Raw genomic sequence first — 57,671 nt, 5'->3', positions numbered from 1 at the left:
ATGAACCGTCGCTATACATGCCTTCACCGGAAGTCACATAATCAAATACTGAACTAAGCTGGTCCCTGCCTAAGATGATTTTGGCACTGTTCTTGACAATAATTCCGCTTGTAATTTTAATGTTGCAAGCCCATACGCGATTAGCTCCAGTCAGGCTGGCTCCCCAAGTAAGCGCTTGATAGTCGATGACAGCGTGCCAATTCGTAATCTGCGTTGCGGTTAAACTGGAATAAATCCAAGTTGTTATGTTATTGATGCTGAGTGGAGAAGAGATTTGCCAGTCAAACCAATTGTCATAACCTCTATACGCTACACTAGTGTTATATCGGTTCGTGTACATCCAATCCATGGCACTTATAATATCCTCCAGCAATGCTGCGTTGTTTTGAAGCGTTGAACCTCTAGTCACATAGGCTAGCGTCATCGCTTCTAACCGTTGATAGCTTCCTGAAACATGCTCCGATTCCGTCGTCGTTGCCATATCACTCCACAAATAAGTTCTTCCTGCAGCCTTATTCATCGTATCCCAATTCGTCTGAGCAAGTGTTGTAATATTGGTAATCTTGCCGCTGATGTCCGGGTCCGCTGGATCGAAAGTAGGTCCACCAGTGGTAAGATCATAAATTTTCGCGCGTAATGTGTCATACTCATCTGCCGCATAGGCAGGTTGAATGGGCATTGCCAGTACATTGACAATCAAAGCTAGCACTAATATAAGCGCTTTCATAAAACGAAATTTACCCATTAACATAATTAGCCCCCTCTTAAGTCGAACGATTTGTTGGCTTTACTTCAGCCGCTCCTTGCAAAAATCGAGTCCTTATATTGAAAAAAAATGCTTCCTTCCGAACTAACTAACAGCAGGAAGGAAGCACATGTTGGACTAAAACTTTGATTTAACTTGTGTACATGATTGTCGTTAACTTATTTCGTCAACAATTTATAGTAATCTTTCGTGTGAATAACGTCTTTTTTGTTATCCGTATAGGCTTTTGTATAGAAGTCATCGACTTTTTTACCGCCGCCTTTTTCCCAAGCGTCTTGAGCATCTTTCATTGCTTGTTCAACMGTATAACTTGCTCCACCAACAACAGCTTTTGTATAAATGTTTGTAAGTGTATTTTTCAATGTGTTTTTAATAACAGTTAGATCATCTGTCAAAGTAACTGGAAGTACGATTTCGGACGTAGTTGGACGATCAGCTGAAATGTATGCAGCTTTACCTTGGTTGATCAAGTCAATATAGGCTTTATCATTCGGCTTCGAAGGATCTAGTTGGTTCGTGTAATCCGCACATTTCCCCATCGTGCCCAATTGAGACACCATTTGGAAGTCGCCATTCCAATCTAATTCTTTCTTGTTTTTTGCTGCATCAATTGGTCTCGGACAACCGTCTACCATCTTATAGTTAACGCCTTCCATACCATACTTCAATGTGTTTTGAACTTCTGGTGTCATCAACCAATCCACATATTGAACAACGGCTTCTACGTTCTTCGCTGTTGCATTAATGGCACCCATAAATTGCATAGGTACTGCACCTGCAGGTGAGAATTGACCTATTTCAGACTTCGGAAGCGGCAGAATCGCTACTTTCGCATCTGGATTATTTTTGATCAGCGTATTGTAGACATCATATCCTTTTGCACCTTCTAAACCATCTGATCCATAAATGCCAAGCTTGCCGTTTACCCAATCTTGCTGTGCTTTAGCCATATTTTTGTCTGTGAACGTATCTTTATCTACAGTGCCAGCTTCATACAGAGCTTTCTTGAAAGCTAAATCTGCTTTTGGACGATCCCATGTACGTACATATTGATCATTGATTAAATGATAGGACGTGATCATTGGCAATGTTTCATCACTCGCTTGCCCTAGTTGGTACATATAGTCTACATCCCAGAAAGTTGAACCCAGTGTATCCTTCTTGCCATTACCGTCAGGATCTTGCTCTGTGAACGCTTTCGCAACTTGGAGATATTCTTCCGTTGTTTTTGGCATTGGCAGCTTCAATTTATCCAACCAATCCTGGCGGACCATCACATAATGGTTAGTTGCAAATGGAAGACTGCGACCAAAGAAGTACGTTTTCCCATTAAATCTCGTTAATTTTTGTAAAGACTCATTGCCAGCGATCATTTTCTTGTAATTCGTGGAATATTTCGCAATGGCATCATCGATCGGAATAATTTGTCCTTTGGACGCCAAATCCTTCATATAAGGATTCGAGAATTCCAAGATTAAGTCAGGTGCTTGGCCAGAAGCGAACAGAACGTTCCACTTCTCCGAAGAGTTCGTACGTGGAACAGGGACAAACTCAACTTGCACAGGTGCATTTTCATTAATCCACTTCGTCCAGCGGTTATTCGTAATCGTGCCTTCACCTTCAGGTACATTGTTACGATCATAAATGGAAACCGTAATCTTGGGTTTAGGTCCTGCCGGTTTCGCACTTGCTGTAGCTGCAGCTGCGGTACTTGGTGTTGTTGTGCTAGCTGCCTTGTCCTTATCTGATCCACAAGCCGTAAGTAGCGCCGTGCTGGAAAGTACTAATGCTAAGGAAACGGATGCTGCTTTCTTTTTGCTGATTGTATACATATGAATAAGTCACCCCTCATGTAATGTACGTGCATTTTTAAGATAACCCCAATAATTTCATCTACATGTAAAACTAAGACTACCATGTTTAGTGCTCCACATCACCCCTTTCAATGAATTACCATTATCCTTTTACTGCACCGACCATGACACCCTTGACGAAAAACCGTTGTAAGAATGGATATACGATTAACATCGGTAATGTCATAACAATAACCCCTGCCGCTTTAACACCCTCTGGTGTGATCACTGCGGCCAAATCAGGCTGTGTATTCGAAATCTCCTGCATCAAGCTTTGATTCTGAATCATTTGTTGCACGAGTACCGCTAAATTCAGTTTGCTGGAATCATTGATATAAATCAGTACATTCATGAAAGCATTCCAGTGGCCTACCCCATAGAATAAGGTTAATGCAGCTAGGACTGGCAATGACAATGGCAACACAATTTGAATTATCAAGCGCCATTCGGAGCAGCCATCAATACGGGAAGCCTCCTCCAACTCCTCTGGCAATCCTTCGAAAAAGCTTCTCAAAACCAAGAGATTCCACACTGTAATCAATCCAGGCAACCAAAGGGCACCGTAGCTATTGATGAGCCCTAGTTTTTGGACTAATAAATAAGTAGGAATGAGACCCGCTGAGAAGATCATGGTGAAAATAATAGCGAATGAATAAAATTTGCGTCCGATAAAATAACGCTTGGACAACGGGTAGGCAGCTAGGATTGTGAACACAATATTCAGGAATGTCCCTACCACCGTAATGATCACACTATTCCTAAAATCCTTGATGATTGGGCTTTCCTTGAACAGAGCATTATAGCCGTCTAAGCTCAAATTAACTGGCCAAAAGCTAACCGTTCCTGACATTAACGCATGCTTATCACTCAGTGACAGCGCTAGAATATGAATTATAGGCAACAAGCAGCTGAGTCCAATGATGAATAAAAATATATAGTTGAGGGCGTAAAATACCTTTTCTCCTCGTGAATGCTTCATAAGCTTCTCCTTCTTAACTTTTGTTAGTAGGTCATGTGTTCGCCTACCATAAACCTTGGCCGAAGCGGCGTGCAATGCGATTGGCTGTAAGCACCAAGATTAAACCAACCAAGGATTCAAACAATCCCATTGCTGTCGCAAGACTAAAGTTCGCTTGCTGAATACCGATTTTGTACATGAAGGTACTAATAACCTCGGATATTTCAGAGACAGCATTATTCTGGAGGACATACACTTGATCGAAGCCTAACTCCATTAGATGTCCGATCTTCAGAATTAGCATAATAATGATCGTTGGTAATATCGCAGGCAATGTAATGCGTATGGTTTGCTGCCATTTGTTCGCGCCATCTATGCTCGATGCTTCATATAAGCTCTGGTCAATAGCTGTTAGTGCTGCGAGATAAATAATCGCATTCCAACCGGCTTCCTTCCACACACCCGATGCTAGAAAAATGCTAATCCAAGAAAACTCCTTATATAAGAACGGATACGATTCACCAAAAATCTTTTCTATCACATGGTTTAGTGTTCCTGTACTTTGCGAAAAGACCGTAACGACAATGCCGCCAACAATAACCCAATTGAGAAAATGTGGCAGATAGACAAGCGTTTGTACCAACTTTTTGAATCGCAACTTCCTCACTTCATTGAGCAGCAGTGCTAATATAATAGGAACTGGGAAACCAATAATGATGCTTAACCCACTCAGTTTTAAGGTATTCCACACGATCCCAAAAATTTGTTTCGTTTGAAAGATCATTTTAAAGCTGTCTAAGCCTGCCCAAGGGCTGCCCCAGATCCCTTTAATAAAGCTGTATTTCTTAAAGGCAATAACCAGTCCCGTCATCGGGTAGTATTTAAATATAAGGTAGAAAAGGATGATGGGCACAAACATGATGTACAAGGGAATGTTTTGTTTTAATACGCGTTTGCCATACTTCCTTACTAGCCAATTATTTTTGGTTTTTGCTGTACTCGCCTTCGGCTTAACCATCGCTGGTGTTGAAGGAGGGAGTGTCTGACTCATCGGTGTCACTTCCTTGCTCTGTAATTTGAACTCATCGTACCTGCTGATCCGTCATCCGTACAATATACATGATTTTGATCAATTAACAGGCTGATGTAATGCGGATATTTACTGTCCGATATACACTTTTTCATGTGATATACATGTGAAAAACCTTGATATATTAGGCTTTAGCTGCCCCTATTTCCCAAAAAGAGGGATGTCCTTGCAGCTTCGCCAATGCTTCCATATAGTAATAGTCACCGTATATCAGCGGCTTATTGATATTCTGATTCATCGGCACGTTGCCCGTACCTGAGTGTAGGATCGCTTCTTCGGAATCATCTGCAACATAATGAATGGAAAGGGATTGCAAGATCGCACACGCTTGTTCCTTATAAAAGAGTGCCCGATCGCCTGCACATACCGCAGCCAGATCCAGCAGTCCGCATGCCGCAATCGCTGCGGCACTCGTATCACGCGATGCCCCCTCGAAGGTAGGCAATCGGAAATCCCAGTACGGCACCTTATCCTCGGGTAAGTGTGATAAGAAGAATGAGGCTGCATGCTCCGCTGCTGCCAAGAGATCGGCACGGCCGGTATGGCGGTAGCTGAGCACCGAGCCATAGATCGACCAGGCCGAACCCCGTGCCCATGCGGACTCTTCCGCATAGCCTTGGCCACCGAGCGCACCTGTGCGTTCGCCCGTCTCAGGGTCGAAGCAGACGATATGATACGCGGAGCCATCCTCGCGAATAAACTGCTTGGCGGCCATTCCCGCGTGGCCCTCTGCAACGTGCTTAAAGCGTGGGTCATTCGTTTGTTGCGACGCCCAGTAGAGCAGCGGCAAATTCATCATGCAATCAATGATCGCCCATCCTACGCGCTCCGGGCTGTTCCATGCACGGATGAAGCTTCCCTTGATATTGAATCGCCCCGCCAAATGGCTGGCAATCTTCAACGCTCGGCGTTTGGACTGCTCATTGCCGGTGAGATGCCAATTCGCTATCGAAGTTAGCATCCACATGAAGCCCATGTCATGATCTAGGGGCTCGTATGCCTCAATTACAGCATCCATCTGTGTTTCACATTCCTCTGCCAAGAGGCGTAATTGTTCATCTTGGCGATCTTGATAAATGAGCCATAAGATCCCTGGCCAGAAACCTGCTGTCCAGTAATGCGGTGAGGTCAATTGGAATTGACCGTCGTTCGAGCCATGAGGAAATGCTGCACCTAATCTCAGGCTCGTGTTCTTTACTTTACGGACGCCTTGTTCCCAGGCATCTCCTATCCATTGTTCTTGTGTCATTATCTCTACACTCCCTCTCCGTTGAATGTCCCAAGCATATCTATAGGAGGCCGCTTGCTCAATATACATGTTTTCGTTGGGTTAACAGGTTGAACGTATATGTATCCCGAAACGTGAAAAAGGAGCCATCCAAGGGAAATATCCTTGTGTGACGCCTTGTTTTCCAAATAACTGGATAACCTACAGTTAAATTTAGGTATTTATTGGCTTTTCCAATAATAACTGGAAAACATGCATCTAATTTCAAGATAAATCGCTGATTCCCGCAAAACCAACCAAAATAACTTCATAATTTCCATTTAAATCTAAAAAATGACTGAATACCGAGAAATTAACATCAGGTTTTCCAGTTAAATGCTAACTGGTGTTGGAGTGGTGGTATGGCTTGTTAGTAGCTGGAGATGGAGGGGTGGCTTGTTGAGTAGCTAGAGATCGAGGTGGCTTGTTGAGTAGCTGGAGATGGAGGGGTGGCTTGTTGAGTAGCTAGAGATGGAGGCGTGGCTTGTTGAGTAGCTGGAGATGGAGGAGGGTTGTTGAGTAGCTAGAGATGGAGGTGGCTTGTTGAGTAGCTAGAGATGGAGGGGAGCTTGTTGAGTAGCTGGTCTTTGAGATGGCGTATATGGAGTAGCCGTTGTTCAGGGAGTGCAGTTTGTGGAGTAGGGATTTGATATTTACAACCTTAGCTCGGCTAGTCGCAAAAAGAGGTGAGCTTCCGCTCACCTCTCGATTATTTTTAGCATAGTTTCGGATTGCTTTCTCTTTCTCACGATAGAGTACGCATCAAAATAAATTGCTTGGCCAAATAGACAGGTGTATAAGGCATATCTTGACGAAGCCAAGCAACAATTGTACCAATTAAGGCGGATGAACCGTACCATATGGCAATATCCTTTTGAATACCTGCTGTGGCTAAAACGGATTCATCCCCCATCCTCTCAATGCGTGAGGTTACTAACTCCGTCAGAAGCCTTAACATGCGATCTGTAAAAATCGGGGTTCGTCTTGAAGCCAGTACGACTTTATAAAACTTCGCATGCTCGGCAAAGTGCTCCAGCAAGTTCACTAACATCGGCCAATCCTCTTCTTCCTTCGCAATCTGATTCGCCGACGCATTGTTCAAAATGCGATTGATGTCTTCAATCATTTCATCCGCCATCTTCTCCAACATATCCGGAATATCTCGATAATGCAGATAAAACGTAACTCTGTTAATGGTAGCTCGCTCTGCTATGCGATTAACCGAAATTTTCTCGATATCCATTTCCTGAAGCAATTCGACAAAGGCGTCTTTAAGCAATTGACGTGTTCGAAGAACCCGAGGATCTACGCGTGGTGTTCGATTATCCATGTATCCCAATTCCTTTTCTTTTCCATAATAAGCTTATATGCTTGAATGTTGCATATTCTCTAATCTAATTCACACTTCGCAAAGTATACTACAGCTTGTAAATTTAGTCCAATGGGCACTTTCGTAACATCATTTAGTAAGCTTACATGACATGTAAATTTTGATTGCCCAAATGGCTCGAATAAGGTAAAACTATACTAATAAACTTTTTTATTATATTTAAATTGCGAAGGTGGATGACAGTGTGTTAGTTCAAGTTGAAAATGATGTAGCTGCAAGAGAATATGTACAAGGTATATACGAAACCGTAGTCAAACGTAATCCGAATGAGACAGAGTTCCATCAAGCTGTTAAAGAAATTATTGAATCTTTAATTCCAGTTCTCACTAAGCAGCCGAAGTACATGAAACACGGCATTCTTGAGCGCCTTGTGGAGCCAGAGCGTTTAATCACTTTCCGAGTTCCATGGGTAAATGACCAAGGGATTACGCAAGTAAATCGTGGTTTCCGTGTGCAATTTAACGGTGCAATTGGACCGTACAAGGGCGGTTTGCGTTTTCACCCTTCMGTTAATGCTAGCATTATCAAATTTCTAGGTTTTGAACAAACACTCAAGAACTCCCTTACGGGTCAGTCGATCGGCGGCGGTAAAGGTGGATCCGATTTCGATCCTAAAGGCAAATCMGATAATGAAATTATGCGTTTCACACAAAGCTTCATGACAGAGCTTTATAAATATATTGGACCGGATACGGACGTGCCAGCAGGGGACATTGGTGTAGGCGCGCGCGAGATTGGTTATATGTTCGGTCAATACAAGCGCATAAGCGGCGCTTACGAATCTGGTGTGCTCACTGGGAAAGGCATAATCTATGGTGGCAGCTTAGGCCGTACAGAGGCGACTGGATACGGCTGTGTTTACTTTGTAAATGAAATGTTGAACTCCAAAGGTCTTAGCTTCGACGGAAGCACAGTCGTTGTTTCTGGATCTGGTAACGTGGCTATCTATTCCATTGAAAAAGCCGTTCAATTAGGCGCTAAAGTTGTTGCTTGCAGCGACTCCAATGGTTATATCCACGATCCAAAAGGCATCTGTCTCGAAACCGTTCGTCGCTTGAAAGAGGTTGAGCGTACGAGAATTAGTGAGTATGTGAAGGAACATCCTCATGCAACTTACCATGCAGGCTGTAATGGTATCTGGTCCATTCCATGTGATATCGCGCTTCCGAGTGCCACACAGAACGAAATCGACGAAGAATCAGCAAGACTGCTTGTCAGCAATGGGGTAAAAGCCATAGGCGAAGGCGCGAACATGCCATCCACCTTAGATGCGATTGACGTCTTCTTACAGGCAGGCGTTTTGTTTGGACCAGCCAAAGCAGCGAATGCTGGCGGCGTTGCCGTATCGGCGCTAGAAATGTCTCAAAACAGCATGAGATACTCCTGGCAGTTCCATGAGGTAGACGATAAGCTCCACGCGATTATGAAAAATATTTACAGAAGCGCTGTGCAAGCAGCTGAGGAATATGGCCATCCTGGCAATCTCGTAGTCGGCGCCAATATCGCAGGCTTCACCAAAGTAGCCGACGCAATGATCGCACAAGGTGTCGTTTAGAAGCGTTTGTAAAGAGAACTCACATGTGCTATTACGGCTAATCCGAGAAATGTACATCGAGTGGGAACTTTAGTGCCTTAAAGGGATAGGGTGTCCCGAAGTAGAGAAATCTACTTCGGGACACCCTATTTGTCGTGTTTTTATGTGAGATATACGCCATTGTAGAAGTTGCATGCTCCAAACGCCACTCGCCAAGAAAAAACACCTTCGCTAAGAAGGTGTCTTTCTTACTTGGTATCCGTAGCTGTCTCGATCAATCGATGACGATACCATTGATCCCCCTTGAAGCGCCATAGGAATATGAGTCCACGAACGCCCCATTCAATATTCATCGCTAACCATACCCCGATAATGCCCATATGAAACACGATGCCAAGCACATACCCCAGAACGACCCGGAACAACCACATAGACAGCATCGAAGTCATGGAGGTGAATTTGGAATCCCCCGCAGCTCGAAGCGCTGCTGGCAGGAGGAAGCTGATTGGCCAGAGTGGGATTTGTGCAATGGCATTAATCAACACGATGATGAAAAGCTCCCGCAGAATATCATCCGGTGGGTGAAATAGGCTAACCAGCGGCTTGAACAGCGGAACGAGGATCAGTGCCGTCAGGAAGAGTGTAAACGACGCAAGCCAAAGAAACGATTTGGCAAATTTACGAGCGTCTTTCACATTTTGCGCTCCCATACATTGTCCAATCACGGTTACCGTAGTCAGCGATAACGCGGCAGCCGGAATCTGTAACACACCTGCGAGCGTGCCGCCAATTGCATTCGTCGCCATGGCATGCGTGCCAAGACTCACGATAAACACTTGCGTTACAATTTTACCGCCATTAAAGAACATCTGCTCCGCCGCAAAGGGCAGCCCGATAAATAAAATTTTCTTCATCATCGCGATATTAACATGTAGTAAGTCATACAATCGCATGCGGAAATTCGTATCTAATTTCACCACATACAGGATAGCTACGAAGGCCGCCAGAAATCTGGACACATTCACAGCGATGATCAACCCATGTACCCCCATATGTAAGAAATGAATACAGATCACATTCAGAAGGACATAGGATAAATTCATGATTAAAGAGAGTTTCAAGGAAGTTCGGGACTTTCCGATTCCTCTTAATGCACCGCAAACTGCCTCTACAATGGCGATACCCACATAGGATACGCTGCTCCCGATCAGATAGGTTTTGGCATAAGCGAACACTTCCGCAGAGGCTGTCCCAAACAGCAGCGTCAAGACGGGCGTATGAAACACAATCATTAACAAACTAATGCCAAGCGCAAATGACGACACCAAGGAAATGGAGCTAGCTGCTGCTTTGGCAACCATGCCGTCGTTTCCGCTACCTTTATACTGGGCGACCACAACTGTTCCACCTGTCGACACGGCCACGAATACGCTGATCAGAAATATGTTAAGTGAATCAATCATACTTACTGCGCTAACGGCGGCAACACCCGACGAACTAATCATCGCAATGTTCACCAAGTTAAGTCCGACAAGGAAAGACTGATCAATGAGAATCGGTATATATAAGCCAATAATCTGTTGATAATCCATCACTTTACCGGAAAAATACTTATGCATAAAAGCTTTTCGTCTCAAGCTAAATGCGGGTCCCATCACATCATCTTCTTTTTCGTTATATTTATCATGCTGATTACTTCCGTGAGCGTTACCCTGCCTGTTCTTCTAACGGTGATTCACACATGTCGAGTGGGAGACGGAGTGTAATCCGAGTCCCCATCTGATGACCGCTCTCAAATAGAAATTGGGAGTCATTCCCATAATACATCTTCATTCGCGCGACAACATTTCGCAACCCGAACAGATCCTTTTCTTTTTTAGTATTCGTAGAATTCCCTTCTGCCGCTTGCCTAGCTGCCTCTTCTAATTTGCCGCAAATATAGATCTGCCTTTCCTCGCTGACACCGACACCATTGTCGCGTACTTCGAGGACAAGATGACCGCCATCCACATAGGAGGAAATAGCGAGTTCTCCACCGCTGCTCTGTTTCTCTAAGCCATGCAGCACGGCATTCTCTACCAAGGGCTGCAGGAGGAGCTTAAGTACATGATAATGCGCGCTTTCCTCTGCTATCTCGAAGCGTACCGTGAAATGGTCTAGGAATCGCAGCTGCTGCACTTTAATATAATACTTCAAATGTTCGATCGTTTCCTTAACCGTAAAGGTCTCATTTCCTTTATTCAAGCTTAAACGGAAAAATTTCGATAGATTCAACACCATTTCACTGATTTCATCTGCTTCATAGTTTTTGGCCGTCCAATAAATCGAATCCAATGTGTTGTAGAGGAAATGCGGGTTAATTTGAGACTGCAAAAATTTCAGTTCCATTTTGGACAATAAAAGCTGCTTCTCGTAGTGATCCCGGATCAGTGTTTTCTGATTCTCCGCCATCCGATTAAAGGATTCTATCACATAACCTAATTCATCAACCCTTGTATCCTCTAGTTGGATGGTGAAATTCCCCGTGCGGAGCTGCTTCATCCCATAAGCTAATTTACGCAGCGGCGCAGATATGCCTCGATAAATAATCCAAGAAGTCCATATCGCCAAGACTAAGCTGACGACTAAAATACCATAAGAAAATATTTTCAACGAGTCCGTATGACTCCTGATTTCCCATAAAGGCTGTTCCATCATAAGTGACCACCCAGATAACTTCGATTTCACGCTAATCGTGACCATCTCCGTCCCTGTTTGAGGTGATTTACGAATCGTTCTTACTTGGTCTACCTTCTCCCACGTTTGAGTATTTACACTTCCACCTGTCCCTGTGATCGATTTCCCGTCATTGTCGAAGAGATAAATATTCGCGTTTTTGGAAGGCAGCAGCGGTTTCGCAAGCTCGATAAGTGCACTCTTTTTGACAGATAAAATAAGTAAATTCGGATTCATCAGCGTGCGGTTATACGGATCCATCGTCCGAATCAGATGCACACTGTCTGCATCGAAATAGGATTCACCCGCCTGCGGTGTAAAAAAAATCGTCCCTCCATTAGCCTCCATCAAATGCTGATACCATTCTYGTTTCTCAGCCCCGGATGGCAGCTTGCCTCCACCTAATTTGGTGGAAATGACCGTACGTGAGGGCATATGGATAATCGTGATTTGATCAACAATCAGATTGACCGTCGTCATACTTGTAATCTGATCCATCACTTGGGCAAAATGAACGAACGAATGCTTTTCCGGCTCTTGACCAACAGACTGCAGGGTAGTGTTGACATTCGTATCAAACGCGATCAAGGAGGACAACTGTTCAATATTTTGCAAGGTCAGGTCGAGATAATCTGTCATTGTATGCAGTGCTCCCTGCGTTCTTTCCCCAGTCTGCACTTCCAGAATGACTTGCGATTTGGCTATGGCAAACAGGCTAAATCCAGCTAACGGGAGCAATATGAGAAGGAAATACCAGGTTAGCCGGACCTGAATATAACCGGCTAGTAATTTACGAATTTTGGATAGGAACTCTCTAATCATTTGTTGGTTTCTCGCCACCATTCATTCACTTCCCCAGTAATTTCATCACCGCCGGCTTCCTTCCACTTTTTCACAAAAGCGTCGAACTCTTCTATTGGGCTTAAGCCTGCAATAATTCGCGTAAATGTATCCTCTTGCAGCTTAGACAATTTAACTTGATGCTTGCCCATAGCTGGTGTTGGGGGCCCATTGAATCGGTCAACCATCAAATTCTGTTCGATCCGTTGGATGTTATCATAAAGGCGGAACTGTGAACCAAGGGCATCCAGCCGATCTCGTGTGACATTCGGATCTGCCATATCCGCCAACGCGCCATAAATACCACGATAGCCATGCTTCGAATGTTCATCAAACCGAATGGACAATTTCCCGTTAACCCTCGTCCAAATTTCGTTCTCAAAGCCCAGCTTTAAACTTGTTTGTCCTGGACCTGCGACGAAATCCAAGAACTTTACGACAGCCTCAGCCTTGTCACTCTTGTTTGGAATAACATTGTAGGAACGAACGTTCGAAGTGCTATAGACACCATGCTTCCCATTCGGGCCGATGGGGAAATCCAGCGGAATCCATTCCGCTTTCGGATCAACTTTACGGTTTGCGGCAATATGTGCGCGCGTGTCCGACCATGCTGCTGAGAATAGACCGACGCGACCGCTAACAATCTTTTCACCAAGCACATCAATTTTATTCAAAGGGAATTCCGGGTCTAGAATGTCAGCGTCATACAAGCCTCTTAGATATAGAAGCGCCTCCTTCATTTCCGGGAGGACCCCGGAATAAACTAGCTTCCCGTCGCGTACGTACCAGGCTTTCATTTGTACACCAAATGCACCTAGAAATGGCGATGTTCTGCGTAGCCGTTCCAGAATCGATAGGCCATACGTATCTTTTTTCCCATTGCCATCTGGATCTCTCTCTGCAAATGCCTTCATCACCGCTGTATACTCCGCGATCGTCTTAGGAGGCTGCAGCCCAAGCTTATCCAGCCAATCCTTCCTGGCATAGATGATTTCGGTTCCTTTCACCTCGTTCAAACTCGGTATCGCATAGATCTTGCCATCCACKGTGACATTATCCCAAGCTTCCTTAGGGATTTTGGCCTTCAGATTGGCGCCGTATTTCTCAATATATTCATTCAAAGGCGTCAGCGCCTTTTGATTGACGAAATGGATAAACCACGATGGATCACTTGTATTCAGCAAATCCGGGGGCTCGCCAGACGCCATAATGACATTTAGCTTTTCATCGTAACCATTGAGCGGAGGGAGCGTCACATTGACCTTAACACCAATGTTTTTCTCAATATAACGAAGATAAGGATTATGATTCTCATCCATTCCCTCCGGGAAATTCATACCTAGGCTGTTTACAACGATTCGAATAGCGGGTTCACTTGCTGTTCCCACCTTATTCTCTTCCTTCAAGGTCAAATTCGGAATGCCGCAGCCAGCAGTTGAACAACAAGCGAGCACGACTAGAATAGCTGCCCTCATTCTTTTCATCATTCCAATTCCAATCCCCTTCCATCGTCGGCAAGCAACTAAGCGAGTATTTTCTTAAGAATAGGAGTGAGCCCGTCCGCCATTCGCATAAATCCGAGATCAGTCGGATGCACGCCATCGACGGTGCATTCGTGCGCATTGTCGCCTAGTAATGTTGTGCCATCGTAAAAATAGATGTTGACATCTCCATTTTCACGTAACTGCTCGACGGTCCGGAGCTGCACTTCTTTACGCTCTTCCTTTTCTAACGTCAACAGCTTGCTATACCTTTCCTTCGCATAAGTAATACAAGATAGCACGAGAATCGGCGTATATGGATGTTTATTTCGATAGATACGAATAAATTCGGGTAAAGTCGTTTGCAGCAGCTCCGTGGATACGCAGTTAGCCTCATAATCCAAGACGAGACAGGCAGGATCCGGGATTTCTGCTATAACGTGCGCAAGCTCAGGCTCTCCTTTGCCATTACCAGAGAAGCCTAGATTTAGAAATTCCATATTCACTCGCCTGGATAGGATATTGGGATAGGCCATGCCAGGACGGGTCGCACAACCTCCCTGCGTGATTGAAGTCCCATACAAGATGATCTTCTCGCTGTGATCGTAGGCTGGTGGAGAGGAGATTGATGCAGCTGGGTCCAAACCGATCCATACCTCTTGAACGCCTTGGTAAAGTGGGAAATTCAAAGTAATGCTTCTATCTGCGCGTTCCATATCTGTAAACATAACGCTTTCATATTCGGTATGCTTCGCATCATAGCGAGCCGTACTGTAATAGTACTGTTCACCTGGCTCTCCGATGTAGCAATCGAATCCGCATTGACCTGTTGCTGGCATATGATACATGTTCGCAGCACTGGACAGCTTTACCTTAATAGAAAGTGAGACCGCATTCGTTGTAAAGCGAATTTGCCCACCAGCCGTACAATTCGCCAAGTTATCCACTGCCTCGGGCAGTTTCCAAGCGGGATTTACTGGCAGCCTGCGATACAACTGTTCCTCCCTCAGCCATCCAAAACCTGCTAAAGAAAAAGGTTGCTCCATCGGTGAGTACCATTCGAACTGCTGGTCACCTGGTTGCGGAATCCTCATATTGGCATCCAATTTTAAGACGTCACTTGATTGTTGTTGATTTTTCATTCCAACTATCTCCCCTTATTACGAATTTACATTCACCACGGTTATCCTGCTAGGTATTCATTCTTCGCCCTCGCTTGTTTAATCCCTTTTTTTTCACAGCGAATGGGTTATTAAAGTACCAAAAGAAGTCATGGTCCTCCGCTGTGGCTATTTACAAGCTGTAATACAATAGGGATAACCTGTGAATGCTAGCAGGCGAATTGGTTAAAGGAGGGACAATCATCGTTGGTTAACACAAAAAGCAATCCCCATACGCACAACCACCAGGTTGATATCGTCGTGATCGGCGGTGGAACCGGTGGATGCGCAGCTGCACTCGCCGCTGCCAAATCCGGCAAAAAAGTGATCATGACCGAGGAAACCGACTGGATCGGCGGGCAATTAACGAGCCAAGCCGTTCCGCCAGATGAGCACCCGTGGATCGAACAATTTGGCTGTACACGCAGTTATCGTCAGTTTCGAGATGGCGTGCGCGATTATTACCGCCGTCATTTCCCACTTACCTCAGAGGCGCGTTCACGAACGCTGCTTAATCCAGGTAATGGCGGCGTTTCACGGTTATGCCATGAGCCGCGGGCTGCGTTAGCTGTCCTGCAAGATATGCTCGCTCCCTACGTCAACAGCGGGCGTTTACAGATTTTAACTCGCCATCGCCTAGAATCCGTATCTGTGGACGGCGATGATGTGCGTTCCGTCACGGTTCGCAATTTGACAAGCGGCGATAGCATTACGCTTCATGCTGCTTATTTCCTTGACGCCACCGAGTGTGGCGATGCTCTGCCACTTGCGGGTGCGGAATATGTGACAGGTGCTGAATCTAAAAGTCAGACCGGTGAGCCGAATGCCGTAGAGGGTGATGCCCTACCGCAAGACATGCAAGGATTCACCTACTGCTTCGCTATGGATTACATCGAAGGTGAAGATCACACTATTGCACGCCCCGAGCGCTATGACTTCTGGAAGGCATACAAAGCGGAATTCTGGCCTGATCGTCTGCTCAGCTGGTCCGGTGTTCGCCCGAGTACGCTGGAACATGTCTCCTATGAACTGTTTGAAGGCACGGACAAATACTCCTTATTCTTCTATCGGCGCATTATTGATAGCCGGAACTTCGAGGAAGGCTTTTATCCTGGAGACATTACATTGGTCAATTGGCCGCAGAACGACTACTGGCTGGGCTCTGTGATTGATGTCAGCGCAGAGGACAGAGAGAAGCACCTATGGGATGCGAAACAACTTAGCTTATCCCTGCTTTATTGGCTGCAAACGGAAGCTCCTCGACCTGATGGCGGGCAAGGTTACCCTGGTCTTCGCCTGCGTCCAGATATCGTCGGTACGGATGACGGACTGGCTATGTATCCCTACATACGGGAGTCGCGCAGGATTAAAGCAGAGTTTACCGTTCTGGAACAACATGTGAGTACAGCGTGCCGTCCTGACGGAAAAGCCGAACAGTTCCCTGATTCCGTTGGTATCGGTTGTTACCGCATCGACCTCCATCCGAGTACAGGAAACCGTCATTATATAGATATCTCTTCCCTGCCCTTCCAGATTCCGCTGGGAAGCTTGATTCCGATCCGAATGAACAACTTGCTGCCAGCTTGCAAAAATCTGGGTGTCACCCACATTACCAACGGATGTTACCGACTGCATCCCGTCGAGTGGAACATTGGCGAAGCGGCCGGTTTTCTCGCAAGCCGCTGCATCGACCGTGGCATCTTGCCTCGGGAAGTTCGCAATGAGGCTACTGAGCTTCGCACTTTCCAGAATATGCTTGAAAGCTACGGCATCGAGCTGGCTTGGCCTGCAATTCGACCTGTTTAACATTAATCATTCATAAGAAGAGGAGCATGAACATGAGTAAAATACGCATTGGCGTCATCGGCGCAGGTTCCATTTCCGAAATGCATTTGAAATCCTATCACGCGAATCCGGATGCTGAACTCTATGCCATCTGTGACTTAAACGAGGAACGCGCGAAAGCAAAAGCTGAAAAATACGGCATCCAACATATCTATACGAGTTATGAAGAATTGCTTGCTAATGATGCTATAGATGCAATTAGCATTTGTACGTGGAACAATAGCCATGCCCAAATTTCCATTGCCGCCTTGGAGGCTGGTAAAAACRTACTCACCGAAAAGCCCCTATGTACATCGGTGAAAGAGGCGTTAGAAGTCGAAGACGCCGTTCGTCGTACTGGCAAAACGCTGCAAGTTGGTTTTGTTCGTCGCTACGCCTCGAATACCCGCATCATCAAATCGTTCCTCGATAACAACGAGCTCGGCGACATTTACTACGCGAAGGCATCGTGCATTCGTCGATTAGGCAACCCCGGGGGCTGGTTCTCCGATGTGGATCGTTCGGGCGGCGGCCCGCTTATCGACGTAGGTGTCCACGTCATTGACCTTTGCTGGTACTTAATGGGACGTCCTAAAGTAAAATCAATTTCTGGTAATACCTATAAAAAACTTGGCAATCGTGCCAATGTGAAGAACCTGGCTTTTTATAAAGCTGCTGATTATGACCCTACACACAATACCGTCGAAGATTTGGCCAATGCTTTGATTCGATTCGAGAACGGTGCCTCTATACTAGTTGATGTTAGCTTTACGCTTCATGCTAAGGAAGATGAATTGACAGTGAAGCTGTATGGGGAAAAAGGCGGAGCCGAGTTGGAGCCGCAGCTATCCATCATCACAGAGAAGTATGACACCATTCTGAACCTCACACCGCAGATTAATAACCTTTCCTTCGACTTTGTTGCCGGCTTTCAAGATGAAATTAATTACTTCATTGAAGTCTGCCAAGGTAAAAAGGAGACTCTTTCCCCTGTACAGGACGGGGTTGAGATGATGAAAATACTATGCGGTGTCTATGAATCTAGCGAAAAAGGTGAAGAAATCCGTTTCTAGGGAAGGAATGTGAAACCAATTGAATAAATCGAAATGGCTAATCATGACTTTATTGATTACATTACTCGCATCTTCTTGGTCCATAACCGCATCTGCGGCAACCAGCCCCACTGATTTCATTGAAGTAGAAGCAGCACCCGTCGATATTACAATCGACATTGAAGGTCCACGTAAGCAAATCAATGCCGTTGATACGGATATGAGTAGAATCACCGATTATGTCGCTTTATTCACAACGGAATTTGCAACATCCGTTACCGTTGGCACCACCTCCATCGGCGTTGTCGTCGATGCGACAAATCATGTGACTCGGGTTGTCAACCCATCCGTTAACGGCGGTGTGCCCGTCTGGACAGGACCTACAACCTTGACGATCCCGCAAGGCGGCTTCATCCTTGTCGCCAATGATGACAGCTGGGCGAATAAAACTTTCAAACAATATCTGGCGAAAAATTTCAAAGTTGGCGACCTCATTAAGCTGCGTAAAAATGGTGAAGTGATCCCCGTTTCCGCTCTCATGACGGGTCAAGGACTTCAAGCGCGACTTAAACTGGACAATGACGATTGGTTTACGGTAACTACGCCGAAAACGACTGTTTCCGGCAAATTGGAAAATATGGAGTCAGGCGTCACGTATGCGATTCGCGTTAACCAAACTTCGGTTGCTTTGCAAGCGAATGGCACTTTCCAGAGTGAGTTTGGTCTTGCTGAAGGCGTAAATTACCTAGATGTCGTCGCTTCTAAGAACGGCGTTGAGAATGATCGGAAAACGCTTGTTGTATTTTATAAAAAACAAACGAGTGCTGCCAAGGAAGTCGTCCTCTGGGTCGACCAAGGTACGAATATTTTCAAACTGCAAACGCCTGAAAATATCCGTGATATGCTGACCAAAGCGAAAGATGCTGGCGTGACCGCTGTTGCCCTTGACGTCAAAGGCGTCGAAGGATTCGCCAACTATAAGAAGAACGATTTGACGAATCGTCCTCACATTTCACAAATGACAGCACCAACGCGTAAGGGTGCCAATCCGAATCTGGACATGTTGGAAGAATTTATCAAGTACGGACATCAGCTTGGTATCAAAATCCATGCCGCCTTTAACGTTTTTGCTGAAGGCTCACCTGCACACAACGAGTATGGACTCCTTAACCAGCATCTGGATTGGGAAGAGCAAGTGTATCGTCCCGAGGATAATGGTCAAATTTTGCGTCTGCGTGAGAGCAAATACTTTACATCGGGCAAATCTCTCGTTGCATTTGTTAACCCAGCCAATGAGGATGTAAGAGCTTTTGAGCTGAAAAACATGGAAGAAGTAATTAAGAACTACGATGTAGATGGCGTTGTTCTGGATCGTACCCGCTATGACAACGAAACAGCCGACTTCAGCCCCTTGACGCGTGCGAAGYTTGAAGCGTTTCTCGCTACACGGGGTAAGCAGCTGACGAATTGGCCTGCGGATGTTTTCAGCTATGTGAACAATGTGCGCCAAGCAGGTCCGCTCATCAATGACTGGTGGGAGTTCCGCTCGCAAACGATCAAAACATTCACGGATGATGTTCGATTATTAACCGATCGTTACTCTGCTTTAAAAGGTCATAAGGTCTATTCCTCCGCCTATGTGGGATCTTGGTTTGAGTCCTATTATTTGAACGGCGTCCATTGGGGCAGCCCGAATTTCAAGTACGACAGCCGTTTACAACTACCGGATGACAGCCTATATACCGACTCATATGCGCGGACCGGTTATTCGGGCAACATCGATTTCCTCATGATTGGTACGTATCAAACGACACAAAAGGAAATTGAACATCATATAACTTTGGGCAATATCGTAACCAATGGTGAAATTCCGATGTATGCGAGTATCGCCTTAGCGAACATCCAAGACCCTCCTCTGCAGCGTTCCGTGTTCCAAGCTGGCTTGTCGCTATCGAATGGCCTCATGCTCTTCGATCTTTCACAAGTCAACTGGTCCGTGGTGAAGGCATCGCTCCATAATGTAGCATATGTGAAGGATTATCAAATCGGATCGAGCATTCCAGGTAGTCCTGAGTCGTTCCTTGAAGCGGATCTCTTCAATGTGAGCCGGAACGAGAATAATCTCAACATTTATTCCGCTGACTTTGGTCAAACCACGGCCACTAGCACGTTCGGTGTGGAGGCTATCGTAGACAGCTCCGGCAAAGTCACGAAAGTCGTTAACCAGCAGCAGGCGCTTACCTGGAACTGGACCAATATGTCACCGAACAACAGTGTGATTCCACAAGGCGGCTTCGTGATTTCTGCGCTGGATGCTTCCGGCGTGCGAACGAGAAGACAGTTGGTCGCAAGAACCTATAAAGTTGGTGATGATGTACGTTCGGCTGTGCTGCGAGGGTATTTGGATTATGCGAATACGAGCACAGCACTGCGTAATCTAGAGATCAAGGGCAATGTTGAAGTGCTTGGATCGGGGATGGCACGTGTTCTTCTTAATGGAGTACCTGCTGAGGTGTCCAGTAACGGAGACTTCAGCGGAAATGTGGAGCTTGCCATCGGCGTTAATAATTTGCGAGTTTCCGTCTATGTAGATGGTCGCAAAACGAACGAGAAAACCGTAAACATCACGCGTACAGCCCCTGTCATCACAGGCATCGCACTTGATTCTGCTGCGTATCGACTTGTAGCAGGTGATGTGCATGCAACGGTTACAACTGCCGTTTACTCGGATCTATCGAGCGCTGTTGTAGCTGGAGCTACGTTCAGCTCTAGTGATCCGTCGGTAGCCACCGTTTCTGCAGATGGGAAGGTTACCGCATTGAAAGCTGGTACAGCGGAAATTACGGTTGTATATGAGGGGAAAACGGCCAAGTCGATCGTAACTGTCGCGGACGTGGCGAGTCTCAGCTTCGACGAAAACAAACACAGTCTTGTCAAAGGTGAAACCTACCAAGCACCGCTCAAAGCAACTTACACCGATGGCGTGGTTGGCTACATCAACCAAGGCGTGACCTACAGCTCTTCACTCGATAAAGTGGCATCCATTACAGCTGACGGTATCATCACAGCTGTGAAGCCCGGGTCTGCTACAATCAACGCTTCCTATCGTGGCAAGCAGGCTGACATCAAGATTAAAGTGTTCAATAGCCATAAAGACAAGAGTGAAGATGCCGTGATGGAGGAATCCATCGACTGAGTTTTCCTCATACGCGTCGCCGCTTCTGCACACGAGTTCGTCGATTCGACGATGAACTCGTGTGCTTTGCTCTGCCGGCACCATTAGACCGAAAATACCGAATTAATTTCAGTATCCGCATCATAGAATCCCGATTAGTCCTAACTCGCCTAACTAAATCGATACAAACACCACCCTCCCTTGAAAAATGGGCAGATTGTTCGGCAAAATCAGACTAATTGTTTTTATTTGGAATGAATCCTCGATTTAATTCGGAGATATCGGACTAAAAAAGATGAGGCCTTCTCAAAATGGTCTATTTAGACCTTTTGAGACAGCCTCATCTTTCTATGTCAAACACCAACGTCTTACGGCAGCTTCAGCCACTGATATGGCGTCTTCGCAGCCTTCATGCCGACATCTAGAATCGTAGCGATCGCTATCGTTTCCTCATGGGAAACAGGCGGCTTGCCCGACTCGAAAAACCCAATCAAATTCTCGATAAATGCTCCGAAGAAGTCCGACTCAATCTTTAGAAATTTTGACTGCCCTCCATCATAGTAAAGGGCCATACTAAATGGACATTCCCAGCCGTATTGATGAAACACCGCTTGCCGGCCATCCCCATATCCAATTAACAACGCTGGCGTCTTGTCCGTGCCAACCCACATCACACGTCTCACATCCGTCCCCATCAAGGAGACGATTGGCTCCACCTGATGAATAGCATAGTTAGCATACGTCCCTGGCCCTAAGCTGATGATGGACTCGATCCCTTGCTTCTCAATGCCCGCATACTCAGCTGCAAACCGCAGCGCTGAGGTCGAATACATCGGAGTTCGGTGCTTTTCCGCAAGCTCAAACATCCGTAAGGCAGCTGCTCGATCAGGAGCGAACGTTTTATCAATGTAAGTTGGCTTGCCCGACTGCAGGGCTAGCCTTGCGAGCTCCTCGTGAAATTCGGGATGATCCGGGGAAAGAACGACCAAATAATCGCTTTGCTCCACAACCTCCTCGATGGAATTAAGCAGCTGAATCCCCTTCTTCTGGCACCATTCCGCATTGCTAAGCTTCCCATCCAGATTCGTTTTCCCATACGCATATGCAACCTGCATACGTCCACTCGTCGCCTTATCGATCCAAGCTGGGTATTTCTCCGCGTGCCATTCATCTAGAAAATAATCAATAAACCCGATTTTCTTCATCTCAAACTCCACTCCCTCATGTAATCAAAACCCCCACGGCTTAACCGCAGGGGATTTCGTTGCTACTTCTTATTTGCTGCGTACCATTCATTGGCCGCTTTGGTCATTTCTTCTCCGCCATCCGCTTTCCATTGCGCTACAAACTTATCATAGTTTTCAAGCGGTTCTGCACCTGTGATGTATTTCAAGAACGTATCTTCCATCAGCTTTTGCAGTTTCAAGTTGTATTTACCAATCGCTTCTAGCGGTGGTGCAAAAGCAAGTGGATCCAGAACAATGTTGCCTTTAGCTGCCTCTTGAATTTTAGTAAAGGAATCTGTTAAAATCGGATCTTTGCGAACACGCGCTTGCCAGTAGGTCGGGTAATTTTTCTCATCCACACCTGTTAAGAACGTCGAAGCATTGTTATATTCATCATTAAATTTCGGCAGTATAGGGAAGTAATTGCCGTTTTCCAACTTATAGTGAACGCCCTCTTTACCAATTGCCGCTTCTTTGAAAATATCTTTATCGAGCTTAAGATCCAAATATTTAATAATATCTTCTTTGTTATCTGCCCATTTCGGTATCCCCACATAGAAGCTAATCCCTGCGCTGCCCATGACTTGGACTTTGCCATCATCCCCTTTGAAGTAAGGGAAGCTGCCAATTTTGGCATTTGGCGAGTTTTTCAATAGCGCATTTTGTACAGTTGGCGCGTTAAAATAAGCATTTGAAATAATCGCAGCTTTACCGCTTGTGAAATTCTCGATGACTTTATTCGCTTGGTTCAGTGACCATTCTTGATCGATCAGTTTTTCCGTGTATAGCTTTTTCATGAATTCCAAATATTTCTTCATGTTCGGATTCTCAATGGCATTCACCAATTTACCATTAACATCCTGCCAACCGCTCGTAGCAGTACCCTGAACCATCGGGATGCCGAAAGTTGGCAGCACCTCAGGCAGTAGTGGGCTTTTCCCACCGGACAAACCGATGACATTTTTCTTTTCCTTCAACGTTTTCAGGACCGTATACAATTCATCACGTGTCGTAGGTGCTTTCAAACCAAGTTCATCCATCCAATCTTGACGGACGATGAGCTGTGTATTCACGATGGTCCCTGATCCCGTTTGCGGTATGCCGAAAATTTTACCGTTCAGCTTCGCTCCATTCCAAGAGGTTTGTGAAATCACATTTTTCATATTCGTACCATATTTGTTGACCAGCTCATCGATCGGCTCTAGTGCACCTGAGGCAGCAAGCTTCGAATATTGAGGTCCACTGAGCAGCATGTAGGCATATTTCTCTTTGTTCGCCATCAGTAAATTGAGCTTGTCATCCGGATTCTCAACTGGCAGCATGTCGTAGGTCACTTTGTAGCCCGTTTTTTCATTCAGGAACTTGGCTACGACTTCGGTATTCGGATCAAAACGCGCATATTGCAGCAATGCTTTGAATTCTGGCTTTGGTTTATTCGCTTCTACGGTTGCAACAGGAGCGGTAGATGCAGCTGGCGTTGTAGAACTGCTAGTGGTCTGACTGGTTCCACCGCAAGCCGTTATTGCCGCTGTCACCGCTGTAATGGACATGAGAACTAACATTTTTTTTACCATGTAAGAGCCTCCCTATTTTTCCCTTTGAGTATGGATACTGCCATATACCAACGATCATGGAACCCTTGTAGAGCTGGCCCACCACCACCCTTCGTAATTTGCTTGTGACTTCATCCTTTTACGGAACCTACTAGCACGCCTTTAACAAAATATTTTTGTAAAAATGGATACACGCATACGATCGGAAGTGTAGCTAGAATAATCGAGGCAGCCTGAATCGACTGCGGTGATACGTTCAACGATGCATCGACATTCGTCCGCATGAATGTATCTGTCGAGGAGACGAACAATTCCTTCAAATACAACTGCAGAGGCTTCAAATCGGCGGAGTTGATATAAATAAGTGAAGTAAAATAATCGTTCCAGAATGTAACCGCATAGAACAAGGCAATCGTCGCAAGTACAGGCATGGAAAGCGGTAGAATAATTTGCGCAAATATCCTCATATTGCTGGCCCCATCCATTTTTGCCGATTCCTCCAGGCTGTCAGGCAAGCCTTCGAAGTAACTTTTGACAATGAGCATATTGTAGACGTTAATCATGTAAGGCAGGAAGAGAACCGGCAACTTATCAATGAGATGCAGCTTGTGCATGAGTAAATATGTCGGGATCAGACCACCGCTGAACAACATCGTAAATAAATACATGAGGATGAACAACTTGCGTCCCCTTAGTCTAGGTTTGGAGAGCGGATAGGCGGCAAGTGTCGTCATGAACAACGCGATAAGTGATCCAACAATCGTTACCGTGATGGAGATCCAAAATGCACTCAGAAACATGGAATTGCTTGCCACATACGTATAGGTCCCTATTTGAAAATCAATCGGATATAGGCTCACCATCCCCGCAACAACAGCCGCCTCACTACTTAGTGATTTGGCAATCAAGTTAATAAACGGAAAAATGGTAGATAAGCCCAAAAGAATAAAGAAAATGTGATTGGCCACAGTGAAAATTTTCTCGCCGAGCGATAACGGGATGGCTGAGGACTTCCTGCTGGACCTAGGTTGTAAACTGCTTTTCATATTCATCTCAGATCCCCCTTATGCTTGATACACCAGTTACCAGATACCTCGTCCAAAAAACTTTCGGGCTAGCCCGTTCCCCGTAAGAATCAAAATAAAGGCAACAATGGATTCGAAAACCCCTACAGCTGTTGAAAAGCTATAATCCTGTTCGCCGAGTCCGATCCGGTACACATATGTGCCAATCACGTCTGCGACATTGTAAACACTTGGATTATACATGACGAGAATTTGTTCCGTTCCCGCTTCCAACACATACCCAAGACGAAGAATGAACATAAGTAAAATAATTGGGATCAAGCCAGGCAGTGTGATATGTACAATTTGCTTCCATTTATTGGCGCCATCGATCTTAGCTGCTTCATACAAACCAGGATCGATACTAGCTAACGCAGCCAGATAAATGATCGTATTCCAACCGGTTTCTTTCCAGCCTGCCGTCCCAATGAGTACAGAACGAAATATCTGACTGTCTAAGAAGAAGCGAATAGGTTCGCCGCCCATGGCGACAATGATTTTGTTCACGATACCACCATTTGTGGAAAGTAGATCAATGAATAAACCACTGACAATAACCCAAGACAAAAAGTGAGGTAAGTAGACAACGGTTTGTACGCTTCGCTTGAACGCCATGTTTTTCAATTCATTGAGTAAAATGGCAATGACGATCGGCAAGGGGAAGAGGAACACAATTTTATATACGGAAATGAGCAACGTGTTCTGGAATACCTGCAAAAAACTGGCCGATGAAATCAATTTATCGAAATGCTTCATCCCTACCCAAGGACTAGCTGCCATCCCATCGAAAATATTGAAATCCTTAAACGCAATGATAATTCCGTACATCGGGGTGTACTTAAACAGCAGGAGAAATGCGATGCCAGGCAGGAGTGCGAGATACAAATCCCAATCTTTCCTGACATCGATCCCCAATTGACGCATATATCTTTTTTTAACATTTTTATTGATGGATGGGACCGTTTCTTTTGTCATGTTCGTTTCGCTCAAGGTGCCTCCTCCTTCATACTCTCTTTCTAAACTTAGTGTAACATCCCCCGTTTTTTTGCGAATTAGAGGAATATTACTTGTTTTGGTACTTTCATAACTTCTCGAATAGGAAAATGAAAAAAACCTTCCCGAGAATTCCGAGAAGGCTGCCGAATGGCTGAATTGGCTATCAATTCCGTATTTCCCCAGGCGTGACACCCCAGTATTTACGGAATACTCTTGTAAAATAACTAACATCTCTGTACCCAACGGCAGATGCGGCATCATACACGCGTGAGCCCTCTTGAAGGATCGCTTTGGCCCGCTCCATTTTCCTTTCCATCACATAGGTGGAGAAAGCTTTACCGGTTTCCTGCTTGAATAAACGGCTTAAATAGGAGGAATTCACATACATTCTGTCTGCAACAGCATGCAGGGTCATCTCCTGATCAATTTCATTTTCTACGAGACTAAGAATAGTCTTGATCATGCCATGACTGGTTGATTTGCGCCTTTGGCCTGCATAGGTTAGATACGCTTTAATCATTCGCTCCAGCCAGAACAAGATCTGTTCCTTGGTTGCTAGTTCCGAATGGTTATGAAAATAGATATAATCATCGCCAGCTACTTCCCGTACTGGCCATCCCTGCTTTTGAATCATCCCGACGAATAAATAAGTAAAATACAGAATATGCTCATTAATTTCATCTACCGTCTCCGCCTTCGCCATACCACTATTCCAAAGCGCGGTTAACATCTCTAATGCCTTCTCCCCGTCTCCGGTCTCGAGGGCAATTTCCAGCGTTTTCTCATGGTTCGGCTGAAACGTCAGTTCCGGCTCTCTCCCTTGCTCCGCCCGGTAGGGAATTGCCAGATCATGGCCTAGTACAATTCGATCTTGGAGTGCTCGCACAGCTTGAACATAAAGCTTATTCATCTCCGCTAAGCCGCCGGTCATCCCGCTAATCCCTGCACTTGCACTAAGTTTGAGACAGCTTTTTACCGTAAATAACAGTTTTTCGGTCAAAGCATTGATTTTTTGCAGGGCCAATTTGGGTTCTTCTTCACGATCCATTTGAAAAATGATGACCGTACATCCCGCATAGTTGGTAGATACCCAGCAGAGATTAGACGCTAGAGCTTCTTTCACGATACTACTAAGCGAGAATTGGAGCAGTGACATGTCCTTTCTGCTAAACCGGGTGTCAGTCTCTGAGATCGGGTCCATATCCACGATGGTAACGGCATAAGCGGCATCATTTTGCAAATCCAATTGTAGATCCTTACTTTTTTGACCAATCTCCCAGTTTTCGTACTTCCCATTCAATAAGCCTTGGAAAAATTCATTGACCAAATAAGGAAGATGGAGCTTCCATTTCAATCTCAACTCATCTTCGTTATGACGCTGCTCAAGCTCGCTTTTCAACTTCTCTGCAGCTTCGAGCACGGTCCCCAAGATTTCTTCATCACCTGCCGGCTTTAACAAATACTTCATAATACCAAGCCCCAGCGCCTCTTGTGCATAACTGAAATCATCATGTCCGCTAAGTACGATGATTTTCAACAAAGGATCCACTTGGCGAAGATGTCTTGCTAACGTTAACCCGTCCATTTCTGGCATCTGCACATCCAGCAAAATGATGTCAGGCTTTTTACGGTCAATGATTCTAAGGGCTTCTGCTCCGTTACCAGCTTGCCCAACGACCTCGATACCGTGCTTATCCCATGGAATATTATTAGCCAGCGCATTTCTGAGACGGATTTCATCTTCCACAATTAATAAATTCATTATGAGACCCCCGCTCGGATTTACTTCACTTGCTTCATCTGTGCGTAATGTAGAAGCTCTTGTATATCTGTTAATGTGTTCCTCAAATGTTCCACGACAATAGGATGAATCTTCTCATCCACTTGATGTTGAAGCAGAAATGGCTTGAACTCCGCTATCTTCTGATCGAAAACAACAGAAAGCTCTACTCCCGCTTCACTTTGCAAAGCATCAAGAATCACGTCCAACCTAGCTAGGATGGCAAGCGCTGTTTGTTCATTAACCGCCTGTCGCGGAAGGTACACGTGTTCCATATCTGTTTTCACTGCTTCCAACAAGGCCTGAATCGCACGTAGTGGATACATCCCTGTAGATATCGCAGCGTTACGCCACGGCCCTAATCGCAGGGCATGAATCGTTTCGTCCGTCGCTTGGCCAAAGGCAAAGATGACCGTCCCCATGTCGATATCCTGCGCTGCAAGCACCTGTTCAATCGTTTCCTGTGCGCCTAATTGCGCGTACATCGGGTAAATKCCGCTGTATACAAGATTACCAGGCATGAGCTCTTTTTTGTGCAAATGGACAGCGGGACGAACCTCAGCGGCTGTTGCATAATAAGCCTGCGGAATAACAACATCGACATGCTGCGACCAGTTGCCAATTTTAGTAGACTCTGCACCTGGCTCGGGTGCAGCCGATACAATTAGATTCGGGCTGATCTGCTTAATCTCCTTGTACAATTGGGATACAAATTCATCCTCTTGTTGCTCCAACCATTTCGTCCATATTGTCCAAAGCTCCCTCTGCTCACTAGAAATTTCAAGTGGATCCCATCCATGTTCACGTTGAAAAGCCTCACGGGCATACAAGCTGAAACAATAGTTACCCTGCCAATCTTCATCAGTATGCGGAAACCTCATAAAATCCAGATTAATACCAGCAACATTATACGTAGAAACGATCTCTTTAACAAAGTCCAAGAAGTACATACGTACAGCAGGATTGATCAGATCAAGCCAAAAGTAACCTGTCCCCTGTTGAGGTAACGGTTTCTGTGAATGAGCCTGTCTGTGCGAAAGCGCAGACCATTCTGGATAAGCTCGCAGCACGGGACCTCCCGTCGGGTCAATACCAACCATAAACCCGTCCAACCACGCATGGACAGCGATCMCCCGCGACTCCCCCTCCTTAACGAAGGCTTCCAACGGGTCATACCCTTGAAACGCTGGATGCTGCGCCTCTATACCGTTTCTCATTGCCGTATGACTCGGGTAGATCGTATATCCCCATAGCCATGTCTCCAGATATAGCTCATTGAAACCAGCCTCCTGTACACGATCCAAGGTGCGGCCTACTTCTTCCCGACTTTTCTCTACGGGACGATACCAAACACCTCGCGCTTCCGCTACACGACTGGGCAGAGAATGTAAGTACCCTTCCCATGCCTCCGTTGACGCAAGTGACGCTTGGGATAGACATCCCTCTGTATCGGTAGACGCTAACTGTCGCGCCTCTTCAAGCAGCTGATCAGCTGTCGCTAGATGATGTCTAGCCAAGTCATAGGGAACATTGATATAGCACTCCCAATTGTTCTCTAACAACCTTTTCGCGCTAGCAATACGCGTTTCTACCTGCTCTAAACATCGGGCAGTATCCTGATCAGTCATGACATAAGCTCCCCTTTGTAAGTGTTTGGTATAGAAAATAACATACACATCCTGATCTTCCTAGGGGGCTTTGATGACTTCCTTTGGTAATTTGATGTGGGTGAACAGGGGAAAAGCAAGTCTCCACCATCAGGAATGGAAGAGCTTGCTTGTTTCTGTGAGCCTTTTAATGCACAGTTTCATACCCTAACTTTCGAGAAATCCGATTCGCAGCAGCTTTAATACTTTCGGCCATTTCAGGAATAACCTCATCTGCAAACCGATGCATAGCACCTGACATACTAACTGCGCCCTCTACGTTTCCGTACATGTTGAATATCGGGGCAGCCAAGCAACGCGCACCTTCCACGATTTCTTGATCATCCAAAGCATAACCTTGCTCACGAACCTGCTGCAGCCTCAGTTGAAATTACGCTTCTGAAACAATCGTATTTTTGGTTAGTGCAGGCAGTCCTTGACGTGTAATCAATTCTTTCACCTTCTCTTCTGGTAAAAAAGCAGCCATCGCTTTTCCCATCGCTGTCGCATGGAAAGGTGATTTGGAGCCCACCGTATCGGTCATCCGAATTGGCTGTGTGCTTTCCAGAATTTCGACGTAAAGCACTTCGCCCTCCAAGAGGACACCCAAATTAATCGTGTCGCCATACATCTCAGAAAGCTTCTTCATTTCATGAAGTACTGCTGATCGCAGCGTATTTCTTTCTAACATGCCTCGCGTAAGCATCAATTGTTTATAACCGAGACAGTATTTACCGTTCTCGTCATCTCTGCTGATGAATCCCCGATTCTCAAGCGTTAACACGATCCGGTAGGTCGAAGATTTGGGCTGATCCAGTAATTCCGTTAATTCCAATAAATTTAGGGAACCGTGTTCGGCCAACAGTTCAATTAAATCCAGAGCCTTGTCAATCGATTGAATCGTATAGTGTTCCTGTTTCTCTCCTGTATCCTTGCTCATAATTTCGCTTGATCTCCTTTAGTCAAGATAGCTTGATGAGTTGACCGCCATCAACGACGAGGCAGTGGCCTGTCATGTAGCGCGAATCATTCGTCGCCATAAAAGGGCAACATCTGCGATTTCCTCCGGAACGCCAGCACAACCCATGGGTATCGTTCGTAAATAAGGCGCAAAAGCGGTCGGATTGTCGATCAAAGGCTTCGTGAGCCGTGTCTCKATAAATCCTGGGCACAGTGCGTTGACGCGAATACCAAGTGGTGCCAGCTCAAGCGCCATCGACATCGTGAGTAAGTTAATGCCGCCTTTCGTGGCGTTATAATGGGCTTGATCACCTTCCGCTGCCAAGCCGTTCACACTGGACATATTAATAATGGAACCGCCTTTTTCCTGTGCAACCAGCACTTTAGCAACCGCTTGCCCAACAAGAAAAGTTCCCTTCAAATTAATCGCCATGTGTCGATCCCACTCCGATWCCTCGATGTCAAGGAAAGCAGCCGGGCTGCAAATACCCGCATTGTTAACCAGTACATCTATGGTGCCCCATTGGCTCAGTATGGTATCAAGCATGCGTTTGACGTCCGATTTCAACTGCACGTCTCCGTCGATCCATATGACCTCGCCGTTCTGGGCAGCAATTTCCTCAGCTGTCGCTTGCAGCGCTGCTTTATCTCGGCCTGTAATCGCCACCTTGGCGCCTTCTGCGGCAAACCTGACAGCCGTCGCTTTGCCGATGCCTGTCGAGCCGCCAGTTATAAGAGCAATCGAGTCTTTCAGCCTCATGTGATGTCCCCCTTATAGATGAGCTAGCACTCGATCGACCGCTGCCAGCGTTTCTTCAACGAGCACGCCTTCCTCCAACATTTTGCCAGAAAACTCGGAGTACTTCGCAGCATCGCGCTTCGTGAAAGCAGCGAAATCTTCCACTTTGGACTCTTGCGTAAACATCATATGAAATACCGGGCCAATCTGGTTGATGATACCAGGAAGGCTGTACTTGGCGAGCAAGCGGCGAATTCCTTCAACCAGCTGATCAGCGTTCTTGGTCATTTTCGCAAATGGCACCGTCGTCTTTGGACAGCTCCGCAATGGTTGCCAACGCAGCCGCGGTCGCGACACCATTTCCGTTCAATGTGCCGAGGTGGCTCACCGTACCGTTCTCGATAAGCGACATGATATCTTGAGAGCCTGCAACTGCGCTTATGGCGATCCCTCCGCCTAACGCTTTGCCGATCGTTACCAAATCAGGCTTCAAGCCGAACTTGCCATGAGCACCACTCAGGCCAAGCCTAAATCCAGTGATTACTTCATCGAGAATCATAACAATGCTCAATTCACTTGTCAGGTTGCGCATCTGCTCCAGATAGCCTGGTTTCGGGAGAACACAGCCAGAATTACACATCACTGGCTCTGAAATAACAGCTGCGATGTCATCGTGATGTTCACGTAAAGCTGTCTCCAGCGCAGCGAAGTCGTTCCACGGCAAAAGGATCATATCTTCAAGCGCAATCTCACTCTGTCCACTMGTACCTGGTAATATGGTTGGATACCCGAGAGAGCTTGGGGCAGTTGTATCGGACTGACGCATATCCGAGCTTGGGAAAGCTGTGAAAATCGTATCCGACCACCCGTGATAATGACCATGAAAACGTACAATCATGCGTTTACCGGTATAAGCACGTGCTAAGCGAAGCGCCAGCATGACCGCTTCCGTACCTGAACCACTTAATGCCACTTTATCTGCACAGGGTAAAATCTCTGTTAGCTTACGTGCTAGTTCGATTTCGCCTTCGTGCTGAAGACCATATGTAATTCCGCGTTTCATCGCTGTATAGATGCTCTCTGTGGTTGTTTCATGCGCATGACCCAATATTAATGGACCGTAGCCAAGCAAATAATCAATATAGGCATTGCCATCTACATCCCAGATGCGTGGACCCGATCCTTTGGATCCAAACAAGGGGGTGGGCTTCATCGCACTTCTTAGGGAGCTCGCAACCCCACCAGCCAAATAGGCTTGCGATTCGATGTATTTCTGCCTCGACTTCTCAACATGCTTCATAGGGGAACGCCTCCTCATTGTGATGTCTTCGGAGTGTGCTTTCGTCAACAAAAGTCTAAGGTGTCAGGCATACAAACCGAATCTCGGTTGTGGCTCCGCATCCAATGGATAAACGGGCCGTTGTACATGGTTATATGAAAAATGCCTAAGATTGGCGTTGCAGCAGCCCGGTGAATCCACGTTGATTACATGTTTCGCGAACGTCCCAAACGCCGTCTGCCAGGCGAGCGCTGATTTGGCTACGATGATATGATAATCCCCCGGCCATAAGCCGACCGAGCGGACATGACCCACATCCCAAGGAGGGACTCGCTTCTCGGTCAAAATGATGGTCAACTGTCCACATTCGAGGACGGCCGTCTTCCCCATTTCGGCCTGTTGGCCGGTCATATAAGGACCGACATGTCGGTAATGAACATCAAACAACAGCCGAATTCGTCCATTTACTGCGACAGGGTTGCCGTGCAAGGTGTCGCTCTTGCCCCCGAATTCACCTTCAAATGCACCACCGACACCCATTCGCCATTCGGTTTCCACCGCTTCCTGATCGCGAATCACGATCAACGCTTTGCGTGACACAGTCGTCAGTTCAGCAAGGAGATGGGTAGCATCTGCAGGGGCACCTCCGCCAACATTATCAGAACCTTCCGATAAGATAACGGGTCCTTCAGGCTGTGCCAATGCCTCATCTACCGCCTCACGCGGTGTGAGATAGGAAACATTTAATGCTGATTTATGCTCGATAGCCATCTGCGCAAGTTCCGCCGCACAACGCTCAGCTAGCTCCGCATTATCATTTGTCGTCACCACAAATGACATCCCTGCATCCGGCAAGACACTTCTCAAACATGAATTCTACTCCCCTTCATTATCCTTGTAGCTTTTTCTAAGACCGTTTTTACCCCTCTTATTGAGATTACATGCAATAAGACGAGGTAAATTTCACGGTAATGTAATGAAAGCGGTGCAGCAACACTTATTTACCTTATTTTACTAAAAAAACTATAAAATAAGTGTATTATCGTATTTTTGACCATAAACAAGGAAAAAAAGGAGCCAAGCAGCAAACACGCCGCTTAGCTCCCTTTCTATTAATTATTTACTTTAAATTCAATTGCCACCTAGTTAGTCGCGTTTCAGAATATGATCCTGAAACCTAACTGCAAGACTTGCCAAGTGAGCTCGCTGCAAAGCAGAATGCGGGGCCATGGTTCCATCGCCATTGCCTTGAAAGATACCCAACTTGACAGAGATAGCCAGATCGATACGCTCTGACGCCGTCAGCCCAGGCAGATCGTTGAAGCCTTTCAGCCACAACTCATCCGCCTCTTGAATAGACATCGTGGGATTCATATTCAAAGCCCTCAGCGCGTTGACAATCAATGTCGCGGTCTGAATGCGAGTCATGGGGCCGTCGAGGTCCATGTTATTTTCGGTTACGTCAATTAGCTTATGATCAGTCGCGGTATTGACATAATCAGCATACCATTTGTTCAGATCTATCCCGTTCACGGCAGAAGTGACTTTATTAACCGGAATGCCAAGTGCCCTTAGGAATATCGTGCTGGCTTCTGCAACAGTAACCGATTCTGTGGGGGCGAAACTGCTGTTACCCACGCCAACGATCAGCATCAGCTCTGCAGCCCTGTTAATTTCATCCTTGGCGTAATGCCCGATCGTATCGATGAAGTTAGACTTGACGTTCACCGGCACCAACGTGACATCACCGCGGACGATGACGGTTACCGTACCATTACTATTCAATTTGGTCGGTACCGGGGTCAACGTGCCGTCGGCATTCACGATTGCCATCGTAGTGAATTCCGCTTTGTCTTCGTCATGTTGCATATTCACGGTTACAGCATAAGGTTTGTTGGCATCCCCTGATGTTTTCACAATCACTGGGGGTGCAACTGCCACAATGGTCACACTTGTGTTTGCGTTGTTCGCCGCAGTAGCCGCTACTGCGTCTTCAGCTGCTTTCGTTTGCTCCGATGTGCTTTCGATTATGGTGGTTGCATCCGTATCTTCCTCAATCTCGAGGATCCACGCATTTTCGGCTGGTTTCGGCATAGGCGTCGGGACAGGCTGAGAAGGAGTCTCGGAGCTGGTGTCCCCAGAACCGCTGCCTTCAGAACCAGTGTCTGTCGACGGAGCGCTGGCACGATTCACAGCTACCGTATAGGTTTTCTGCGTACCATCTTCGGCAGTAACAACTACCTCAAATGTATTCAGCCCTACGCTCAGAGATTTTACGCCTGCTCCGTTGACCGTCGCAGCGTTGTGGTTCTTCGTGGYAGCAATGGTCATGCTGCTGACATTGTTATCCACATTTACCGCGTAGCTCGTAATGCCCGAGTTAAATTCTGGAGACAGTACGCCTGCGCTAACAGTCAAGTTAGAAAGCGTTGCGTCATTGGAGGTGTCTATCCCAGCACGATTCACAACTACCGTATAGGTTTTCTGTGTACCGTCTTCCGCAGTAACAACTACTTCAAATGTATTTAGCCCTACACTCAGAGATTTTACGCCCGCTCCGCTGACCGTCGCAGCGCTGTGGTTATTTGTGGCAGCAATCGTCATACTGCTGACATTGTTATCCACATTTACTGTGTAGCTCGTAGTGTCCGAGCTGAATTCCGGAGACAGTATGCCTGCGCTAACAGTCAGGTTAGAAAGCGTTGCGTCTCCCGAGGCAACATTGCCCACTTCCACGATTAGCAGATTGTCGATGATAAACGGGTTAGGGTTATCGCTCGGCGTCGGTGAGTCATTGTTCCGTAAGATACCGAACCAAGTCTGGTCAGATGTGCTCACGAACTCGTACTCATAATACCCTTTCCAGTTCGGAACGGCTTTCTTAATGTCGGTGTTGCGGTAGGTTCCGTTAGCTGCCCAACCTTCAGGCATCGCGGTTATTGGCACGCTGCTCTCCGACCGGTTCGATATCACATTGTTAAAATATGGGCCCATCGTGCCTTGCAGATAATCATGGTGCTGAAGCCCTGTAAATTCCACGGTTGTCGAAGAAACCCTCTGACTTAGTGTCCCTTTCATACCATTCCCGAGCACAAAGGCGAAGATGCCGTTGAGACCGGTTTGGTAGTCAAAGCAGATACGGTATGTCTTGCCCTCTTCAAACCGGAGGCTCTGAGGTGTAGTCTGGTACATAATGCCCCCACTGCCGGTGATGTTAGAGAATGAGGTTTTACCGTCCACAACCAGATCAACCGGGATGGTCGTGGTATCCCACCATTGGCCAGTAACCGTATTACCCGCTTGATCTTTCGTTGGCTGCACAAAGTTTCTTACACTTTCGGGAGCGTTACTACTCCAAACGGGTACAGTATTGTTTTGCGTATAGGGATCATGCCGGCGCTGCATGATCGTTCTGGCTTCGCGAAACCCTCCGCCGTTGCCAAGATTAAAGGGTAAGAAGCCCTCAAAAGTAGGTTTGTTAATGGACGTACCTGCTTCCGTTGTTCCGTCCGGCGCGGATTCGAAATCCTGATATAGGACAATTTTCCCGTCGGTCACCGGAGTCTTCGGTGTTGGCGTGGTAGTCCTGTACATGCGCACGTTATCAAATCGCACTTCGCCTTCGCCCGCCTCGGCGTGCAAACGGATTGTTGCTGTAGATGCATCTGCGGTGAATACGACGCGCATACGGAGCATACTGGTTTTTTCTTTGGAGTCATAGCGGTCATAGTTGAGCAAGATGGACGAATCTGTGTAACTAGAGCGACTAGCTCCATCTGTATCCACGATGAGTGACGCCTTACGTGTTTTTCCACGTTGTACCTCCACCATAACGGAAACAGCGTACTCGTCGCCGGGCGTCAGGCCGGTGATTGTCTGGCTAACCTCCATTTCGTTACCGTCCTTCACCGCCAGCTCCCAATTGCGGCTTCTGCCATGGTTGTCGGCATTAGAGTTAGGCTGAGCTGCGAATCCGTCAGTGGTGAAGAGTGGCATCGTTGTGTTGTCGTTACGCACTGCTTGGGGATTCCCATGAACAGTTTTCCAACCTTTGAGGTTGTCGCCTGTGCTGAAGCCGGGATTATTCACGTATTGTCCCTCGCCGATGTCGACATCCACATCCATATCCTGCTGTTCTTTGTACACCACATACGGGGTTCTTGCATCCGTATTCATAGTAACTTTTCCATTTACTACTGTCAGAACCTGTTCGGAAGACTTGCCCAGGTCAGACAACTTATACATATAGACGGTATTGAGGCCCGCCCAACTGTTGGGAAGTTCCCAGGTTGTACTGCCGCCGTCATCGTTCCAATGGTATAGTTTGATCTCTTTTTGTTCTTGCTCATCAAGCTTTTTCATGTCGCCCTCGTTCCACGGGATCAGATACTTGGCGGAACCTTGATCTGTGCCGATGGCATTAACCTGCTCGTAAATCTTCTTTCCATCTTTTTCTATGATGCGTTTGCTATTTCTTGTTTCGTTATTGAGGTTGTCATAACCCTCTGCATACACCTTCACTTCTCCGTTATTAAACTCGATGTAGTCCGCCCAGCCATCCTTATCCTTTTCCATGCGCGTAACTGGGAAGTGCTGCATGTACTTAGTTGGGATGTTGTTGCGATAAATTTTCTCAACAATCGAGTCATATTCGTTGATACCATTGTGCACCCAGCCCTCGTAGGAGGTCGTATCGGCACCCATTAGCAGGAAGGCGCTGTTCGGCACGCGTGTTTCCTCAATGTCAGCCTTCCAATTGTCGGTCGTGTAGTTGTCCCAGCGGTCTTTGGAATCGTTGAAGATAAACCGGGCAATATCGCTGGAATAACCCTTGAGCGACGCGGGACTATAGCTCTTTTCTACGGACCAGTGCGCCCATGCGGCGGAATCCTCTGCAACGTACGGCCACTCCACGAAATACGCAAGACCATTATCCTCGTAATCCCGTGCCAAAGCGTTCCCGCGCCAGCCGTTGTGAGAGAACACATCGCTGTAAATAAAACCCAAATCCGGGATATCGGTTTTAAAACGATTCATGCGCTCATAACGGCTTTTTTCTTGGCTTGCCTCATTATCATTATCTCGGGTCAACGCATCCAACTGGTCGTCGATCACATAGGCTTGGTGCAGGTAGTAACCGAACGCCACATAACCTTTGCTACGCGGGGTGATTCCGTCGGCTTGCATTTCAACGTTCTCATAGCTAAACTGGTCAACCTTCGCGAAATACTCTGTAAAGTTGGTGTGGACACCGACAAAGCTGTTGTACTGGTTAGTCGTAATGTCAGTAAACTTTCGGAATTCGTCCAAGCCGCCCAGTTGGTCATCGTAGACGCTGAAGTCGCCCCAGTTGCCTGCGTTGTGGTATTTTTGCAGGATGATTTGTCCCAAGCCATCCGTATGCAGCCAGATCCGCTTGGTTTCGTCCACAGATGCCAGATACGGGTAGTTGGATTCGTTGCCCTGTGACATAATCAGCCGTTGTACGACCGCGTCGGCAATTTTGTCCGAGCCGACCGCCACTTTAGCGACGCTGCGGTACTCATTAGCCGCATCCTGCCAGTTAACGATGCCATCGTTATTGTTTTCTTCAGCCAGCACGACCCAGACATGCGGCATATCCCTTTCGTAGGGTTCATCTGTATACGTTCTGGTTATTAAGGCTTCCTCTTCTCCGTATCTACCCTCATTGTCAATAAATTTCTTGGTAGCATCAGGGAATCGCCATACCCAAGATCCGCTGAGCAGACTCGTTGTAACCAACGAATCGTTTCTCTTCGTGTCAGCAAAAACGCGTCTTGCCACGCTGCCGTCCGTCAATCCGAAGGCGTTACTCTGAATGCTGGCGGCTACTCTGCCGTTGGATACAAAGGCGTAGTTATAAAAATCAGAGCCAGTCATCATATCTTTAATATTGTAAAAGCTATCGCCGCTTCTTCCGATGTTGCTTTCCATTTTGGAACCGGCAAATGAGGAGCCAGTAGTAAAATTGCTGACAGTTACCGGATTATGATTTGGTATTTCAATGATGAAAATACGGTTGGCGGGATCCTCCTTAATCTCTATAAAATCAAACTTGAGTACCATTCCCTCGACCGTTGCTTTCATTTTTATTTCCGCGTTCAACTCGGTCACTTGCAGGGTATAAATCACATGCTGGCTGCCGTCTGCGTTCTGGATTGGCTCACTGGATGTAACGACGGGCTTGTAGTTCTTAACCGTTGAACCTGTCAACCCCTGTGACGTATTTAAGCTATATGTCATGCCAGTGGTTAATCTAAGCGTGTCCAGCTTGCTACGGTTGCCGTCGATCTTTGCACCGCTGTCCTTCATCTCATACTGAATCGCTCGAGGGAAGTCCTTATCCAGATAGACCTTTACTTCATTGCTTTCGATGCTGAAAACGCTGCTGTTTACTGCAACCGTCACTGTACCGGTTGACTTAATCTCTGGATTATAGATAGAAGTCGCCGTAACCGTTGTCTCACCAACATTTTCTCCGACCACTAGGTTGCCGTACACGGACACGATGTCGGTGTTGGCGGCAGTCCAGACAAAGGCTGGCGTGGCGTTCGCTGGGACCGTTGTATAATTCAGCGTTGTCTGGTCTTGATGATTCACACTAGTAGTAGTGGACAGTGTAACAGATGAAGGCGGAATCACCACGTTCTCGGTGACCGTCAAACTGTTAAAGCGTCCAACGGCGTCCTTCGGATTGACGATTGTCCGAATGCCGATTGTATCGCCGGGTTTCAAATACACCGTTACGATGTTCGACTGTTCCGTACTGGTGAGGCTGGCCGTTGTCCTCGTATATAAGGTGCCTGCAAGCTGGCCGTTCACTAGCAGCCCCAATTGGCCGCTTGCCTGAGAACTGCCTTTCGCATAGTTCAGGGTGATGTCATACATACCGGGCTTTTTCACGACGGCATCGGGAGCGTCGATTTCAATCGACGAGCCGACCGCGACGTAGTCCATCGTATCTACAAACCCGTTACCTACCCTGATCCCGCCGCTAAGGCCGGTTAACGCAATCGGGATGTTCTCCGGGACTTCACTGGCATTGCTATTCCGTACTGCAGCCGGTGGATCGAACACATTGTTTGCTGTATCCCACAGCGAGACTTGGGCGGTTTTCAACCTAATATCGCTTTCGTTATTCTTTATGTACAGATTGTACTTAAACGTACCGCCGGTACCAGTGGACGTAATAACGACGTCCCCAGCCTTAATTGTTTGAATCCTTCCAGTCACAGGATCCACAGTCGCAATCTCCGGGTCACTGCTGCTCCAAGTGAGTGGGAAATTCACAGGCTCCGGAATCATGATCTCATTGCCTGCCAGGAGGTAAAAGTTGCGGTTGAAGGAGTCGTAAGTGTAGGACTCCTCTACCTCCCAGACGGAGATATAGTCGATATTGACAAGACCCTTGTCTGGATAGTCCACTACGTCAAGACTTGAAGTGTCGAGTACCAGAGAGATCGTGTCGCCCTCTTTCAGTTCCATTTCCCAAATGTCGGACTCAACAAATACAAGCTCACTGTCCTTGCCTGCAAGGGAAATACGGTAATTGCCAGGCGTTTTCGGAGAGCCGTTTTCATTTTTTTCAACCTGGTCGTAATTGACATACACGCTGATATAGTCCTCAATTTCGTAATTGACGCGGGAGAACTTCAACATGAATCCGTATTTACCATCTTTATGAATTGTAAAAGGGAATGTAACGCCGGCACCTGGCTTCGCCCTATAGGTTTGGGGGTCGCTGCCTGTGTATAAGCCGCCCAGAACAGATCGGTCGTTAGGTTGACCAGCCGGAGGCGACGAGTAGCTGCCATTCGGATACGTCGCACCGTTGCTAGTGTTGCCAATGTTGGTGCGAACTACGGTGCCGCCGAACTTATCCGCATACGCAGCCTTGTAGATGCCGTTGGCACGCGGGATAAGCGCAAGAACTTCATACGCGTTGCTCAGATTGCTCGTTGCGGTATTGAGTGTTTCCGCCGTCGCTGTATGGTCTAGAAGCAAGTTTTTCGCCCCAGCCAGCGCGGTGGCAAACGGCCCCCATGTAGCCGACGTATAGCGGTTCTCTTTAAGACCACGCCMCTCCATAGTTGTGATAATATCTTGAAGCGCTTTCCTCGCCCTGCTCTCGTCAGTGCCCAGATCAACCGTCGCGCTGCCTCCCCCGTTGGTGATCGTGAGCTTTATGTTAGAATTAGCGCCATTGACATAAATGTCATATATGCCATCGTTCAACGTCTCGTTAAAGACAACCTTATTGCCATTCTTGACGCCGGTAGCCTTGACGACGCCGTCTTGCATCAGTACGAACTCCATTTCGCTAATGTCAGGATGCGGTGCTCCATCAAGAAGAACCGTCAGCTCAGGTTTCTTGGAAACGGTTATATTCTCAATCCACATTTGCTTTGTAATGCCGTTATTGCCTGAGGTCCTTGTATCAAGCACCCGGAGCTCGCCAATGTTTGTGGGATTTTTTGCCCTAAACGCAAAGTCTGTGGCAATTTTCGTTTCCGAGCCGCCCTCCGGCGTTACCCAGGCACTGTATGTTTTAGTAGTCATATTAATCGCAATTTTTACATGATACACCTTATTTGCCACTAAAGGAGAGATGACATCAGCCCCCCACCCTGTGCCGTTATATGCGCCAATACCCGTATTGAACCGCACAAGGGCGTTCATTTTATCGACATCCGCATTCACAGCGGTTCCACTTTGAACCAAGGAGACAGCCGTGTTTGGACTGGTTGCCGTAGTGACATAGTCGAACTGAACCGTCATTTGTCCACTAGTCAAAACCTCCGGCAGCGTATAGTATGCCTTAGCAGCATTGGCGCTGTTTCTGCCTGCAGCGTACAACCTCAGACTTCCCTTCACGCTGCAGAGCACATCAATCTTTCTGTCCAGATTGTTAATCGTGAGCGTGTCGGTGGTTTGATTGTTGGCTCCTTCACCGCTCCATTTGTACGAATATCCGGCTTCAAGCACGTTCGGCGGCGATGACATCGCCCCCCGGCCTTCGGTGGTAATCACCAGTGTTTTACCGCCGAGAACCACAGCCCCGCTGGCAATGAAGTTATCATTGTATTTAGCGATGATCGCTGAGCCATTGGACGCACCTGCATCCTCTGCGCTGAATTTAACCGTGTAGTAGTCGAGTATTTTGGCAGCGCTTCCAGTTACGGCAATCGTTTCGCCCGTGTCGTCACTGCCGTCAAAAATGTTATATGTCCCGTCATAAACGTCAAATGTAACCGTGCCTCCGATGTCGGAACTGTTACCCCTTATTTCCCCATTCTGCCGCAGCGTGAACGTTTTGCCGTGCCCGTCAAACGGCTGGCCGTCTTTGTTAATCGTAAACGTTACATTGTTAGCGCTTGCAGAAAGAGGTTGTATTACGGTTTGTAACCCGTCCCCTTCACCCGGTTCGATCGTCTCCCCCGCCACACTAATTGGCGCAGCATCGGATCCATGTGGGTCGGCAGCAAATGCTGTCAATGGCGCAAGGTTGTTGCCGATTAACGACAGCATCATGACCACAACCAAAATCATGCTCAGAATCCTGCATTTCATTTTACTCAAAGTTTTCCCCTCCCAATTCATTGTAAATTCGCGCTGGATCACGTTCAACTTTGTTTGGTACCAACAATGGTTACCCTGGCACCTGTTTCCCAGTATGCTTCACTGGTTAGAACCTGAATACTGCTTAGTTCTCAGTTCAATTGTATTTAAGTATGATTTACAGGCATGTAGAGAATGAATCAGCCCATCTTAGAAATCGTCTGTAGCTTTTTCTGAATGAGAAAACCTTCGGTAACCCGTTCGACCAGCACTCTCCAAGCTGAGAAATGCAAAAGGGCAAACTTTTCTCTAGCAAATACACGATTTCAGCTAGAATTGATGCAAAAAGGCATCAATTCCTGTATTTTCAGCTCTGTTCAGACCTTTTCGGCMCCAAAAGATGCCTTTTTGCATGTATGTAAAATGCTGAAGTGAATTTCCCTAAAAAGGATGCTCTTTTGCATTTTTGCCTTCTATAGATACGTGTAATTTTTATTGATAATCAATGTATTTACTMGCCATTGCAAGCCTTCATCGGTGCGAAATCTGATTCTGACGTAACCGTCCTTTCTCTGTGTGATAGGCAGAATCTCCGTGGTAAATTGACCCGCTTTCAATGCTATTTCTGGCTTCCACGTGGATTGCCCCACAATTTCAACCTCCGTATAGGATGGTGCACCCTTGTCGCCACATACGAAAAGCACATCATAACGCCCCTTCGGAAGCTCCACGATGAACGTGGCTTCACACGTGCCGCCGATGAAATCTCTGCGCAGCTCGTCAGGCTCTCCGCGATCCAGTGCAATAACATCTCTGCTTTCCCATCCGATTCCTGTGTAAGGAGTACACACCGTCTCAGGCGTTATTTTACGAAACGTTTGCCCCAGGACGCCTTCCATATGGATTTGTCTTGGCAGCACACGATGATAATCTTTGTCCAGCAAGTGAGCAGCTACCCCGAAATCAAGCCGATACGCAGCCAGCCTGGATTCACGATAATTGCCCGAGTAATAGTCAAAAGTAAAATGATCCAACGTTCTATAGTGCTGAGTGTCGTGGTTTTTGCCGAGAAATACTCTCCGATGGGTGTGGGCTTCGTGAACAATCGGATACCGCCTTGGTACGGATGGGTGATCTGGCTTGGGAAGAAACAGGACATCTTCAGATTGAGGGTAAATTGCATACTCACCATGCATCTCAGTTTCAAAGATAATACGATCATCCTTCTGTACAGAATCCACGGTATGCCAAGTTGAACCCAGTCTATATGAAACCAGTACGTGTTCATCCCTAGCAAAGGGATTGCGCATCACAACCTTGTTCCCTGCCCTGCTTCGAATCGTCACCCAAGTCGTGCGACCGTCTTTCATCTCGGCACTCACTTCAAATGCGCCTACGGCCAGCAATCTCTGAAAGGAACAATCGCGCCATTTCTCATATTGCTTTACATTCGTCTCGACCGCATGGTCATACAAACCAATMGACCGATCTGGTTCAGGCTCTCCTGAAGGCAATGCAGGGAACACCTCGATCACACCTTGATAGCTTTGCAGCAGCATTTCGTTCACCGCAGCTACCATTTCTCCCGATGCCTCCATCATGTGTGGATGGTACAAGGGTTCGTTCGTGATGTTGCAGTAATTCATCCAGCGTTCGGTTTCTTCTGCAAACAGACCGTTGCACCTGAGGGACAAGTCAATGCCTTGCTCATACAGCAGTCTTAGCGCCGTATTGCCCTTACCMAATCTGGAGGCCGCACAGGAAAGCCACCCGAACTGAAACATGCCGTATTCCGTCTGATGTTCAGCATACCGAAGCGTATTCTCTGCTCTTTTCCTCAACGTAATCTCACTGTCTTTGTTGATTTCTCCAATTGGATAAATCGGCATAAGCAGCGAAGGATGCCGCAAATGTAAGTCGACAGGTGCCCACTCTGAATCCCGCAGGACATCCCCATAGCGCTTGGAATCTGCCGTTGGATATGGCGCCAAATTGTCTATCAATTGTTTCCACTTCAGTTGATCTGCCTCATTTTCAMCTAGCAAAGCATTCGCTTCAACAGCTATTTTCAACACATATTTGAGCGAAGACAGACTACAGGTTGAGTTTCGAGTCAAAGGCCCCTGTTCCGGCGAAATATCCGGGAATATCTCATAAAGTCCTGACCTCGGATTCACCTGTAAGTAGCCTTCGAAAAAACGTGCAATCTGCTTAAACAACGGGTATGCTTTATTCCTAAGAAAGTCATGGTCCATACTGTATCGATAGTAGTCCCACAGGAATTGCGCACACCAAGGCCAAATACTGACATACAACGCATGCGGGTAATCTCCGGCAATGCCTTCCAGACCATGAAATTGCTTCGACATCTGTGTCGCTAGATCAACGTAGGATAGCAGCCCTTCATTGAAAGCTTCCGCAACTTCGAGGTGATTAGCCGTATAGAGCGGCCAGAACGCCGCTTGAATATTCACATCCCAATACCACATGCTGCCCCACTTGGTCGGCTGTTTAATATCCCATAACCCGTTCAAGCCGCAAGCTTGCTCGCGCATTCTGCCGCCTTTACCACTGCAGCAAGCAATAGCATATAAATTGATGTACCAGAGTTCTTCCACCATTTTATCCGGCAAAATGATAGAGGAACGCGACCAGAAGCTGCGCCAATGTTCTTGATGAAAGGCTATCCGATCCTGCACGTGGGATGATGCCTCATTCAGTCTCCTTTGAGCAGTAGGAAGCAGCTCCTTCGTTTCCTCCTCCGTCACCACGGTTGCCAGCAACGTTATGTTTTCCTCTGCATCCTCAAGTACAATTCGGAGGGAACCGGCGGAACGATCGACCCGTCCCTTGGCCCCAATGATCTYCATCATCACAATGAACATGAAGGGTTCATATTGCTCCTTGTCCTCACCATCTGGATAAAAGCTTCCTTGGTAGTAGAAAGTCGAATCATCCAGCCCATGATAGGTCACCTTCATATCGACATATCGCCCTTGGGGAACTGCCATGGCAACCGATTGTAACAATAATGACGCTGTTTGCTTGATCTCGGTAATGACCAAGTCGCCATCCTGAGCGATTCTCGTCTTCACATCCAGCTGATCGAGTCCCTTCTCCACTTGCAAATGAATAACTGCCTTTTCCACATCAAGCTCTAGGGAATAATGATCAGGTTCTGCCAGACTGTCAGAAGGAAAGAGTCCCATTTCACCCGTCGGATAATGCGATGTGCCACCAGAGGGTTTGCCATATTTCCTGTACATACTGTTGCCAGATAACGCATCACCATATAGAAATATGGGGTCCTGTTCAGGATCGCGATACCTATCGGCAGCCAGTGTGTTCAGTTCGTCGAATGTCCGTCCATATTGCAGCGTGAAATTAGGTCCTTCCCCMTTGCGGTACTTCTGACTGTAACGATGGAGCTTCTGATAATAAACTTCATAATGATTAAGCGCTAGCGTCAGCTTGTTATCCTCGAAAAACGCCATGCCGCCAAAATGTCCGTTGCCGATCGGTAATGCCTCGTTCCAACTGCTCGGAGCATTCTCGAATGTAACGCCTCTCACACCTATCTCTCCTTCAGTCTATCTATTGTGGTGATACTAAGCGTATCTACTCCTTAATGGCCCCAATCATCACGCCTTGAACAAAATACTTCTGTAGGAACGGATACAAACAGATGATTGGCAGTGTCGAGACCATGATCGCAGCATACTTAATGGTTTCTCCGATGGCATATTTGTCGTCGCCTCCACCTGACATCATCGAATCCGTATTGTTGGAGATCAGAATTTCACGGAGCACTAACTGGAGGGGATAAGCTTCCCTATTCCGCAGATAGACCAGCGCGTTAAAGTAGGAATTCCAATGCCCAACCGCATACCACAAAATCATGACGGCAATGACGGGCATCGAAAGCGGAATGACAATTCGGAACAGAATCTTCCAGTCTCCTGCGCCATCCATTCTAGCCGACTCCTCCAAACTGACCGGGATGCCCTGAAACGAAGTACGCATAATAATCATATTGAACGTGTTGATCGCACCTGGGATGAGAATGGCCCACATGGTATTCATCATCCCGAGATCGTTCACGAGCAGGTAACTCGGAATAAGTCCCCCATGGAACACCATGGTCACGACAATAAAGAACATGATGATGTTTTTAAAATAGAGATTGGGTCTGGACAATACGTAAGCGCCGATTGCCGTCATCAGCAGGTTTATCGCCGTACCGAGAACMACATAAATCAGCGTGTTCTGATACCCTTTCACGATCATCGGGTTCTCGAAAACAGCTTTGTACGCGCCCAGATCAAAGCCTGCCGGTTTGAGCATAATACCGCGTTGCTGCAGCAGGGATGTCGCATCACTCAGCGAGGCAAGTGCCACGTACAAGAAGGGATATAAGGTGACCGCGCAAAGTACGAGCATGAATAACATATTGATGTAGCCAAATGTGCGCTCTCCACGGGTTAGTTTCATATGCAAATCTCCTTACCACAGTTTGTTCTCACTAATCCGCTTAACAAAGCTATTGGCCGCTACAATCAGAACAAAGCTGATCACCGAGTTGAATAGACCCACAGCTGCTGTAAAGCTATAACTTGCTTCTAGTACCCCTTTGCGATACACATAGGTTGAGATCACGTCTGCTGTTCCGTAGGTTAGTGGATTATAAAGCAGAAGCACCTTTTCACTGCCAACCGTCAGCATATTCCCCATTTGCAAAATAAATAAGATAACGATCGTCGGCATAATACCCGGAATCGTAATATGCAGCGTCTGCTTCCAGCGATTTGCACCATCCATCCTAGCCGCTTCATACAGCGTTGGATCGATGGTGGACATGGCCGCCAAATACACGATGGAGCCCCAGCCAATGCCTTGCCAGATGCCAGAGGAAACGAACAGAAAGCGGAACCAGCCTTCTTTTTGCAAGAAATCAATGGGTTCAATGCCAAAGCTGCCTATGATTTGATTGATAAGTCCATTGCGGCTTAGAAAGTCAATCATCATCCCCGCCACGACAACAATCGAAATGAAATGCGGCAAATAGGAGATCGACTGCACGACTCTTTTAAACACGCTTTGGCGGATTTCGTTAAGCAACAATGCTAGAATAATCGCTGCAGGGAAGCCGAACAGCAAATCGTAAAGGTTGATTAAGATCGTATTTTTGATTAATCGCCAGAAGTAAATCCCGTTAAAAAAGCTTTCAAAATGTTTAAAGCCCACCCATGGACTTCCCAAAATCCCTTTTGCTGGAGAGAAGTCTTTAAACGCAATTTGCAATCCGTACATCGGTCCATAATGAAAAATCAAATAATACGCAATAACGGGAATAGCCATCACATAAATGGACCAATGCCGTTTCAAATCCCCACGTATGGTTGCCAGAACAGTCGGATTGCGATAGGTTTTCGTTGTATTTACGGCCTGTGCGGCCTCTATAGGTGCGTGGCTTTGCCTCATCGTTTCCCCTACCCTTTCAGTCAATGTCTCTATTTAGAAAAAGGGGATAAACTAGACTTTCGTTCACCCCCAGTTCAACCGTGCCTTAGCGTTTATTGAAACGCTCCAAAGCTCCTTGCTGGATTTTGATTGCATCATCAATGCCCATGCTCTTAATCTTTTTCACATATTGATCAAAGTTATCAATCGGTTCCACGCCCATGATGAATYTCAACAGCATTTCGTCTTGATACGTCTGAATATCCGTCACGATCGAAGCAAATTTGCTGCTTTCATCCTGTGTCGGAGAAACGAGCGGGATCTTACGCTCAGCTGTTGGTTTTGACCAGATTTCCAAGGCTTTCTTCTGCTGTGGCAACGCGAGATATTGCATTTGGAAATTATCGCTAAGGACAAATGGAGCACTCCACGTTGCACGGTTATATTTGGCAATGGATTGCTGTATGCTTGTGCCCGCTGGTGGATTCAAAATTTCAGGAAGGAACGTCGCTTTGCCGTTTTCCATCTTGTAGCTTGTGCCTTCGACACCGTAGTTAAATAACAAATCGCCTTTCTCACTGTAAGCGTAATCAAGCCATTTAACAGTTTCGATTGGATTTTTGTTAACGGCCGAAATGGCTGCGCCTACGCCGTTATAAGCGAAATCCTTTTGTCCCCAAATCGCTTTATCGCCTGCTTTCAATACGGGATAAGGAGCCGCTTCCAAATCAAATTTGGGGTCTTTATCCTTCATGAGACCTGCGAATTTACCGATGCCTCCCCCATTGAAAGATGCGGTTGCGCCCAAGAGGTTCGTCGTCATTTTGTTATCGAATAATTTATCGTTAGGCGCTGCAAAATCCTTATCAAGCAGGCCTTCTTTGTACCATTTGTTCATCGTAGCTAGGAAGTCCTTATATTGAGGCTGAATCGGACCGTATTTCACTGTGCCGCTGTCTTGATAGAAACTGTAATTGATACCCCATGCTCCGAGGAATGGTGCATCGGTCGAGAAGAGATTTTTATCCAGATAGATTGGAATCTCATCCGCTTTTCCGTTGCCATTCGGATCCTTTTCTTTAAATGCTTTCAATACGGTKTACCATTCATCAATGGTCGTCGGCATTTTGAGTCCCAATTTATCCAACCAATCCTGGCGAATCGATGGACCAAAGAACACTCTGACCTTGTCATCACCACGTAAGAATGGGAATGCGTAGATGCTTCCTTCGTCCGTTGAAATTTGCTTTTTCCAGTCGGGATGATCAGCAAGCAGTTTTTTCAGGTTCGGTGCATACTTATCAATGAGATCATTGAGCTTAATGATTTTCTTATCTAAAATTGCTTTTTCCGGTCCGCCAGGGTATCGAATGACCGCACCGCTTGTCGCTCCCCAGCTTGMCTCAATCACGTCTGGAAGTTCGTTTGTCGCGATCATTAAGTTGAATTGCTCTTGGGCTTGTGGAACCTCGAGCGGAGGATGCTGAAACTCAACTTTCACGCCAGTAGCTTTTTCGAGCTCCTTATACATGCCCATTTCTGCGTACGTTTTCATTTGACCGGAGGCTGCGGAGTGATTAGCTACCCAATACGTTAATTTCGTCAATTTGGGTGGCTGGGCATTCGCACTTGATTGTGGCGTTGATGTTGAGCTCGTGCTGCCCGTATCATCGCCGCATGCGGTTACTGAAATAACTAGGGCAGAAAGCAATACAATAGATCCGACTTGTTTGAAACTTTTCTTCATTTTTCTAGCCTCCCTTTAATATGCGTAACGCTTCACTTGATTGGTACCGGTGATCTCATCATCATCAGCACCTGTTCCCAAGTATGCTTCTCCCGTCCGAATATGAATACCGCCTAGTTCTCATTTCAATTGTATTTTCCTAAGAAATACGAGCGTTCTGAGAAATCATCAGCCCGTATTAGAAATCGGCAGTAGCTATTTCGAAAAAAATAAGCAGCCCCTCAAGGCTGCTCTTTAAGTGTCTGAGCCGGTATTCTCCGTTAAGCTCGTTTCACGATATTTTCCTGGCGTTACACCTTCAAGCTTCTTAAAGGCTCGGATGAAGACGACATCATTGTTGTAACCGACCTTCTGTGCAATCTGGACAATCGTCAGTTCTTTGTTTTGCATGAGCTGCTTCGCTTGAAGAATCCGTTTCGTCGTGATGTAATCCAGCAGATTCTGCCCTTGATGTTTTTTGAAGAATGTGGACAAATACTGCGGTGTCATCTGGATACGTTCCGCAATCTGTGCAACCCCTAGGTTGGAGTCACCTAGATTATCGTGCACGATACCGACAATTTCCTGAAGTCTACTCGAGCTGTGATCCGAACGATCAAGATTAAACGAACGGGTAAGCGTCTCGTATAGCTCCTTCGTTTTCGTATACATGCCCTGTGCCGTTGGATAGCTGAATACCTCTCTGATCGGATCAAAGTCTGCACCAAGCACTTCTTCTTGATTCGTATTCGTTGAGTTCATAATTTTCAAGAGCGTACTCGTCACATTGAAAAACAAGGCTTTGCCTAGCTCTGGAGTGATCTGATTAGCATCGAAATTCATCGCATACATTTTATCGAGCAATTTCCCTACATTTTCGGCATCGCCGCTGCGCACAAAATTAATCAACTGAATCTCGATTTCCAACGGATAATAATAGTGCTGCTTCCCATCAACAATTTCCTGGAAATAAATAATGGCATGTTTCCCCTGAATAAGTCGATATTCAAGTGCCGCCAGTGCTTCTGGATATGAATCGCGAATGGCTTTGGGTCCTTCATGAATGCCACCAATAGCAATGGTGATACCGATTTGGAAGCGTTGAGACATAATCGTGAAGAGCGAATGGGCAATTTCCCGAATATCCGCTTCAGCAAATTTCTCCCGATTTGCCGATAGATTCATGAGGAGTGCAATCCGATCACGGTCGAGTTCAAGCGAGTATCCGCGATGATGAGCGGCGATGAGATCCGCACCAATATTCGAGGCAATAAATCTGGCATGGGCCCATTGCTGCTCATCTTCACCTAGTAAATGAATATCCTCAAGCTTCACGATAAGAACTGCAAAACGATCACTTACAAATTTGAGATCCATGAACTGCAGCGAATCTCCGTTTGCAGCCGAGATATCCACATCCATGTGACCATTTAGAAGCCGGGACAAGTAATTGGCCCGAATGAAAGGCGCTTGCTGCGCCAAGGTACTTCGCAGATGTTTCTCTTCATGGATAGAGCCTTCAACGGTTAGCCTGATAAACTCATATTCATTCGAGAAAGGACGCTTGATCAACTCTTTTCCAGACATAATCGCATTCACGGTTTTCTGCAGCGGTTTATACGTACGATATACCCCGACGCTGACGGCAATGAGTCCGGCAAACAAACAGAGGATGAATAGACCGACTGACCAACTCTTGATTTGATTCACCTGCTGCATGAAAACATCGTTTGGCATAATGGATACGTATTTCCATCCTGCTTTCTGCGAAGAGGAAACGGATACCACTTGATCTACACTTGCGAGTCGGTAATCGAATGGTTCTGTGCTGCCATGTATACGAGCTAGTAAATCAGACGGAAACGGGGTCTCACTGTTGCTCATAATCGTTTTTCCTGCATCATCAATAATGTAGACTAAACTATGGCTTGCCGATTCCATCTGTGCAAACAATTGCTTCACCTGATCGACGTCGATCAATACGATAAAGCTTCCCAGATTTTGAGATTGTGAATGAACAGGGAGTGACTGTATATACGTAATAACATCCTTCGGTGTTTGATCGGATCCATTGGATACCGAACTGAGCGGCAAGTACGACATACGATGTTCCTGATCCAACAGCTGAAGCCAGCCATCGTACGACATGTCCTTATAGGAGTAGTAGAGGGAATAAAAGATACGCGAATTCGTCACCAAATCCGATTTGACAATCGAATCACTGCTTGCGAAGTACACATAGTAATCTAAAATGAAGCTGCTAGTCATACTGTGATACTTGCTCATCTTGTCCCGCATAAATTGGATAAATTCGTATTTGTCCGTATCCGTCGAGTTTGAGGGAATTCTAAGCATATAGTCCAGCTTCGGATCAAACACGACTTGGCGCATTAGCGTATCCACTTCCGATAATTTGTTATCAAGTGACAGTTTCAGCTGCTCCAGCATGGCTACATTGGATCTTGTCGAGCTCTTCTCCAAGCTTTGTTCTACCTTCGCGTACAGAAAAAGCCCCATTGCAAGCGGTATCAATAAAATAAATAAATTGGAGGCGATGATCGTTGAAAGTGCACTTTTGCGACTATTGAAAAGACGTATAAGGAAAGGCATTTTCAAACCAAGTTCACCATCCAGTCCGAGAACGAATTTACTAAAAATTGTAGCCTCTCTTCATCAAAGATGCAATATCGCATTTTACGTTCTATCGAGGTAGGGGCACCTAATAACGGACATTAGGACATAAATAACATCCTTGTGAACATTGTCTTATGAATCAAATATCTCTAGAATGAAACGTATTCACACCATTAGGAGGTTCAAAGATGAGTTATTCAGCTAGTACATCCAGATATGATTCCATGACTTATAACCGAAGTGGTCGCAGCGGCCTGAAGCTGCCAGCCATTTCGTTAGGACTTTGGCATAATTTCGGCGGGATTGACACGTTTGAGAATGGCAGAACGATGCTCAAGAGAGCGTTTAATTTGGGGATTACGCATTTCGATTTAGCGAATAATTACGGACCGCCGCCTGGTTCAGCAGAAGAAATGTTCGGGAAGATGCTCAAAGGTGATCTTGCTGCCTATCGAGACGAACTTATCATTTCGACGAAAGCGGGATATTACATGTGGCCGGGGCCTTACGGGGAATGGGGTTCCAAGAAGAATTTGATTGCCAGCTTGGACCAAAGCTTGAAGCGGATGCAAGTGGACTATGTCGACATCTTTTATCATCACMGTCCAGATCCGAATACACCGCTTGAAGAAACGATGGCTGCACTGCATCAAATCGTTCAACAAGGCAAAGCGCTATACGTTGGTATTTCTAACTATAAGCCTGAAGAAACCAAAGAAGCCTCCCGTATCTTGAAACGACTTGGGACGCCTTGTGTGATTCATCAACCGAGTTATTCCATGATGAACCGTTGGATTGAAGATGGTCTTCAGGATGTGTTGGAAGAGGAAGGAATCGGTTCGATTGCCTTTTCACCATTGTTCAAAGGGATTCTTACAGACCGTTATTTGAACGGCATCGCTCCGGATTCACGAGCTGCAAGCTCAAGTGTATTCCTTAAAGAATCCGATATTAATGAAGAACGAATTTCGAAGGTTAGACAATTAAACATACTTGCTGCTGAACGTGGCCAAAAAATGTCTCAGATGGCACTAGCGTGGGTGTTGCGCGGTGGTCGTGTCACATCAGCTCTTATCGGTGCGAGTAAAGTCAGCCAAATTGAAGATGCGRTTAATGCATTGAAAGTGGCTACATTTACCCAAGAGGAATTAGACCTTATCGATGGGATTTTGAATTCCTAAGCTGACGCAAACTCGGGCGAATATCAGGCGTTCTTCTATGTCTGATTCCGAAATTGTTTCGGGGATACCCCTTTTACGCGCTTAAACATTTTGGAGAAGATCAATTGATCCTGATACCCGACCGAGTTCGCAATTTCCCCTATGGCATAGTTGCTCCTCTCCAGTAATTCACTTGCTTTATTCATCCGATATTGCAGGAGATATTGCTGKGGAGGCAGCCCTGTCGCTTCTTTAAAAATAGCCGAAAAATATTTACGATCCAGCTTCAGAAGTGCAGCAAGCCCCTCGATCGAAATAGGCTCATTGTAATGAGCATGGATAAATTCCATAGCTTGGATCATATAACTATCCCACTTAGTAGGAAGTACATCCCCAACCGAAGAGGCGGGAGCCGCTTCAAGCAGTGTAGTCATAAATTCATACAAGTTGACTTTCAGCTGTAAATCAGCACTATGGGTATGGGCATTAACCTCCGTTAATTGTTCATACATGCTTGGCATAACTTTCCGATCCATTGGAAAAACGGGCTGCTCCGGCGATAATCGTGTTCGAGATAAGATCGATTCCACTTGTACCCCTTGAAAGCCAATCCACGAATACGTCCAAGGCTCAGCCTCATCCGCTTCATAATAGCTAATCACATGTGGGTATATGAGAAATCCMTGCCCTGGATTCAGCTGATGTGTCTCATTTCCGATTCGGACAATTCCCGTGCCTTTATGAATAAAATGAATCTTGTACAAATCACGAACCCCTGGCCCTACGGTATGACCGGGTTTACAATCCTCTTTGCCCCAATACAACAAATGTAGATCCGGATCCTTTCGATATAAACGTTCCTGATTGTAATGAAAGATCGCCATTCGTTACCATCGCCTCCTCTGTGCACAGACATTATACCATAAAGGGATTATCCATTTATCTTGGCACCATGAGAAAGCGTAAATAAGACAGCTTGCTCTCGGTCCATTCGCATGCCCGTGATGGAAAATGTTTTGAAATCTACGCCAGCCATTTKGGCACCTCTCACATCGGTGTCTTGTAGCTTGGCTTTTGCGAAGATCGCCATGGTTAGATCACAATCTCTTAAATCAGCTTTTTCCAAGTTAGATCCGGAGAAATCAGCTTCATGAAAATTAACCCCGCGCAAATCCTGTCTTACTAATCGACTAAGCCTTAAATTCGTATAAGACCAATCCCCGCGATTAATCGTAATCCCATCTAAATTCGCGTTCGAGAAATCCGATCCCATCATTTTACAGTTATCGAATTTGGTAACGAACAGATTGGCACCATGAAAGGTGCAATTTTCAAAAGCGGATTCTTTATGTAGGGAGCCATTTAACGAAGCTCCGCGAAAGTCACATGCAATGAAGCGACAGTTACTGGTATTAATCTCATCTAAAGAACCGTTCGCAAACGAGCATCCATCAAATATGCAACTAATCAGCTCGCCGTATCTTAAATCTTGCGTACCAAAGTTAACTCCAGAATAAGTCTGATTCATTTGCTGAAACATGAGCTGCCTCCTAAGTGTAGTTATTTTAATATAGCACACGGCAGTCAAGTACCTGCATACCATCCAATGCAAGTCAATAATTTTATTTTTTTCATAAGAAAAAACGCCACCATGGCTTCAACTTKAAGCTTCCGATGTCGCTTTATTCATAAGAAACCATCATATAAGAAAAAAAGCCATTTTGCAAAGGGAAGCAAACTCAGAAACCATTCTCCTGAGCGTACCTTCCCCAATGTGGACTGCGCCCATCGATATCGATGAAGCCATAGTCGTCGGACAAAGACCAGGAACTTAGCAGTTGCCCGGATTTCTCCGCCACTTGCGGATCAGCAGCGAGTGCGGCTATCCCCCGAGCAAGGAAATAGGGGGTCTCAGACTGTAGGAAATGTATGTCTTGCTCGCTAGCATCGCGCCAATTTTCCTCCTGCACCCCGAAATAATCCAGCATCGCCTCAGATCGAAGGAAGCCTGGCGTTACAGCAAGTGCAGTCACACCGTGCGGTTTCAGATCAGCGGCCATCCCCTGCGCCAGATGAGAAACTCCGATTTTGGCCAGACTATAATACAAGTTACCCCGATAGTGATAGCCGACACCATCTGTAATTTCTACAATTAGCCCAGCCTTGCGTTCAACCATCAAAGGAGCCGCGTAGTAGGCAGTCATGATATGAGAGTGAACAGCTTGTTTCTGAATCAACAGCCCGTTTGTGAGAGAGGACTCCCAGAAGCCTTTGCCCCACTCGGTAAGCGGGTCCCCTCCCCAGAGATCATTCACAAGAATATCCAGTCTCCCCTGCTGCTCACTCTTAATCTGATTGAACAGCGCCACAACATCCTCTCCCTTCGTATGATCCATGCAGACTGCGATGCCTTCGCCCCCTGCTTGCGTTACAAGTTCAGCCGTTTCCTCAATCGTCTCTGGCCGGTTCATCGGCGATCGCTTCGCCCGCGTCGAACGTCCTGTCACATAGACTGTTGCGCCAGCACGGCCGAGCTCAATTGCAATCGCATGCCCAGCTCCCCGAGTCGCTCCTGCCACCAAGGCAATTTGATTGTGCAATGGTTGATTTGTCGTAGTCATGGAACCAACTCCTTCAATGATTAGATAGTAGGCTGTAAATATTTTAAACTTAGTCTAATTGTAGCTAATGAATCATGTCATCTGTTGTCATATATGTGTGTTAGAATCAAATTACACATGAAGGGGGATGCAAATGAGAGCGGATCGGTTATTGCAAATTATGATGTTGTTGCAAACACGCGGCGGCATGACGACTCGAGAGTTAGCGGCTAGACTGGAAGTCTCGGAACGGACAATCCATCGAGATATGGAAGCACTAGGCACAGCGGGAGTTCCCGTCTATGCGGAACGCGGATCTGCAGGTGGATGGCGGTTAATGGAAGGATATCGAGCGGATTGGGCTGGGCTGCACAAAGATGAGCTGCTAGCATTACTAGCCGCTGAACCCCATCGACATTTAACCGACCTCGGTTTCGGAGATGCATATGAAGCGGCAGTATTGAAAGTACTGGCGTCACTCTCTCCTTCGTTACGACGCGATGCCGATTATATGCGCCAACGGGTTTATGTGGATGCGGCAGGTTGGCATCAGAATGTCGAAGAATTACCGTGGTTGTCCCTCCTACAGGAAGCCGTGTGGGAAGACCGAAAACTGCGACTGCTATACGCCTCAAGTGGCGACTCCGCAGCAAGCGAACGCGTCGTCAGCCCTCTTGGGCTTGTCCTCAAGGGTTCTCTCTGGTATCTCGTCGCCAGTGGTGTCGAGCAGGAACCCCGCACCTATCGTGTTTCACGCATCCAGGATGCTTCCTTACTGGATGAGCCGGTTGTGCGCCCGGATCACTTCAACCTCGCTGCTTTTTGGCAGCGTTCGGTCGACCTGTTCCGCAGCGGACTTCCACACTACACGGCGCAAGCACTCGTGCATCCGAGCGTCTCCACTCGGCTCGAGATGACCCGCTTCGTTCGTGTAGCCGCATGGCACGAGGAACACGAAGAAGCAACCAGTTCGGCAAGCGCCAATGTTCCCGTGATCTGGCGCAAAGCTGATCTGGAGTTCAACACGCTGAGCTCCGCGTGCGAAATTCTGCTTGGCTTTGGAACCATGGTCCGTGTCTTGGAACCATTAGAGCTCTGTGAAGCTCTGCTAGAAGCGGCGAACAACATTACTTCTATGTATAGCAGCAAGTGATGACTCACAATAAATATGCTTGCCGCCATGTCCCTATGCTTTTCGCCTATGTATCGCACGAACTTGGAAATTTATGGATACTTCGTGAAAGACTCATTCCCTTCTTATCCTTTCCTCTTCTCCCCATCGCAGAGCTTTCTCAACCAAGTGATTGATGCGATCTTCTTTCACTTGCTGGTATTGATCATTCGGATAGGACGCTAATATGTCCAGCTTGAGTTGACCGTATTTTGCAGCTTCAGTCGGGTGATGCATCAAATAAGCCTTAAAATCTAAATAGGTCAGTATCCTCGAATCCCCCAGCTGATAAATATGAACGTGATGCGTACGTTGTAGATCTCCTTTGGAGAAATATCGTCTATTCGGAATGCCATTCTCCCCTCTTACTCGGTATCCAGCATCGATCATTTGCACGTTACATACATCCACTTGCTCGATATTTTTTACGATGATCAAAATGTCGATAATGGGTTTCGCGTACCCGATTGAGGGCACCGAAGTACTTCCAACGTGATGGATATCAACAATTTCTGATTGAAAAATATCCTGTAGAACGTTGGACTCCACCTCAAATTGTTGGTTCCATTCATTTGTCCAAGGTGAAATCATCCATTGTCTCTCCAATTCGTTTACTCCTCCTATACGCAGGCTGCTTCTATCGTACTAGTCGTATTTCCCACTATTTCGATATAAATTGGATAAAACCTCCTCGCGACTTTCGTTGCAGTACGTTGCATACTTGTACTAACTGGAAAATATACAGCTATTTACGAGAATTTTCCTCGAAATTTCGATTTAACTGGAAAACATGTAGTTAATATCGGCTCTTTTGCTCAGATTGGGTGAAATGGTTAAAATTAACTGTAGGTTATCCATTTATTCTGCGTTTAATTGGAAAATTTTAAAATTTAACTACATAAAATCCATCTATTTGCCGGGAGCTGGGGGCCGGGCGCTGGGAGCCCGGGGCTGGGAGCTGGGAGCCCGGAGCCGGGCGCTGGGAGCCCGGGG

General features: G+C 46.5%; 36 protein-coding genes and 1 pseudogene (1 of these 37 running past the window's edge). 6 read left to right on the top strand and 31 right to left on the bottom strand.

What is annotated here, in order from left to right; genetic code table 11:
* From AC1DLM_RS20340 to AC1DLM_RS20315, 6 genes are all read right to left on the bottom strand, one after another.
* Nucleotides 1–745: the start of a polysaccharide lyase 8 family protein gene (locus AC1DLM_RS20340; protein ID WP_477570977.1), read on the bottom strand. The gene continues 2,822 nt to the left of window position 1, outside the view; only the first 745 of its 3,567 coding nucleotides appear in the window; the start codon lies at nt 743–745; its stop codon lies beyond the left edge, outside the window.
* 179 nt (nt 746–924) lie between these two features.
* On the bottom strand, nt 925–2,598 hold the full coding sequence (locus AC1DLM_RS20335) for an extracellular solute-binding protein (protein WP_477570976.1): 1,674 nt from the start codon (nt 2,596–2,598) through the stop codon (nt 925–927).
* 124 nt (nt 2,599–2,722) lie between these two features.
* Nucleotides 2,723–3,598 (bottom strand): carbohydrate ABC transporter permease, encoded by an 876-nt coding sequence (locus tag AC1DLM_RS20330; RefSeq protein WP_441987123.1) that lies wholly within the window; start codon nt 3,596–3,598, stop codon nt 2,723–2,725.
* Between the two features lie 43 nt (nt 3,599–3,641).
* A complete protein-coding gene (locus AC1DLM_RS20325; protein ID WP_441987124.1) occupies nt 3,642–4,628 on the bottom strand; it encodes an ABC transporter permease in 987 nt (328 codons plus the stop codon).
* Between the two features lie 163 nt (nt 4,629–4,791).
* Complete coding sequence (locus AC1DLM_RS20320) at nt 4,792–5,916, bottom strand: glycoside hydrolase family 88 protein (protein WP_441987125.1); 1,125 nt, start codon at nt 5,914–5,916, stop codon at nt 4,792–4,794.
* A 763-nt stretch (nt 5,917–6,679) separates the two neighbouring features.
* Complete coding sequence (locus AC1DLM_RS20315) at nt 6,680–7,264, bottom strand: TetR/AcrR family transcriptional regulator (protein WP_441987126.1); 585 nt, start codon at nt 7,262–7,264, stop codon at nt 6,680–6,682.
* A gap of 244 nt (nt 7,265–7,508) precedes the next feature.
* Here AC1DLM_RS20315 and gdhA point away from each other — a divergent pair, with 244 nt between their 5' ends.
* Entirely contained in the window at nt 7,509–8,879 is a 1,371-nt protein-coding gene (gene gdhA, locus AC1DLM_RS20310) for an NADP-specific glutamate dehydrogenase (protein WP_312886278.1), read from the top strand.
* Between the two features lie 227 nt (nt 8,880–9,106).
* Here the strand turns inward: gdhA and AC1DLM_RS20305 are convergent, their stop codons facing one another.
* The 4 genes from AC1DLM_RS20305 to AC1DLM_RS20290 form a co-directional block, all read right to left on the bottom strand.
* Nucleotides 9,107–10,477, bottom strand: coding sequence for an MATE family efflux transporter (locus tag AC1DLM_RS20305; RefSeq protein ID WP_477570975.1), 1,371 nt, complete (start codon nt 10,475–10,477; stop codon nt 9,107–9,109).
* Between the two features lie 88 nt (nt 10,478–10,565).
* A complete protein-coding gene (locus tag AC1DLM_RS20300; RefSeq protein ID WP_477570974.1) occupies nt 10,566–12,416 on the bottom strand; it encodes a cache domain-containing sensor histidine kinase in 1,851 nt (616 codons plus the stop codon).
* Nucleotides 12,392–13,900 carry an extracellular solute-binding protein gene (locus tag AC1DLM_RS20295; protein WP_477570973.1) on the bottom strand — a complete coding sequence of 503 codons (1,509 nt, stop codon included), beginning with the start codon at nt 13,898–13,900 and terminating at the stop codon, nt 12,392–12,394. Before AC1DLM_RS20295 ends, AC1DLM_RS20300 begins: the two co-directional genes overlap by 25 nt.
* A 35-nt stretch (nt 13,901–13,935) precedes the next feature.
* Nucleotides 13,936–15,036, bottom strand: coding sequence for an SGNH/GDSL hydrolase family protein (locus tag AC1DLM_RS20290; protein WP_477570972.1), 1,101 nt, complete (start codon nt 15,034–15,036; stop codon nt 13,936–13,938).
* 225 nt (nt 15,037–15,261) lie between these two features.
* On the opposite strand from AC1DLM_RS20290, the gene AC1DLM_RS20285 reads away from it, so the two are divergent.
* The 3 genes from AC1DLM_RS20285 to AC1DLM_RS20275 are packed head-to-tail and all read left to right on the top strand — an operon-like array spanning nt 15,262 to nt 21,126.
* Nucleotides 15,262–16,860, top strand: coding sequence for an FAD-dependent oxidoreductase (locus AC1DLM_RS20285; protein ID WP_477570971.1), 1,599 nt, complete (start codon nt 15,262–15,264; stop codon nt 16,858–16,860).
* 32 nt (nt 16,861–16,892) lie between these two features.
* The gene (locus tag AC1DLM_RS20280; protein WP_477570970.1) at nt 16,893–17,951 is read left to right on the top strand and encodes a Gfo/Idh/MocA family protein; all 1,059 of its coding nucleotides are present in this window, start codon (nt 16,893–16,895) and stop codon (nt 17,949–17,951) included.
* Nucleotides 17,952–17,970: 19 nt separating this feature from the next.
* Nucleotides 17,971–21,126, top strand: a complete 3,156-nt coding sequence (locus AC1DLM_RS20275; protein WP_477570969.1) for an Ig-like domain-containing protein — start codon at nt 17,971–17,973, stop codon at nt 21,124–21,126.
* Between the two features lie 347 nt (nt 21,127–21,473).
* Here AC1DLM_RS20275 and AC1DLM_RS20270 read toward each other — a convergent pair whose 3' ends face one another.
* The 17 genes and pseudogenes from AC1DLM_RS20270 to AC1DLM_RS20190 form a co-directional block, all read right to left on the bottom strand.
* Nucleotides 21,474–22,310: a Gfo/Idh/MocA family protein gene (locus AC1DLM_RS20270; RefSeq protein ID WP_441987134.1), complete on the bottom strand. Its 837-nt coding sequence runs from the start codon at nt 22,308–22,310 to the stop codon at nt 21,474–21,476.
* A 62-nt stretch (nt 22,311–22,372) separates the two neighbouring features.
* A complete protein-coding gene (locus tag AC1DLM_RS20265; RefSeq protein ID WP_441987135.1) occupies nt 22,373–23,905 on the bottom strand; it encodes a type 2 periplasmic-binding domain-containing protein in 1,533 nt (510 codons plus the stop codon).
* 110 nt (nt 23,906–24,015) lie between these two features.
* Complete coding sequence (locus AC1DLM_RS20260) at nt 24,016–24,936, bottom strand: carbohydrate ABC transporter permease (RefSeq protein WP_477570968.1); 921 nt, start codon at nt 24,934–24,936, stop codon at nt 24,016–24,018.
* Nucleotides 24,937–24,966: 30 nt separating this feature from the next.
* Nucleotides 24,967–25,923 carry an ABC transporter permease gene (locus AC1DLM_RS20255; RefSeq protein WP_477570985.1) on the bottom strand — a complete coding sequence of 319 codons (957 nt, stop codon included), beginning with the start codon at nt 25,921–25,923 and terminating at the stop codon, nt 24,967–24,969.
* A 184-nt stretch (nt 25,924–26,107) separates the two neighbouring features.
* Nucleotides 26,108–27,706 (bottom strand): response regulator, encoded by a 1,599-nt coding sequence (locus tag AC1DLM_RS20250; RefSeq protein ID WP_477570967.1) that lies wholly within the window; start codon nt 27,704–27,706, stop codon nt 26,108–26,110.
* Nucleotides 27,707–27,726: 20 nt separating this feature from the next.
* On the bottom strand, nt 27,727–29,352 hold the full coding sequence (locus AC1DLM_RS20245) for a glycoside hydrolase family 10-like protein (RefSeq protein ID WP_477570966.1): 1,626 nt from the start codon (nt 29,350–29,352) through the stop codon (nt 27,727–27,729).
* 166 nt (nt 29,353–29,518) lie between these two features.
* Nucleotides 29,519–30,310 (bottom strand): annotated as a pseudogene (locus AC1DLM_RS20240) (IclR family transcriptional regulator).
* A 72-nt stretch (nt 30,311–30,382) separates the two neighbouring features.
* Entirely contained in the window at nt 30,383–31,090 is a 708-nt protein-coding gene (locus tag AC1DLM_RS20235; protein ID WP_477570965.1) for an SDR family NAD(P)-dependent oxidoreductase, read from the bottom strand.
* 12 nt (nt 31,091–31,102) lie between these two features.
* Nucleotides 31,103–31,357: a hypothetical protein gene (locus tag AC1DLM_RS20230; RefSeq protein ID WP_441987140.1), complete on the bottom strand. Its 255-nt coding sequence runs from the start codon at nt 31,355–31,357 to the stop codon at nt 31,103–31,105.
* Nucleotides 31,341–32,369, bottom strand: coding sequence for an aspartate aminotransferase family protein (locus AC1DLM_RS20225; protein WP_441987141.1), 1,029 nt, complete (start codon nt 32,367–32,369; stop codon nt 31,341–31,343). The genes AC1DLM_RS20230 and AC1DLM_RS20225 overlap by 17 nt, the downstream gene beginning before the upstream one ends.
* Before the next feature lie 63 nt (nt 32,370–32,432).
* Nucleotides 32,433–33,215, bottom strand: a complete 783-nt coding sequence (locus AC1DLM_RS20220; protein WP_441987142.1) for an MlrC C-terminal domain-containing protein — start codon at nt 33,213–33,215, stop codon at nt 32,433–32,435.
* Nucleotides 33,216–33,494: 279 nt separating this feature from the next.
* On the bottom strand, nt 33,495–41,939 hold the full coding sequence (locus AC1DLM_RS20215) for an endo-alpha-N-acetylgalactosaminidase family protein (protein ID WP_477570984.1): 8,445 nt from the start codon (nt 41,937–41,939) through the stop codon (nt 33,495–33,497).
* A 461-nt stretch (nt 41,940–42,400) separates the two neighbouring features.
* On the bottom strand, nt 42,401–45,499 hold the full coding sequence (locus AC1DLM_RS20210; RefSeq protein ID WP_477570964.1) for a glycosyl hydrolase family 95 catalytic domain-containing protein: 3,099 nt from the start codon (nt 45,497–45,499) through the stop codon (nt 42,401–42,403).
* 46 nt (nt 45,500–45,545) lie between these two features.
* Nucleotides 45,546–46,418: a carbohydrate ABC transporter permease gene (locus tag AC1DLM_RS20205; protein WP_441987144.1), complete on the bottom strand. Its 873-nt coding sequence runs from the start codon at nt 46,416–46,418 to the stop codon at nt 45,546–45,548.
* Nucleotides 46,419–46,430: 12 nt separating this feature from the next.
* The gene (locus AC1DLM_RS20200; RefSeq protein ID WP_246302770.1) at nt 46,431–47,285 is read right to left on the bottom strand and encodes an ABC transporter permease; all 855 of its coding nucleotides are present in this window, start codon (nt 47,283–47,285) and stop codon (nt 46,431–46,433) included.
* A gap of 208 nt (nt 47,286–47,493) precedes the next feature.
* Entirely contained in the window at nt 47,494–49,134 is a 1,641-nt protein-coding gene (locus AC1DLM_RS20195) for a type 2 periplasmic-binding domain-containing protein (RefSeq protein ID WP_477570963.1), read from the bottom strand.
* 234 nt (nt 49,135–49,368) lie between these two features.
* Nucleotides 49,369–51,723: a helix-turn-helix domain-containing protein gene (locus AC1DLM_RS20190; RefSeq protein WP_477570983.1), complete on the bottom strand. Its 2,355-nt coding sequence runs from the start codon at nt 51,721–51,723 to the stop codon at nt 49,369–49,371.
* Nucleotides 51,724–51,935: 212 nt separating this feature from the next.
* Between AC1DLM_RS20190 and AC1DLM_RS20185 the strand changes: the two genes are divergently transcribed.
* Nucleotides 51,936–52,928 carry an aldo/keto reductase gene (locus tag AC1DLM_RS20185; protein WP_477570962.1) on the top strand — a complete coding sequence of 331 codons (993 nt, stop codon included), beginning with the start codon at nt 51,936–51,938 and terminating at the stop codon, nt 52,926–52,928.
* Nucleotides 52,929–52,963: 35 nt separating this feature from the next.
* Here the strand turns inward: AC1DLM_RS20185 and AC1DLM_RS20180 are convergent, their stop codons facing one another.
* The 3 genes from AC1DLM_RS20180 to AC1DLM_RS20170 all read right to left on the bottom strand — a co-directional run bounded on the left by AC1DLM_RS20180 (nt 52,964) and on the right by AC1DLM_RS20170 (nt 55,528).
* Nucleotides 52,964–53,791: an AraC family transcriptional regulator gene (locus AC1DLM_RS20180; protein ID WP_477570961.1), complete on the bottom strand. Its 828-nt coding sequence runs from the start codon at nt 53,789–53,791 to the stop codon at nt 52,964–52,966.
* Nucleotides 53,792–53,838: 47 nt separating this feature from the next.
* On the bottom strand, nt 53,839–54,447 hold the full coding sequence (locus AC1DLM_RS20175; RefSeq protein ID WP_477570960.1) for a pentapeptide repeat-containing protein: 609 nt from the start codon (nt 54,445–54,447) through the stop codon (nt 53,839–53,841).
* Between the two features lie 199 nt (nt 54,448–54,646).
* On the bottom strand, nt 54,647–55,528 hold the full coding sequence (locus AC1DLM_RS20170) for an SDR family oxidoreductase (RefSeq protein WP_477570959.1): 882 nt from the start codon (nt 55,526–55,528) through the stop codon (nt 54,647–54,649).
* Between the two features lie 133 nt (nt 55,529–55,661).
* On the opposite strand from AC1DLM_RS20170, the gene AC1DLM_RS20165 reads away from it, so the two are divergent.
* A complete protein-coding gene (locus tag AC1DLM_RS20165) occupies nt 55,662–56,660 on the top strand; it encodes a helix-turn-helix transcriptional regulator (RefSeq protein ID WP_477570958.1) in 999 nt (332 codons plus the stop codon).
* Nucleotides 56,661–56,753: 93 nt separating this feature from the next.
* Here the strand turns inward: AC1DLM_RS20165 and AC1DLM_RS20160 are convergent, their stop codons facing one another.
* Nucleotides 56,754–57,284 (bottom strand): GrpB family protein, encoded by a 531-nt coding sequence (locus AC1DLM_RS20160; protein ID WP_441987150.1) that lies wholly within the window; start codon nt 57,282–57,284, stop codon nt 56,754–56,756.
* Between the last annotated feature and the right edge of the window lie 387 nt (nt 57,285–57,671).

The organism is Paenibacillus sp. 01T442, assembly GCF_056398345.1.
Note: the sequence above shows the minus strand (reverse complement) of the source record. Positions and strands in the feature narration are given on the sequence as shown.

Bases quoted from the DNA above. Each gene is read 5' to 3' on its own strand.
- AC1DLM_RS20330 (WP_441987123.1), bottom strand. From the start codon at position 3,598: ATGAAGCATTCACGAGGAGAAAAGGTATTTTACGCCCTCAACTATATA.
- AC1DLM_RS20325 (WP_441987124.1), bottom strand. From the start codon at position 4,628: ATGAGTCAGACACTCCCTCCTTCAACACCAGCGATGGTTAAGCCGAAG.
- AC1DLM_RS20320 (WP_441987125.1), bottom strand. From the start codon at position 5,916: ATGACACAAGAACAATGGATAGGAGATGCCTGGGAACAAGGCGTCCGT.
- AC1DLM_RS20315 (WP_441987126.1), bottom strand. From the start codon at position 7,264: ATGGATAATCGAACACCACGCGTAGATCCTCGGGTTCTTCGAACACGT.
- AC1DLM_RS20305 (WP_477570975.1), bottom strand. From the start codon at position 10,477: ATGCATAAGTATTTTTCCGGTAAAGTGATGGATTATCAACAGATTATT.
- AC1DLM_RS20290 (WP_477570972.1), bottom strand. From the start codon at position 15,036: ATGAAAAATCAACAACAATCAAGTGACGTCTTAAAATTGGATGCCAAT.
- AC1DLM_RS20270 (WP_441987134.1), bottom strand. From the start codon at position 22,310: ATGAAGAAAATCGGGTTTATTGATTATTTTCTAGATGAATGGCACGCG.
- AC1DLM_RS20265 (WP_441987135.1), bottom strand. From the start codon at position 23,905: ATGGTAAAAAAAATGTTAGTTCTCATGTCCATTACAGCGGTGACAGCG.
- AC1DLM_RS20260 (WP_477570968.1), bottom strand. From the start codon at position 24,936: ATGAATATGAAAAGCAGTTTACAACCTAGGTCCAGCAGGAAGTCCTCA.
- AC1DLM_RS20255 (WP_477570985.1), bottom strand. From the start codon at position 25,923: ATGACAAAAGAAACGGTCCCATCCATCAATAAAAATGTTAAAAAAAGA.
- AC1DLM_RS20250 (WP_477570967.1), bottom strand. From the start codon at position 27,706: ATGAATTTATTAATTGTGGAAGATGAAATCCGTCTCAGAAATGCGCTG.
- AC1DLM_RS20230 (WP_441987140.1), bottom strand. From the start codon at position 31,357: ATGACCAAGAACGCTGATCAGCTGGTTGAAGGAATTCGCCGCTTGCTC.
- AC1DLM_RS20200 (WP_246302770.1), bottom strand. From the start codon at position 47,285: ATGGCTATTCCCGTTATTGCGTATTATTTGATTTTTCATTATGGACCG.
- AC1DLM_RS20190 (WP_477570983.1), bottom strand. From the start codon at position 51,723: ATGCCTTTCCTTATACGTCTTTTCAATAGTCGCAAAAGTGCACTTTCA.
- AC1DLM_RS20170 (WP_477570959.1), bottom strand. From the start codon at position 55,528: ATGACTACGACAAATCAACCATTGCACAATCAAATTGCCTTGGTGGCA.
- AC1DLM_RS20165 (WP_477570958.1), top strand. From the start codon at position 55,662: ATGAGAGCGGATCGGTTATTGCAAATTATGATGTTGTTGCAAACACGC.